Source organism: Micromonospora sp. NPDC005215 (genome assembly GCF_040607915.1).
In the GTDB taxonomy this organism is placed as follows: Bacteria; Actinomycetota; Actinomycetes; order Mycobacteriales; family Micromonosporaceae; genus Micromonospora.
On record NZ_JBEXHQ010000033.1, the window covers coordinates 1 to 56,835 of the forward strand.

The 56,835-nt window shown below is 69.4% G+C and carries 51 protein-coding genes and 1 pseudogene (1 of these 52 only partly in view); 27 read left to right on the top strand and 25 right to left on the bottom strand.

The genetic code is table 11. The features are described 5' to 3' along the window. Positions 1-106: 106 nt before the first annotated feature. Entirely contained in the window at positions 107-934 is an 828-nt protein-coding gene (locus tag ABZU25_RS22965) for an SAM-dependent methyltransferase (RefSeq protein ID WP_355031414.1), read from the bottom strand. 164 nt (positions 935-1,098) lie between these two features. Here ABZU25_RS22965 and ABZU25_RS22970 point away from each other — a divergent pair, with 164 nt between their 5' ends. Further along, positions 1,099-1,437: a hypothetical protein gene (locus ABZU25_RS22970; RefSeq protein WP_355031415.1), complete on the top strand. Its 339-nt coding sequence runs from the start codon at positions 1,099-1,101 to the stop codon at positions 1,435-1,437. A gap of 132 nt (positions 1,438-1,569) precedes the next feature. Here ABZU25_RS22970 and ABZU25_RS22975 read toward each other — a convergent pair whose 3' ends face one another. Then, positions 1,570-1,956 carry a hypothetical protein gene (locus ABZU25_RS22975; protein ID WP_355031416.1) on the bottom strand — a complete coding sequence of 129 codons (387 nt, stop codon included), beginning with the start codon at positions 1,954-1,956 and terminating at the stop codon, positions 1,570-1,572. A gap of 151 nt (positions 1,957-2,107) precedes the next feature. Here ABZU25_RS22975 and ABZU25_RS22980 point away from each other — a divergent pair, with 151 nt between their 5' ends. The 4 genes from ABZU25_RS22980 to ABZU25_RS22995 all read left to right on the top strand — a co-directional run bounded on the left by ABZU25_RS22980 (position 2,108) and on the right by ABZU25_RS22995 (position 6,457). Continuing rightward, positions 2,108-3,295, top strand: coding sequence for a cellulose binding domain-containing protein (locus ABZU25_RS22980; protein WP_355031417.1), 1,188 nt, complete (start codon positions 2,108-2,110; stop codon positions 3,293-3,295). 121 nt (positions 3,296-3,416) lie between these two features. Then, entirely contained in the window at positions 3,417-4,556 is a 1,140-nt protein-coding gene (locus ABZU25_RS22985; RefSeq protein ID WP_355031418.1) for a glycosyl hydrolase 53 family protein, read from the top strand. Between the two features lie 324 nt (positions 4,557-4,880). After that, a complete protein-coding gene (locus tag ABZU25_RS22990) occupies positions 4,881-5,681 on the top strand; it encodes an alpha/beta hydrolase (protein WP_355031419.1) in 801 nt (266 codons plus the stop codon). Positions 5,682-5,917: 236 nt separating this feature from the next. Then, a complete protein-coding gene (locus tag ABZU25_RS22995) occupies positions 5,918-6,457 on the top strand; it encodes an SUKH-4 family immunity protein (RefSeq protein WP_355031420.1) in 540 nt (179 codons plus the stop codon). 127 nt (positions 6,458-6,584) lie between these two features. On the opposite strand, the gene ABZU25_RS23000 is transcribed toward ABZU25_RS22995, so the two are convergent. Beyond that, positions 6,585-6,980 (bottom strand): hypothetical protein, encoded by a 396-nt coding sequence (locus ABZU25_RS23000; RefSeq protein WP_355031421.1) that lies wholly within the window; start codon positions 6,978-6,980, stop codon positions 6,585-6,587. 132 nt (positions 6,981-7,112) lie between these two features. Between ABZU25_RS23000 and ABZU25_RS23005 the strand changes: the two genes are divergently transcribed. Both ABZU25_RS23005 and ABZU25_RS23010 read left to right on the top strand, forming a co-directional pair. After that, entirely contained in the window at positions 7,113-8,144 is a 1,032-nt protein-coding gene (locus ABZU25_RS23005) for a BTAD domain-containing putative transcriptional regulator (RefSeq protein ID WP_355031422.1), read from the top strand. Beyond that, complete coding sequence (locus ABZU25_RS23010) at positions 8,102-8,248, top strand: hypothetical protein (protein ID WP_355031423.1); 147 nt, start codon at positions 8,102-8,104, stop codon at positions 8,246-8,248. Before ABZU25_RS23005 ends, ABZU25_RS23010 begins: the two co-directional genes overlap by 43 nt. A gap of 265 nt (positions 8,249-8,513) precedes the next feature. On the opposite strand, the gene ABZU25_RS23015 is transcribed toward ABZU25_RS23010, so the two are convergent. Together ABZU25_RS23015 and ABZU25_RS23020 are read right to left on the bottom strand one after the other, a co-directional pair. Then, positions 8,514-8,966 (bottom strand): pyridoxamine 5'-phosphate oxidase family protein, encoded by a 453-nt coding sequence (locus ABZU25_RS23015; RefSeq protein ID WP_355031424.1) that lies wholly within the window; start codon positions 8,964-8,966, stop codon positions 8,514-8,516. 129 nt (positions 8,967-9,095) lie between these two features. Next, the gene (locus tag ABZU25_RS23020; RefSeq protein ID WP_355031425.1) at positions 9,096-11,579 is read right to left on the bottom strand and encodes an NACHT domain-containing protein; all 2,484 of its coding nucleotides are present in this window, start codon (positions 11,577-11,579) and stop codon (positions 9,096-9,098) included. Between the two features lie 191 nt (positions 11,580-11,770). Between ABZU25_RS23020 and ABZU25_RS23025 the strand changes: the two genes are divergently transcribed. Next, positions 11,771-13,006 (top strand): MFS transporter, encoded by a 1,236-nt coding sequence (locus tag ABZU25_RS23025; protein WP_355031426.1) that lies wholly within the window; start codon positions 11,771-11,773, stop codon positions 13,004-13,006. 20 nt (positions 13,007-13,026) lie between these two features. Here ABZU25_RS23025 and ABZU25_RS23030 read toward each other — a convergent pair whose 3' ends face one another. Next, positions 13,027-13,884, bottom strand: coding sequence for an EcsC family protein (locus ABZU25_RS23030; protein ID WP_355031427.1), 858 nt, complete (start codon positions 13,882-13,884; stop codon positions 13,027-13,029). Next, complete coding sequence (locus ABZU25_RS23035) at positions 13,857-14,009, bottom strand: hypothetical protein (RefSeq protein ID WP_355031428.1); 153 nt, start codon at positions 14,007-14,009, stop codon at positions 13,857-13,859. The genes ABZU25_RS23030 and ABZU25_RS23035 overlap by 28 nt, the downstream gene beginning before the upstream one ends. 647 nt (positions 14,010-14,656) lie before the next feature. Between ABZU25_RS23035 and ABZU25_RS23040 the strand changes: the two genes are divergently transcribed. After that, positions 14,657-16,666, top strand: a complete 2,010-nt coding sequence (locus ABZU25_RS23040) for a toll/interleukin-1 receptor domain-containing protein (protein WP_355031429.1) — start codon at positions 14,657-14,659, stop codon at positions 16,664-16,666. 134 nt (positions 16,667-16,800) lie between these two features. On the opposite strand, the gene ABZU25_RS23045 is transcribed toward ABZU25_RS23040, so the two are convergent. Beyond that, on the bottom strand, positions 16,801-17,232 hold the full coding sequence (locus ABZU25_RS23045) for a MerR family transcriptional regulator (RefSeq protein WP_355031430.1): 432 nt from the start codon (positions 17,230-17,232) through the stop codon (positions 16,801-16,803). A gap of 56 nt (positions 17,233-17,288) precedes the next feature. Between ABZU25_RS23045 and ABZU25_RS23050 the strand changes: the two genes are divergently transcribed. The 4 genes from ABZU25_RS23050 to ABZU25_RS23065 all read left to right on the top strand — a co-directional run bounded on the left by ABZU25_RS23050 (position 17,289) and on the right by ABZU25_RS23065 (position 21,137). Then, a complete protein-coding gene (locus ABZU25_RS23050) occupies positions 17,289-18,212 on the top strand; it encodes an SDR family NAD(P)-dependent oxidoreductase (protein ID WP_355031431.1) in 924 nt (307 codons plus the stop codon). A 200-nt stretch (positions 18,213-18,412) separates the two neighbouring features. Beyond that, entirely contained in the window at positions 18,413-18,670 is a 258-nt protein-coding gene (locus ABZU25_RS23055) for a hypothetical protein (RefSeq protein WP_355031432.1), read from the top strand. Between the two features lie 227 nt (positions 18,671-18,897). Further along, a complete protein-coding gene (locus tag ABZU25_RS23060) occupies positions 18,898-19,518 on the top strand; it encodes a helix-turn-helix domain-containing protein (protein ID WP_355031433.1) in 621 nt (206 codons plus the stop codon). Between the two features lie 119 nt (positions 19,519-19,637). Then, complete coding sequence (locus ABZU25_RS23065) at positions 19,638-21,137, top strand: FAD-dependent monooxygenase (protein WP_355031434.1); 1,500 nt, start codon at positions 19,638-19,640, stop codon at positions 21,135-21,137. A 45-nt stretch (positions 21,138-21,182) separates the two neighbouring features. On the opposite strand, the gene ABZU25_RS23070 is transcribed toward ABZU25_RS23065, so the two are convergent. Continuing rightward, positions 21,183-21,707 carry a hypothetical protein gene (locus ABZU25_RS23070; protein ID WP_355031435.1) on the bottom strand — a complete coding sequence of 175 codons (525 nt, stop codon included), beginning with the start codon at positions 21,705-21,707 and terminating at the stop codon, positions 21,183-21,185. An 81-nt stretch (positions 21,708-21,788) separates the two neighbouring features. Here ABZU25_RS23070 and ABZU25_RS23075 point away from each other — a divergent pair, with 81 nt between their 5' ends. From ABZU25_RS23075 to ABZU25_RS23085, 3 genes are all read left to right on the top strand, one after another. After that, a complete protein-coding gene (locus tag ABZU25_RS23075; protein WP_355031436.1) occupies positions 21,789-22,826 on the top strand; it encodes a serine hydrolase in 1,038 nt (345 codons plus the stop codon). A 129-nt stretch (positions 22,827-22,955) separates the two neighbouring features. Next, the gene (locus tag ABZU25_RS23080) at positions 22,956-23,477 is read left to right on the top strand and encodes a SigE family RNA polymerase sigma factor (protein ID WP_355031437.1); all 522 of its coding nucleotides are present in this window, start codon (positions 22,956-22,958) and stop codon (positions 23,475-23,477) included. Beyond that, on the top strand, positions 23,474-24,742 hold the full coding sequence (locus ABZU25_RS23085; protein WP_355031438.1) for a hypothetical protein: 1,269 nt from the start codon (positions 23,474-23,476) through the stop codon (positions 24,740-24,742). Before ABZU25_RS23080 ends, ABZU25_RS23085 begins: the two co-directional genes overlap by 4 nt. Positions 24,743-24,811: 69 nt before the next feature. Here ABZU25_RS23085 and ABZU25_RS23090 read toward each other — a convergent pair whose 3' ends face one another. The 4 genes from ABZU25_RS23090 to ABZU25_RS23105 form a co-directional block, all read right to left on the bottom strand. After that, a complete protein-coding gene (locus ABZU25_RS23090; RefSeq protein WP_355031439.1) occupies positions 24,812-25,063 on the bottom strand; it encodes a transcriptional regulator in 252 nt (83 codons plus the stop codon). Between the two features lie 55 nt (positions 25,064-25,118). Beyond that, positions 25,119-26,369 carry an MFS transporter gene (locus tag ABZU25_RS23095; protein ID WP_355031440.1) on the bottom strand — a complete coding sequence of 417 codons (1,251 nt, stop codon included), beginning with the start codon at positions 26,367-26,369 and terminating at the stop codon, positions 25,119-25,121. A gap of 143 nt (positions 26,370-26,512) precedes the next feature. Beyond that, positions 26,513-27,394 (bottom strand): fructosamine kinase family protein, encoded by an 882-nt coding sequence (locus tag ABZU25_RS23100; protein ID WP_355031441.1) that lies wholly within the window; start codon positions 27,392-27,394, stop codon positions 26,513-26,515. A gap of 172 nt (positions 27,395-27,566) precedes the next feature. After that, a complete protein-coding gene (locus ABZU25_RS23105; protein WP_355031442.1) occupies positions 27,567-29,543 on the bottom strand; it encodes a GTP-binding protein in 1,977 nt (658 codons plus the stop codon). A gap of 445 nt (positions 29,544-29,988) precedes the next feature. Between ABZU25_RS23105 and ABZU25_RS23110 the strand changes: the two genes are divergently transcribed. Further along, positions 29,989-31,227: a cellulose-binding domain-containing protein gene (locus tag ABZU25_RS23110; RefSeq protein WP_355031443.1), complete on the top strand. Its 1,239-nt coding sequence runs from the start codon at positions 29,989-29,991 to the stop codon at positions 31,225-31,227. A gap of 101 nt (positions 31,228-31,328) precedes the next feature. Here the strand turns inward: ABZU25_RS23110 and ABZU25_RS23115 are convergent, their stop codons facing one another. Beyond that, positions 31,329-32,564 (bottom strand): cellulose binding domain-containing protein, encoded by a 1,236-nt coding sequence (locus ABZU25_RS23115; protein ID WP_355031444.1) that lies wholly within the window; start codon positions 32,562-32,564, stop codon positions 31,329-31,331. A gap of 170 nt (positions 32,565-32,734) precedes the next feature. Further along, complete coding sequence (locus tag ABZU25_RS23120) at positions 32,735-33,706, bottom strand: PaaX family transcriptional regulator C-terminal domain-containing protein (protein ID WP_355031445.1); 972 nt, start codon at positions 33,704-33,706, stop codon at positions 32,735-32,737. Positions 33,707-33,866: 160 nt separating this feature from the next. Here ABZU25_RS23120 and ABZU25_RS23125 point away from each other — a divergent pair, with 160 nt between their 5' ends. Further along, on the top strand, positions 33,867-34,382 hold the full coding sequence (locus ABZU25_RS23125) for a hypothetical protein (protein ID WP_355031446.1): 516 nt from the start codon (positions 33,867-33,869) through the stop codon (positions 34,380-34,382). A gap of 88 nt (positions 34,383-34,470) precedes the next feature. Here the strand turns inward: ABZU25_RS23125 and ABZU25_RS23130 are convergent, their stop codons facing one another. Both ABZU25_RS23130 and ABZU25_RS23135 read right to left on the bottom strand, forming a co-directional pair. Continuing rightward, a complete protein-coding gene (locus ABZU25_RS23130) occupies positions 34,471-35,514 on the bottom strand; it encodes a hypothetical protein (RefSeq protein WP_355031447.1) in 1,044 nt (347 codons plus the stop codon). Positions 35,515-35,977: 463 nt separating this feature from the next. Further along, a complete protein-coding gene (locus ABZU25_RS23135; RefSeq protein ID WP_355031448.1) occupies positions 35,978-37,327 on the bottom strand; it encodes a cellulose binding domain-containing protein in 1,350 nt (449 codons plus the stop codon). 757 nt (positions 37,328-38,084) lie between these two features. Between ABZU25_RS23135 and ABZU25_RS23140 the strand changes: the two genes are divergently transcribed. The 3 genes from ABZU25_RS23140 (at position 38,085) to ABZU25_RS23150 (ending at position 40,328) form a co-directional block, all read left to right on the top strand. Next, a complete protein-coding gene (locus tag ABZU25_RS23140) occupies positions 38,085-39,020 on the top strand; it encodes a hypothetical protein (protein WP_355031449.1) in 936 nt (311 codons plus the stop codon). Between the two features lie 97 nt (positions 39,021-39,117). After that, on the top strand, positions 39,118-39,903 hold the full coding sequence (locus ABZU25_RS23145; protein WP_355031450.1) for a peptidyl-prolyl cis-trans isomerase: 786 nt from the start codon (positions 39,118-39,120) through the stop codon (positions 39,901-39,903). Further along, positions 39,900-40,328, top strand: coding sequence for a hypothetical protein (locus ABZU25_RS23150; protein WP_355031451.1), 429 nt, complete (start codon positions 39,900-39,902; stop codon positions 40,326-40,328). Before ABZU25_RS23145 ends, ABZU25_RS23150 begins: the two co-directional genes overlap by 4 nt. 30 nt (positions 40,329-40,358) lie before the next feature. Here the strand turns inward: ABZU25_RS23150 and ABZU25_RS23155 are convergent, their stop codons facing one another. Together ABZU25_RS23155 and ABZU25_RS23160 are read right to left on the bottom strand one after the other, a co-directional pair. Next, positions 40,359-41,591 carry a sigma-70 family RNA polymerase sigma factor gene (locus tag ABZU25_RS23155; protein ID WP_355031452.1) on the bottom strand — a complete coding sequence of 411 codons (1,233 nt, stop codon included), beginning with the start codon at positions 41,589-41,591 and terminating at the stop codon, positions 40,359-40,361. After that, complete coding sequence (locus ABZU25_RS23160) at positions 41,591-41,944, bottom strand: YciI family protein (protein WP_355031453.1); 354 nt, start codon at positions 41,942-41,944, stop codon at positions 41,591-41,593. The genes ABZU25_RS23155 and ABZU25_RS23160 overlap by 1 nt, the downstream gene beginning before the upstream one ends. A 186-nt stretch (positions 41,945-42,130) precedes the next feature. Here ABZU25_RS23160 and ABZU25_RS23165 point away from each other — a divergent pair, with 186 nt between their 5' ends. Next, positions 42,131-42,358, top strand: coding sequence for a hypothetical protein (locus ABZU25_RS23165; RefSeq protein WP_355031454.1), 228 nt, complete (start codon positions 42,131-42,133; stop codon positions 42,356-42,358). After that, a complete protein-coding gene (locus ABZU25_RS23170) occupies positions 42,355-42,714 on the top strand; it encodes a hypothetical protein (RefSeq protein WP_355031455.1) in 360 nt (119 codons plus the stop codon). The genes ABZU25_RS23165 and ABZU25_RS23170 overlap by 4 nt, the downstream gene beginning before the upstream one ends. Before the next feature lie 82 nt (positions 42,715-42,796). Here the strand turns inward: ABZU25_RS23170 and ABZU25_RS23175 are convergent, their stop codons facing one another. Beyond that, positions 42,797-44,272 carry an arabinofuranosidase catalytic domain-containing protein gene (locus ABZU25_RS23175; RefSeq protein WP_355031456.1) on the bottom strand — a complete coding sequence of 492 codons (1,476 nt, stop codon included), beginning with the start codon at positions 44,270-44,272 and terminating at the stop codon, positions 42,797-42,799. A gap of 409 nt (positions 44,273-44,681) precedes the next feature. On the opposite strand from ABZU25_RS23175, the gene ABZU25_RS23180 reads away from it, so the two are divergent. After that, positions 44,682-45,719, top strand: coding sequence for a LacI family DNA-binding transcriptional regulator (locus ABZU25_RS23180; protein ID WP_355031457.1), 1,038 nt, complete (start codon positions 44,682-44,684; stop codon positions 45,717-45,719). Here the strand turns inward: ABZU25_RS23180 and ABZU25_RS23185 are convergent. From ABZU25_RS23185 to ABZU25_RS23200, 4 genes are all read right to left on the bottom strand, one after another. After that, positions 45,706-47,418, bottom strand: coding sequence for a trehalase family glycosidase (locus tag ABZU25_RS23185; RefSeq protein WP_355031458.1), 1,713 nt, complete (start codon positions 47,416-47,418; stop codon positions 45,706-45,708). The two genes, ABZU25_RS23180 and ABZU25_RS23185, sit on opposite strands and share 14 nt — an antisense overlap. Positions 47,419-47,450: 32 nt before the next feature. After that, positions 47,451-48,275: a carbohydrate ABC transporter permease gene (locus ABZU25_RS23190; protein WP_355031459.1), complete on the bottom strand. Its 825-nt coding sequence runs from the start codon at positions 48,273-48,275 to the stop codon at positions 47,451-47,453. Beyond that, positions 48,272-49,111 (bottom strand): sugar ABC transporter permease, encoded by an 840-nt coding sequence (locus ABZU25_RS23195; protein WP_355031460.1) that lies wholly within the window; start codon positions 49,109-49,111, stop codon positions 48,272-48,274. The genes ABZU25_RS23190 and ABZU25_RS23195 overlap by 4 nt, the downstream gene beginning before the upstream one ends. 150 nt (positions 49,112-49,261) lie before the next feature. Continuing rightward, positions 49,262-50,500: an extracellular solute-binding protein gene (locus ABZU25_RS23200; protein WP_355031461.1), complete on the bottom strand. Its 1,239-nt coding sequence runs from the start codon at positions 50,498-50,500 to the stop codon at positions 49,262-49,264. A gap of 298 nt (positions 50,501-50,798) precedes the next feature. Here ABZU25_RS23200 and ABZU25_RS23205 point away from each other — a divergent pair, with 298 nt between their 5' ends. Both ABZU25_RS23205 and ABZU25_RS23210 read left to right on the top strand, forming a co-directional pair. Beyond that, positions 50,799-52,634 (top strand): RICIN domain-containing protein, encoded by a 1,836-nt coding sequence (locus ABZU25_RS23205; protein WP_355031462.1) that lies wholly within the window; start codon positions 50,799-50,801, stop codon positions 52,632-52,634. A gap of 182 nt (positions 52,635-52,816) precedes the next feature. Further along, entirely contained in the window at positions 52,817-54,421 is a 1,605-nt protein-coding gene (locus ABZU25_RS23210) for an arabinofuranosidase catalytic domain-containing protein (protein WP_355031463.1), read from the top strand. A 161-nt stretch (positions 54,422-54,582) separates the two neighbouring features. On the opposite strand, the pseudogene ABZU25_RS23215 reads toward ABZU25_RS23210, so the two are convergent. After that, positions 54,583-55,491 (bottom strand): annotated as a pseudogene (locus ABZU25_RS23215) (cellulose binding domain-containing protein); the annotation flags it as partial. A 678-nt stretch (positions 55,492-56,169) separates the two neighbouring features. Here ABZU25_RS23215 and ABZU25_RS23220 point away from each other — a divergent pair. Further along, positions 56,170-56,835, top strand: the beginning of a protein-coding gene (locus ABZU25_RS23220; protein WP_355031464.1) for an endo-1,4-beta-xylanase. It continues 804 nt past the right edge of the window; only the first 666 of its 1,470 coding nucleotides appear in the window; it begins with the start codon at positions 56,170-56,172; its stop codon lies off the right edge, out of view.

Here is a 56,835-nt window from a genome sequence, read left to right on the forward strand (position 1 = left end):
TGGTCGGAGGCCTTTCGACGGGTCAGCCCCCGGTGGGGTGCCTTGCCGGCTCCGACGGCGAGCACGCCGGAGCGCGCTCCGGCGACGGACCTCAGCGGAACGGCGCCTACGGTTTGCGGGCGAGAAGCCCGACGAAGGTGTGATAGGTGTCCGTCTGCTGTGGACTCGGCGTACCCGGCTCCGGACGCCACTCGGCCAGCGGCACCAGCCCCGGTTCCAGCACCGTCAGTCCATCGGCGAACGAGAGGATCTCCTCATCGGTACGCCAGCGGCCCGTGCCCAGCGATTCGTTGAAGACCCGCTCGACCTCGCGGGCCTTGCGGGAGCCCTCGGGGTCTCGCTCGGCCGGGTCGCGGAAGTGCGAGATCGCCACGTAGCTGCCGGAGGGCAGCGCGTCGATCAGCGCCGCCGCCACCGCTCGCGGATCCTCGTCGTCGCCAAGGTGGTGCAGGATCGCGAAGAGCAACAACCCGATCGGCCGGTCGAAATCGAGGAACCGGCGTACCTCCGGGTGGTTGAGGATTTCCTCCGGTGCCCGAACGTCCGCCTGGATCACCGTCGCGGTGCCCTCCGCGGCGAGCAGGGCCCGTCCGTGTGTCAGGACGATCGGATCATTGTCCACATACACCACCTGAGCCTTCGGGTTCTGCTCGGTGGCGACCTCGTGCACGTTGCCCTGGGTGGGCAGCCCCGATCCGATGTCGAGGAACTGGTCGATGCCCGCCTCGGTGACCAGGAAGCGAATCACTCGACGCAGGAAGGCCCGGTTCGCCTGGCCGGCTGCCGGCCCGTCCGGCGTGATCCGCAGGGCGTGCTCGGCGACCTTTCGGTCGACCTCGAAGTTGTCCTTGCCACCCAGGAAGAAGTCGTAGACCCGGGCCACGCTGGGAATGCTGGGGTCGATGCCGGGGGGTGCCGCCTTGTCGCGGGTCACAGGCGTCTCCATTCGATGGGGATGGCGCAGGCTGGGGTCTGCGGGCGGTGCCGGGTTGCGGCGAGTGTAGCGATCGGGAGAGTTGAATTCCGCCCCGACTGGTATCGCTCCCAACGAACCGTCCCTCATGCCCGGATGTTGCGAGTGTCAGTGATGATCGGCAGGTGATCGACCGGGAGTTCAGCAGGCGCGGGGGCGTCGCCTACGTTGACTCTGGTGTGCGGTCGTGGGGGCGGGGTTATCGGAGCAACAAGCACGCCACGTGGCCATTCGCTCGGCTGAGCGTGGGAACGAGCCACCTCACCGTCTCGTCCCTGTTCGGAGATTTCCGTGTCACCCGCGCGAACCTGGTGTCGATCTCGCGATTCGGTAGTGTCCCCGTGCTGGCCGACGGCATCAGGTTCGCGCGAAACGGCCACGACGAAGCGGTCATCTTCTGGGCGCTTCGTGCTGGCAGGGTGGTCGACGAGCTGCAGTGCCGAGGCTGGCCGGTGGGGGACTGATGGTGAGCCAGAGCCACGTGCTGGGTGACCAATCGGGTGACGACGGACCACGCGAGCGCGGCCCCGCCGTCACCGTGGCTCGGTGCGAAGCCACGCCCGATGTCAGCCCCACGACCAGATGGCGGTGCGGGGTCAGCAGGTGCGCGGCTGCCAGCTCACCTTCGTCACGTACATGGGCACATACAGGTCCCCTCCGCCGGGGCGGGCACACAACGAGCCGGACAGCTTCGACCCGAGGTACGTGTAGGACCAGGTGATCTCGGCGTTCCGGGAAGTGTGGTTGTAGAAGTTGAAGGCCAGGACGTTGCCGGACCATTCGCCGCTGGTCACCAGGGACGGAGTCGCTGTGGGACCTTCCGCCGGGTGGTCCCAGTTGGGCCAGACGCAGAACGTGCCCTGCGGGCAGTTCCCGGGTAGCCATTGTTCGGCTGATGCTTGGGCGGATGCCGCCGAGGCGGCGGGGGCGGTGGCCAGCACGCCTGCGACGGACGCGGCGATGGCGATGGATTTCAGCGGCACAGAACACCCACTTCGATGAGCATCGATGAATGGGCCTCGAGGTTACCGCCTGGAAAGTTGCGCCGTCAATAACTTGGCGTTCGCCCCCCGGTCGCAGGCCGAGGCGTGAGACGCGTTGGCGATCATCGATGCATTGGCGCATCGTCGACCTATGACAGGCCTCTGTTCGTCCTCGCTGTTCCGCCGTCTGCGGCTGGGTCTGCTGGCCGTCGTCGTGCTGTCGACGGCGGTGCTCGGAACCGCTCTGAGCGCCGTACCGGTGGCCGACGCCGGCACCGCGGCGCCAGCGGCGTATCCGGGGGTCGGCCCGGCGGCGCCCGGTGGGGCCGCGGTGTCCGCCGCGGAGCCGACCGGAACCGTGCCGCCGACGACGGCGCCGAGCACGCCGAGCACCTCGCCCTTCCCGCCGAGTGCGCCCACGAACCTGACCGCCAGCGAGGTCCGGACCGGGTCGGTCACCCTCACCTGGACGGCCGCCACGCCGGGCTGTTGTGCCATCGCCGGCTACGACATCACGTACTACCAGGCGTTTGACGACGTGATCTACAGCGCCAGCGTCGGGGCCGTCATCACCACCACGATCACCGGTTACCTCCGGCCGGGCAGGCAGTACTCGTTCCGGGTGGCCGCCCGGGACAGCCTCGGACACCGCTCGAACTCGACGGACGCGCTGACCGTGGTCACCCCGGTGACGGACACCGGCCCGGACACCACCCCACCGAGCGCGCCGCAGAGCCTGACCCTGGGCGTGGTGACCGCGTCGACCGCCACGCTGTCCTGGTCGCCGTCGACGGACAACGTCGGAGTGCTCGGGTACAACGTCTACCGGTTCGATGGCTGGTTCACCTCGACACTGGTCGCCACCGTGCCGGGAACGACGTACACGACGTCGCTGCCCCCGTCGACGCCGCTGCGCAACCTGTACTACGTGCGGGCTCGGGACGCGGTGGGCAACGTGTCGATCGCGTCCAACACGATCACCGTGCCCACGACGTCCACCCCGCCGCCCCCGCCGCCCTCGACCTGCCGGGTGACCTACCGCAACCAGTCCGAGTGGCCGGGCGGTTTCGTGGCCACGGTGACGGTTCAGAACTCCGGGGCGGCACCGATCGACGGCTGGATCGTCACCTTCAGCTTCCCGGGAGACCAGCAGATCACTTCGGGATGGAACGCCACGGTCGGCCAGACCGGCGCCACCGTGACCGCCCGTAACCTCGACTGGAACCGCGTCCTCGCGCCAAACGGCTCCGCGACCTTCGGCCTCCAGGGGCGGTGGAGCGCCAGCGCCGCGCGGCCGACCGCCTTCTTGTTGAACGGCGCTGCCTGCACGGCGGGCTGATCGCGCTCCGACGGTCGCCAGCCGCGGCCCGACGCGGAACCTCACCGCGACCACCGCCGGCGGGCGGGATCAGCGAGGGAGTTGATCCGGCTCGACCCGTCCCCTTGTGAGAAGGAGTCTCGTGAACACGCATCCAGCCGCACCCCACCGCCGTCGCAGGGCTCTGCTCGGGGCTGTCACGGCCGGCATCCTCGCCGTGTGCGCCACGCTCGGCGGCACGCCCGCGCCCGCCTCCGCCGCGAACACGCTCACCATGCGGGGCGCCGACGTCTCCTCGTTGCAGCGCAGCCTGGATCTGGGCGCCAGGTACTACGACGCCGCCGGCGTCGCCCGCGACCCCCTGGACATCCTGAAGTCCGTCGGCGTCAACTACGTCCGACTGCGGGTCTGGAACAACCCGATCAGCGGGTACAACAACAAGAGCAGGGTGTTGGCCCAGGCGAGAACGGCCAGGGCGAAGGGCCTCAAGGTCCTCATTGACTTCCACTACTCCGACACCTGGGCCGACCCCGGTAAGCAGTACAAGCCGGCCGCCTGGGCCGGCCACAGCCTGAGCCAACTGCGTACCGACGTGTACACCTTCACCTACGACGTCTGCTCCAGCCTCAGCCAGCAGGGCACCCCGCCGGACAGCGTGCAGATCGGCAACGAGATCAACGTCGGGATGCTGTGGAACGAGGGCAAGGTCGTCAACAACGACTTCGCCCCGCTGGCCGGCCTGCTGAAGCAGGGCTACAACGCGACAAAGGCGTGCGGCGGCGGCATCCCGGTGATGATCCACACCGCAAACGCCGACAGCAACGCCAATGCCCGATGGTTCTACGACGGCATCCGCGCCCAGGGTGTGCAGTGGGACATCACTGCCCAGTCGTACTACTGCATGTGGCACGGCACCCTGTCGAACCTCTACAACAACATCGTCGACCTGCGCGGCCGCTACGGAAAGCCGGTGGTGATCGCGGAGACCGCGTACCCCTTCACCCGCAACAACGCCGACAGCGAGCCGAACGCCATCGGCAACGCGACCTGTGACGGCATCAGCGCGACCTGGTCCGGGCAGGCCCAGGAGTTCGACTGGGTCCAGAACACGGCCCGCAACGCGGGGGCCATCGGTGTCTTCTACTGGGAACCAACCTGGTACGCCGTCAACGGCAACGGCTGGGACCCGGCCAACATCAACGGCACCGGAAACCAGTGGGACAACATGGCCGTCTTCGACTGGTCCGGACGGGTGAACCCGGGCGTGCGCTGGACGCCCTGACCCGTCGCCGGACGCGCGCCGACGCGGCTGCTGGCCCGGCCGGTTGCCATCGCCGCCATGAACCTGCGGCCGCATCCGCATCCGCCGCGAACCGGGGGCTACGCACCGAGCGCCGCGTTGAGCAGCCCGGAATCACTGTTGAGAAGCCACGACCAGGTCGAGGCCGAGACGATCTGCGGGATGTGCTCCCTCGACCGAGGGATCACATCCCGCCACGCCGGTTCGTAAGGTAGCCCCGGAGCACCCGTGATCGGCGCCGTGCCATCGCTTTTTGGCGGTTGAGTGCCGCGGCTTCTGGTGCGGATGCCCTCGGGAGGGGAAGAGATGGCAGCGACCGGCACGCCGGTGATGTTCGTCCATGGCATGTTCCTGCATGCCGCGTCCTGGGCAAGCTGGGTCGAGCTGTTTCGGACAGCGGGATATGACCCGGTAAACCCAGGCTGGCCGGGTGAGCCGAGCACCGTCGCGGCAGCGCGGCAAGAGCCCGACCGGGTCGCCGGCATCGGCATCGACGACATCGTCGCGCACCACGCGCAGATCATCGGCGCGCTCGGCGAACGGCCGGTCGTCATCGGCCACTCGACCGGCGCCCTGGTGGCGCAGCGCCTCCTCGATCAGGGCCTCGCGGCGGCGGCGGTGGCGCTGCAACCTCCACCGATCAGAGGTGTGGCCAACCGTGCGCCTTCGAGCATTCCGGTGGGCTGGCCGCTGCTGCGCAACCCGGCCAACCGGCGGCGCGCGTTGTCGCTGACCGCACGGCAGTTCCGCTACAGCCACGGCAATGCGCTGACCACGCTCGAATCCGACCGGTTGTACCGGCAGTGGGCCATCCCGTCACCAGGCAGGCCGGTCTTCGAGCTGGTGTTCGCAAACCTCACCCGACGCTCACCGGCCACGATCGACGCTGCCAATTCGGCCCGGGGACCACTGCTTCTGGTCGCCGGCGGAAAGGACCACAGTGCGCATCGGGCCGTCGTCCGGGCCACTGTCGAGCGATACCGCGCCTCGTCGGCAATCACTGACTACCAGGAGTTTTCCGACCGCGGGCACTCGATGCCGATCGACAGCGGCTGGCGCGAGATCGCCGAGGCCACACTCGCCTGGATGCGACGCCGCCTCCGGTAACCGCCAGGTCCGACACGGCAATTCCGACGGCGATGAAGGGCCTCGGTCATTCCGTTGCCCGTGGTGCCTGCTCCGCAAGCAGCAGTCCGACCAGGTGTGGGAGGCGCGACGCGGCGGCACCGACGTCAGTAATCTGAAGCTCCTGCGCGATAACTCGAACTGGGGTGTCGGCGGGCAGATCTGGTAAAGAGCGAGAACCTGCCCGGTGGAATACCGTTCCGAATAGAGGTAGTGGCGTGAATCCCGATTTGCGGGAGCTCATCGCGGAGCTGCGTACCGACCTGGAGGCTGACCAGCCCGCGACGCTGTACTGGGCTCAGATCCACGAGGGCGCTCCGGCCGACACGATTCCGGCCGAGCTGCCCCAGTCGGTCCGGGAGCTGCTGGAGACCGCCGACGGCATCCGGGCCGGCGCGTTCGATCTGGCCGGAGCCGCGAATATCTACGCCGATCAGCACTACCTCGAGCACATGCCCGAGTTCACCGGCGTCGCTGACGAACCCCACGAGTGGCTGGTCTTCGGCCGGCTGCACGAAGAGCCGCTGCTGATCCGACGCGACACCGGCGCGGTTTGGTACTTCCCCGCGGAGACCACTGACGAGTGGTTCGCCCGCGAGTTCTTCCTCGAGGTCGCGCCGGACCTCGACTCGTTCCTCGCCTACTACGTTTTCGGCGCCGGCTACGGCGAGATCGGCTACGACCACGACGGCTGGTGGGGCTTCCTCGGCGAGCAGGGTCTGACCGTGCCCGGCGACGATGAGGAGTCGGACGGTTGACCGGTTGTCCGCGGGCCGACGAGGGGCTCTGACGCACCAGGGTGTGCCCAGCCGGCCTGGATGGCAGCACGGCCATCGCACGACAACGGGTGGTTGTCGTGCGATGGCCGCGGGGGCGGGTGTTGGATCAGGCCGGGAGGGTTTGCAGTTCGGCCAGCCCTCCACAGGTGGTCCCGCCGAGGTTCTTGAACGAGATGGTGATCTGGCGCTCGGATGATCCGTTGCTGTTGATGCGTTGGAGGTAAGTCATGCGCGTGACCTCGAACTGGCAGGTGATGGGGTAACTGCCCTGGGGTGACGCGCCGACCAGGTAGACCGAGGTGACCGGGTTCGCGTTGGCCCAGGTCGTGGACCAGGTGGCGCCGGAGGCCATCGATGCGATGTCGCCCGACGCCACTGCGGCGGCCCGTGCGTCACGCATTGACGGCTGCGACGGCGGGCCGGCCTGTGCGCTGCCGACTGACGCGATGACCAGGCCGAGCACCGTCGCGGCGACGACGGCAGCGCGGATTCTTCCTTTCATTGAAGCTCCTTTACAGATTGATCCGGGTCACCCGCCCGGTCTCCCATGAGGCTGCTCGGGCCCCCTTGCCATCGGCTAGCCGTCCGATAGCCGGGCAGGCGCAGACGAATACAATGTGATCGATATATTGAGGTGGGGGTCGTTGGCGCGTCCGCCGCGTTCGTGTCGGGGACCGCAGCCAGCCTGCACGACAAGCGGCTGGCCGCGTCCGAAGACCTGTTCGACGCCGAGTTCGCGCTCGGCCGGCACGCCGCCGCGGTGGCGCCGTTGCGCAGGCTGGTGGCCGGAAACCCCTGGCACGAGGGCCTCGTCGTGCGGTTGATGACGGCGCTGGCCGAGTCCGGGCATCAGGCCGAGGCGCTGCGGGTGTTCGAGCGGATCCGTCACCGACTCGCCGACGAGTTGGGCGTCGAGCCGGGAGCGCGGCTCGCGGAGACCCACCTACGGGTGTTGCGGCAGCAATTTCCGCCGCGCCGGCCCGCGCCGGACACCGGGGACGCCGGAGCGGGCCTGCGCCCGGCTCAACTGCCCGCCAGCCTGTCGACCTTCACCGGTCGCGACGACGCGCTTGCCGAGATGGACGCCATGCTGAGTCGGGCTCGGCAAAGCGGTGCCCTGGCGGTCGTCGCGATCGTCGGTACGGCCGGGGTCGGCAAGACGGCGCTGGCGATCCGGTGGGCGCACCGGGTGCGGCCGCTGTTCGATGGTGGGCAGCTCTTTCTGGACCTGGGCGGCTACTCGCCCGGTGCACTGCTCGCGCCGCTGGACGCCTTGTCACGCTGCCTTCGCGCGCTCGGTGTGCCACCCGCACAGGTACCAGACGACGTCGATGAGGCGGCGAGTCTCTACCGGAGCGTGGTCGCGGACAGGCAGCTGCTGTTCCTGCTCGACAACGCCAGAGACACCGCGCATCCAGCCGTTGTTGCCTGGCGGCGCCGGCTCTCTGGTGATCGTGACCAGTCGGGGCCGCCTCGGTGGGCTGGCCGCCCGGCACGACGCGCAGCGGCTGTCGTTGGACGTGCTCGCGCCACCAGCAGGTGCGGGGCACCGGTGTGCGGTCCGCCTTACTGTCGGGCTGCGGATAGAGTTAGCGGCCATCAATCCCCAGACGAGGAGAACACATGTCGGTCCAGGCATTTCTCTACATCATCGCCGTCATCCTGATCGTGCTCGCCGCCCTGCCGCTGCGCACCCGGGGCGTCTCACTCGCGCTCCTCGGGGCGGCCTGCGCCCTGCTCGCCTATGCCTGGCCGGTGATCACCGATTGACCTGTCGACGCTGGGTTGTCGCTGACCGGCTCCGGGAGGCAGCGCGCTGGGGGATCGCGAGGTACGAGCCCTGGCGACCTCCCGGCTCCCAACTCGTTCCGATTGAGCGGGCTGTCGCGCTGGCAAGGCCGGGGGACCTCGGTCATCGGCGCCGCACCCGAGGTGACGGTTCGCGACCGCACCAGCTTCGGGTGAGCGCGTGGGCGCGCGCGTCACCCGAAAGTAGACATCTCCCCGCGGAGGACGTGCCGCAGAGGACGACCCGTCAGACGAGCCAGTGACCGGCACGCATCAGGTCACGATCGGCGATCTCGTTCTCCTCCCGCCACGCCTGTATCCGGCGAGGTGTCACTCGAAAGTACGCGTAGCGGGTTGTGCCGACCCGCGCGTCCCAGAGTTTCGCGGCGAATGCGTCGGCCAGGTCGACCGGTACGGTCTCGCGCGAGAACGTCTCGACGCTGCCTTCGATGAGTACCACGTCGCGAGTCGTACCGACCGACATCCGTACTCGTCCAGAGGCACGCAGATTGCGCGCGGTCGGGCTGGACTCGGCTGTGGCCAAGGTGAAGGCCACGCTGTCCCAGAGGAAGGACAGCGGCACCAGGTAGGCGTTGCCGTCCCGGTCCGCTGAGGCGACCCACGCGTCCAGGTCGCGGTCGAGGCGGGCGAGCGTGTCCTGCTTGCGTTGCTGGGGAGTGCGCGGTGGTTCGGCTGCCATGCCTGAATTCTCCTCCAAGCGGATGGGGTTCTCGCGGTTGTCCCGCTCTCGGAGGCCCGACCAAGGACGGGTGTGGCGCGCTTCGATGCGACCGGTGAACCGTAGCGGCGGGGTCTTCGGCGATGTGCGTCAGCCCCACGGACCAGAGCCAGGGATGACGCCCCGGTACAGCCCACCCGGGCGGTCCCAGTGCAGAACCGCCGTACATGGTTCGGTATCGGTGCGGCGCACGGACACCGCGACGGTTCTCGTCTGGTGCGGAGGCGCGTGCGCAGGGTCGAGTCGACTCCCGGTGGCGCGGACCCCTCCCGATCGCAACAGCCGCCCCTCAGTGGTCAGCTGCCACTCGAAGACGGCGTTGGCGCAGCCGTTCGACGGAGGGAGTTTGAACTCGCCGGCCACGCCGCGGAACTGGATCACCCGCTGCCTACTCGGGAAGGCGAAGGTGGTGCTGACCTGGCCGCCAGGGCCGACCTGCCACTGGTAGCCGGCAATGTACTCGTAGCAGCCCGCGCTGCCACCGGAGGCACTGCAGCCCACGTCCTTGACGGTTTCGGGCCGGTCTCCGGACCGATAGGTGGGCGCCCACTGTGCGGTGGAGAGCAGGAACATCATCAGGAAGACCAGACCTACCGCCGCCACGCAGAGGCGGATCCGCTGCTGGTGCAGCGTTGGTCGGTGCCCGTCGGCCTCCTGCGACGTTGTCGCCGCGGGAGGCGCGGCGGACAGCGGACTTACCCCACCGGCCAGATGCTCCTGCAGGATCAGGTGCCGAAACTGATGGCGTGCACCCGACTGGCGGAGCACTCCCCGGCGGTGGGCGTCGTCGAGGAATCGGGCCAGCCGGAACGGCAACCGGCCAGTGACGCCCAACCAGAGTCGGGCCACGAAGAACGAGCCCCACGGGTGGTCGAGCATGGTGGCCAGGGCGTACGCCGAGCCGAACACCACGACAAAGAGTCCGGCGTACCCGATTCTCAGGCCCAGCAGATTCGCCAGCAGCAGGCCGATCGCGACACCGATGAGCGCGCCACCCCGTAAGCCTCGGGATATCGCACGTGCTCGTTCCCTGGACAGGGCCGACCGGGGGGTTGCCTCCTCCGCATGGATGCTCTGCGGTGGCCCGCCCGTACCGCGCGCGACCGCGACAGTGCCGAGACCCGCCACGGCGGCTACGACCAGCCCGAAGGCGGGACCGAAGACGGGTACGAACAGCAGCGCCGTCAGTAGGGCGACCAGGCCGCCGGAGATGGCGACGAAGCCGGTACGGATGAGCGGGTTCAGCTCCCACCAACCCACGTCCTGCACGCCATGCTCGCTCATGTGCCGGGCCAGGAACATCAACCAGCGTTGTGCCTGCTCCGGGTGGTAGGTGACGTCGACGGCCGGCGACTGGTCAGACGTGCCGCGGCGGGGCCGTGGCAGGTAGACCGCAGGGACGAAAGCCGCCACCAGCCGAGCCTCCACCGAGCGCTGCCCGGCGGCGGTCTCCGCCGCCTCAAGCAGGTCCACCGGATCCGCCGTGGGCACAGCCTGGTAGGTGCTGCGGGCAAGGGCCACCATCAGCGGGGTGGAGAACGCCTCCGCCAGCGGCCCATCCCTGTGCGTCCTCAGGTGGGCGAAGACCGGCTCCCAGCGCGGATCCGGCACCGGCTCGGACAGGTAGGTGATGGCATCCTCGACTTCCACCGACGCCAACTCGACCACCGCAGCACGGGACAGCACGCGGCTGCGCGCCACGGCCTGCTCGTACTCGTCGCTGCGGCAGGTCACGACCAGCGGTCGCCCCGCCGCGGCGAACAGGTCGAGCCGGTCCATCGCCTGAGCGATGCCATCAGCGGGCAGCTCGTCGAGGCCGTCGAGGATCGGCAGGACCCGCTGCTTTTCCACCAGACGCCGCGCGAAGGCCAGCGGGTCGCCGTGGTCGGCCAGCACGTCACCGTAGTCCTCGGCCAGCCGGCGGGCCACGAAGTCATCCAACCGCTCGGCGGTGTCCCAAGCGTGGATGGAGAGGAGTACCGGCAACGGCTCGCCGGCGGCAGGACGGCGGATCAGGCCGAGGGTCAGCAACATCGCGAACACGGTCTTGCCCGCACCAGGGTCACCGAGAACCATCAACTGTCGGTGCGGCAGGCTGCGGAACGCCTCCACGATGTCGTTGTTCGACTCATCAGTCTTACCGCGCAGCGGTAACTGCTGCCATTCACCCCCGAGTCGATCGTCGATGACAAATCGCCGGGCCGCGGCGGGCCGGCCCGTCGACGACCAGTGCACCAGCACCGGCGCCGGCCGGGTGACCTCCCGCCGTACCGCCTCCTCCGCCCAGTCCGCCCGGATCCGGCTTGCGAGATCGGCAAGCGCCCGCCCGATCCGGTCCTCGTCGACCACCGGCGGATCCGCGCGCCGAGCGCGCTTCTCCCAGACCAGGATGACGGTGGCGACGGTGCCGGACAGCGCCGCGATGATGTCTGCCCAGGTCCCCCACCGTTGAAGCTCCTCCGGACCGTCGGCGTCGAGGGCTTTCACCACGATCGACATGATCGCCGCAAGCAGTCCGACACAGAACAGGATGTGTCCGGCCCGCCGTACCGTGTCCCGTCGTCGTCCCCTCACAACATGCATCATCGGCCACTGCGGCCATACCGTCACGCAGCAGATAGTCATTCACGAACGTGGCGGCTCCCGGCGGGCAATCCTGCCCCCGAAGGTCAGGCACCTGCGCTGGTAGTCTGCGCGCAGAATCGGGATCTGCACGCGTCCGGTGGCTGGGTAGGCGCGTCTCTTCGTTATGCGAGGAGAACGCCTTGTCGTACCGAAACCTTGCCCGCGCGACCCGTTTCGCCGTCTTTCCCATCGGGTTTTTCGCGCGGCTGCCGTACGCGATGACGCCCCTGGGCACGCTGCTGCTGCTACAGCACACCACGGGCAGCTACGCCTTTGCCGGTGCGACCGCCGCGGCGCAGAGCCTCGCCATCGGCGCGGGAGGCATCGTCGTGGGACGGCTCGCGGATCGCACCGGCATCCGTCAGCTTGGCTTGTTCATGTCCGTCGCGAACGTCATCGCCCTGACCGGTCTCCTTGCCGCCACCGTCGCTGGCCGTCCAGCGCTTTGTGCTGCGGCTGTCCTCGTCGGCGCGACTCAACCACAGGTAGGTCCCCTGATCCGCGTGCACTGGTCCTATCTGGCGCAGTCGCGGCCGGAAGAACCGGGTCTGGTCACCACCGCGCTGTCGTACGAGGCGGCTGCGGACGAAGCGAGTTTCATCGCCGGGCCTGCCGTCGTCGGGATTCTCGCTGTGGCCTGGGCGCCGGTCCCAGCCGGTGCGCCACTGACGGCCTGCATCGTGCTCCTCCTCGGCGCGGCGGTTCCCATGGCGCTGCTGTACGAGACCGCGCCCGAACCGACGCCGTCGCAGACATCGACATCGCCGCTGCCCAGGACAGGGTTGGCAGCGATGTGTGCGGCCATGGCGATCATGGGCGCTATCTTCGGCACCATCCAGGTAGGAGTGACGGCGCACGCCACCGCAGCAGACAACCCCGCTGCGGGCGGGATGCTGTACGCCGCGCTCGGCGCCGGCAGTGCACTGGCCGGCATCGCCTACGCCTGGCTCCCACCTCGGGTGCCCCTGCGGACCCGCTATCGTCTCTCCGCTCTCGGGCTGCTCATCGCCATGATCCTGCTGCCCGCCGGGGGAGTGCGGCTGCCACTCGTGGCGGTCGTCCTGGTGGCGGGGATCGCTGTCGCGCCATACCTGATCACCATTTACGCCATCACCGAGCGACTGGCGCCCACCCGAGTCGCGACCACCATGACCATCGTCTGCGGCGCCGGGCCCGTCGGCACAGCCGCAGGCCAGTCACTCGCCGGCGTACTCGTGGAGCAATTCGGACACCGCGCCCCGTTCCTGCTGCCACCCGTACTCGCGGCGACCGCCCTCGCCTTGACGCGAACGAACCCGATCACCTCAGCCGACCAGAGCTCGTCCCCCAACGCCACAGTCGAGCCAGGGACCGAACACGCCACGAGCAAAGGTTGATGCTCAAGCGCGCCCGAGGCTCAGTCGCGGTCGGCCTGGTGTCGGAGGTTCTCGGGGACGGGCAGTCCGTACTTCTCGGCCAGGTGAAGGGTCTGGGCGTAGCGGCGAGCCTGACGCACGACGTCGCCGAGGACATATGCGTTGGTGCCAGCTCCGGCGATGACGGCAATCACCGGCATTGCTTTCGCAACTTTGTCGACCGGGACCGTGCGCCCGTTCGCGAACTGCTTCATGAGCTTCTCGACCGCCGCCATCAGTCGGTGGTCGTCCCGCAATTTCTGGCTCCATCGCACCCGGTCCTTGGCGACGTTGAATGCCGCGCCGGCCCTTCGAGTGGTGTCGACCTTCGACGCCTGGTTGCGATAGGCGCGCACCACCATCCGGTCGACCAGGTGGCTCATCTCACTGTCATTCACGTCGAACCCGTAGGCGTAACAGACCCGCGTCGCGACGGCGGTACTGAGCACGTGCATCACGACCATGTCCAAGGTGATGGCGGCGAGGCCGCCCGCAAACGGAACCATGGCGAGCACACCCATTGCCCCACCTTGGAGCGCCCCGCTGGTCCGCCACCTCAGGGCCATCGTTCGGGAGAAGTCGTCGAGATGTTCGAGGTCCAGATCCTTGAGATCCGCCAGTCTCGCGACGTCGCGTCCCGCTGCTCGGTGATGCTCCAAGACCTTCTCGGGGTCCGAAAGCTCGGTCGTCCAGTCGGTCACGAGTTCGAGAAGGTGTACTGCCTGCCTGGCGACCGGGACCAGTGCGGCATCGGCCATCATCTCAAGGCCCTCCTTGACCACCGGGGGCGTCACGTTCGAGACGGCCTTGCCCGCCTTGCGGGCGGCATCCTTTACCTGTCCGCCTGCCTCGCCGAGCACAGCCCTGCCTTCGGCGGGAGCAGTTGGCGGCGCTCGGCCTTCTTCGCCCAGTGCCGCTGCAACTCCGACCAGCGTCGCTCCTCATAGGGCGACATGGTGGGCATCCGCTCGGGACCTGCACTCATATCCGCAGAGGCTAGGCGATCTCGGCGGCCCTGCCCGCTGGCCGCACGGCCACACTTCAGCGGCCTTGTCGACGCCGGGTCCGGCCCCTTGTCGAGCCAAGGAGGGCGACGCTCCCAGGTAGGGCAACCTCCCTCGCACTTCCTGCGGGAAAGCGCATCAAGGTGTCACCATATTGACAGTGTTCTAACGACTACTCTTTGTGGTCAGTATTCTAACGTCAGCTCATGGCAACAGCACCCACTCCGCTGGTGGAATTGATCCATCCTGCCGGCGAAAGCAAATATCTCCTGTAGTGACGATCCGCTCGGGAGCGGTTTCGATACCGACTCGACCGAAGTTCTGGTAGGAGCGGTCGCATATGTGTGCACCGCCGTGGTGGAGGGCGTGCTGTCGGGTCCGACCGATCAGGTGAGGAAGTATTCCGCCAACGTGGCGACCACGGCGTTCCGCAGACTGCGGCGGCAGGGCGCGACTTCCATAAGCGATCGAGAGTGGACTCCCGACGAGTTGGCGGCCATCGAAGGGATCGTCCTCGCCTCGTCCTCGTCGGAACACCCTTGGCGGCGACCGCCGCCCTTCTGCTTCCTCAGCCACTCGGGCTTTCCTGAAGACCCAACACCCCAACGGTACGGAGTGAGCCATCGAAGTGACCACGAAGACCCGAGTGCTGATCCTGGTGCCGCCCTACGTCGTCGGAGTGTGGCTGCTTTTCTTCGAGGGGATGAACGGCAGCGACAGCATGGGCATGCTGGCTGCGGTGCTCATCGGGGCGGGCCTGTCCGTCGTGGTGCAGATAACCTGGTTGCGGGGCCGGTTGAGGCCCGGCGGCGCACTGGCCTGGAACATGCTGAGCCTGACGGGGCTCGGCCTGTTGTTCGGGCTTGTTGGCAGAGGTGAGGGGACGGCTGGTGCCGCCCTGGGCGTCGGCGCCGGTCTCCTCGCGAACGCCGCTTCGATGTGGCTCGGTGACCTGACCCAGTTTCGGCAGCGCCCGCGGGTGTTCCTGAGCTACCGGCGCAGTGACTCCGGACGGGTGACGCGGGCGGTCTACGACGCGCTCGTCGCGCGATACGGCCCGCATCAGGTCTTCCTGGACGCGCACTCACTCGTACCCGGCCGCGACTACCGGACCGAATTGCCCCGCGTCGTGCGGCGCTGCAACGTGGTCCTCGTCATGATCGGGCCGTCCTGGCTGGAGGCTCGCGACAACGCCGGTCGGCGGCGGTTGGACCAGCCAAATGATTACGTCCGTCTGGAGATCGAGACGGCGCTGGAGCTTCAGCGCACCGTCGTACCGGTGCTCGTCGACGGCGCGGACCGACCCCGGCCGGAGGATCTGCCGGAGAGCCTGGCCGCCCTGCCCTACCGGCAGGGCGCACGATTGCGGCCGGACGCCGACCTGCCGGATGACGTCGCGATCCTGATCGACCAGTTCGAGACAGAACTCAGACATCATCCGCGAGACTCGCTGGCACTGCTGCCCCCCGCACGGCGGTGGCAGCGGCGGTTGGTGATTGGCACCGTCCTCGTGCTGCTGCTGGCTCCGCTCGGCTGGAGCCTGACCGATGGCCTCACCCGCTGGTCACGAATGGTCAATGCCGCTGCGATGTCCCCGGACGGCACGCGGCTGGTGACGACTCACGGTCAGGGCTCGAATGTGACGAGCAGCGTGCGGCTGTGGGACATCACCACCGGCCGGCTCATCGGGGCACGTGACTTCCCCGCCGGCCGCGACGCCCCGGTCTGGACCGTCGTGTGGTCTCCGGACGGACAGCGGCTCGCGACCGGTCACAGCAGTGGCGAACTGCGGATCTGGGATGCGGATCGCCTGGAGCCTGGCCCGCCGATCCCCGGCCACCAGGGCACTCTCGACGAAATCTCCTGGTCGGCCGACAGCGATCTGGTCGCCACGGGCGACGGCGTCGGGACGGTCCGGGTGTGGCAGGCGGACACCGGCGCCCTGCTCCACCAGGTGCTCCGAGTGCTTGGCGACTCTCGCATCAGGACCGTTACCTGGTCACCGCGAGGTCTCCGCTTGGCCGTGGCCGGCGGACCCACTCTGTTGGTCTTTGACCTCGACGGTTCGCGGTTGCACGAGTCCTATCGATACCGGCACACCAAGGACTTCTTCGGACTGGGATGGAACGCCGCCGGGACCCGGCTGGTGACCGCGACCTACCACTTGGTCGACGCTGACAAGTCGCCCAACCTTCAGGTCCACGAGCTCGGCGACCGCACCATGACGGAGGTATCCGACACCTCCGGTGAGGTACGCGATCCACAGTGGGCACCCAACGGTGACAGCCTCGCCTGGTATGCGATGACCGACTCCACGGTACGGATCTGGAACGCGGACACCCGACAGCTTGAGCAGGTCCTCGGCGCGTCGTACACGTACGACGCGAATCTGCGGTGGGCGCCGGACGGTACGGCGCTGGCCTCAGCACACAAGTCCCATGTGCTGGTATGGGCGAAGAGCGGACGGAGGCGAGCCGACCTCACCGACCACGTCGAAGACGCGGAGGTGGTGGGTTGGACGCGCGACGGACATGTGGTGACAGTCCGACAGACCGAAGTGCGGGTGTGGGACGTCGATCATGGGCGCACCGACGCCGTCTGTGAGATGTCCCTGTGGGAGGGCCTGCGACACTACTGATTGCGGACCGGCAACGGCTCCCGGCGCCGGCCATCGGGCGTACGGGGGTCGTCGCGTCCGGCGTCACGAGCCGGTCGAGCTTCGCGTTCCGCCCGCGACCGCGGGGGGTTGCCGTCAGACGGGTACGTGGTTCCTCACCGTTTCGCCTGCACTGCGGGCCGGGCTTGTTGTTGCCAGGGATCTCCGGTCGCGCCGGCGGCGAGGTGTTCTTCGTAGCTTGCCACTTTGACGTTGACCAGGTCGAGGCAGTCGCTCAGCTGCGCGAGCTGCTCGGTGATGTGGCGCCGGTGTTCGCGGAGCAGTTCGAGCCGTTCGGCCTCGTTGCCGCTGCCCTCGCGGACGAGCTGAGCCAGGCGGCTGATCGTCGTGAGTGGCATCCCGGAGGCGCGGAACTTCACGCAGTTCGCCAACCACTCCACGTCCCAGGCGCTGTAGACACGCCTGCCGGATCCGTCCCGCCGTACCTCGCTGGCCAACAGGCCCTTACGCTCGTAGAGCCGTAGGGTGTGCACGCTCAACCCGGTGCGCTGCGCCACCTGTCCGATGCTCAGGTCTCGGTCCGACACAGTGCCGACCGTAGCTTGTTGACCTAGACCGCGGTCTAGCACCTAGCGTCGGCGGCATGACCAGCGACACGGCCCACACCATGTTCGGCGCCCACAGCACGACCGGAGACGTCCTCGCCGGAGTCGACCTCACCGGCAGGACCGCCGTCGTCACGGGTGGCTACTCCGGCCTCGGTCTTGCCACCACCCGCGCGCTAGCCCAGGCCGGGGCTCGGGTCGTCGTCCCCGCTCGGCGGCCGGACGCAGCGCAGCAGGCGCTCGCCGGCGCAGCCGGGGTCGAGGTCGATCAGGTCGACCTCGCTGACCTCACCTCCGTCCGCGCGTTCGCCGAACGGTTCCTTCGCGGTCATCCCACCCTCGACATCCTGGTCGCGGGAGCCGGGGTCATGGCGTGCCCGGAGACCCGGGTAGGTCCCGGCTGGGAAGCGCAGTTCGCGATCAACCACCTCGGTCACTACGCGCTGGCGAACCTGCTGTGGCCGGCGCTCACCGCCTCCGGCAGTGCTCGTGTCGTCTCGGTCGCCTCCGGGCGCGACCCCTCGTGGCGGATCCGGTGGGACGACGTGCAGTTCGAGCGCGGCTACGACAAATGGGAGGCCTACACCCAGTCCAAGCTCGCGAATATTCTGTTCGCCCGACACCTCGGCCTGCTCGGCAGAGCGCACCGGGTCCGCGCCTTCTCCGTCAACCCCGGCTATGTCCAGACTCCGCTGCAACGACACCTCGTAGTCGAGGAGATGGTCGCCGCTGGCTGGATCCACGCGGACGGGACTCCTGCGCCGGGCCTGTTCAAGACCGTCGAGCAAGGGGCGGCGACCCAGGTCTGGGCCGCCACGTCACCCCACCTCGACGCGTACGGCGGCGACTACTGCGTGGACTGCCAGGTCACCGACGGCAGTCTCAGCGACAGCAGTTCGGCGGCCCGGCTCTGGGCGCTCTCGGCCGACCTGACCGGCCTTGATCTCATCGACCGAGCCTGACCGCGAGTTGACCCCGCGTGGTCAGGGCGGATGCCCGTTCGACGGAGACCACGCTGGCGGATCATCGCGGTAGCGTCGCCCGTTGTCGGGAATCGATTCGCGTACGTCCATGCAAGCCTTACGTTCACGAACTTCGATGTCCCGGTCCTGGCTCGATGGGGAGCGTTGGTGCGCCGCGGACTGTTGTGGGAGGAGACTTCATGCGCGGACGCAGATGGGCGACCCTGGTGGCGGCGGTGACACTCGCACTGGGTGGGCTGGTCGGGATCGGCGCCACTCCGGCTGTGGCGGACCCGCAGGGCGGCACGCTGCGTAATGTCTACTCCGACGGCCAGTTCTGCAACAGTTACGGCAGCGAGGGCGCCCGAGCCGGAATGTGGAGCTGGTACTACTGCGAGTATCGCGTGTTCACCCCCAACGCTCCCGGCTTCTACTTCCTCTGGACCTTCACCTACTGACCCCGGGTCCTGGGGTCCCGCGTCGGGGCGGCGCCCACCAACACCACATGTTCCGATGCGTTGGTGAGTGGAGAGTTGGTCGCGAACGATTGCGCGGCGAGTAGAGCCGGGATCGACGCCCTGTGGACGAGGCTGATCGACACCACGCGTACCCGGCGGACCGGCTTGGCGACTATTTGCGTGGCACGCATATATGCGTGCCACGCAAATAGTGCTACCGTCGTGGCATGACGGGGCTGCGGGAGCGCAAGAAGGCCGAGACGCGGGCGGCGCTCGGCTGGGCCGCGATCCACCTCACCGCGGAGCGCGGCTACGACAACGTCCGCGTGGAGGACATTGCCGCGGCGGCCGGGGTGTCCCCGCGCACCTTCAACAACTACTTCTCCAGCAAGGCCGAGGCGATCGCCTCCCGCCATCTCGACCGCAGTCTGCGCACCGCCGCCGCGCTGCGCGAACGCCCCGCCGACGAGCCGCTCTGGGCGGCGCTCACCCAGGCCGCGCTGGAGCAGTTCACCCGCGGCCCCGAGGTCGAGGCGATGCCATCCCCCGCACACGCCCAGTGGGTGGCCGGCGTCCGCACCATGCTCGCCGAGCCCGCGCTACAGGGCGAGCGGCTGCGCGCAGTAGCGGTCGCCGAGGCCGAGTTGGCCGCCGCGGTCGCCGAGCGCACCGGCACCGACCTCGCCACCACCATGTATCCGCGGCTCGTCGCGGCCGCCGCCAGCGCCGCCGTCGCCGTCGCGATGCAGCACTATCTCGACAGCGCTGACCCGCCCACCCCGATCGAGCGCCTCATCACCGACGCCTTCACCCAGCTCGCCGCCGGCCTCCCGGCGCCGCCCCGCTGAGGCCCGACCTCCGCTCAAGCACCGCCTCACCCACGTCCTCAGCCGCTCACCCCCGCGGCGGGCCGGCCGCGTGCCGCGCCTGCCGTGGCGATGACGCACGCCCCGAAAGGATCACGACAGTGATCGATGTCCTCATCGTCGGAGCCGGTCCCAACGGCCTCATGCTCGCCTGCGAACTGGCCCTCGCCGGCGTCCACCCCGTCGTCCTCGAACGCCACGCCACGCCCACCGGCGAGCCCCGCGCCAACGGCCTCGTCGGCCAGGTCGTCCGCCTGCTCGACCGGCGCGGACTCTACGCGCGGCTCAGCGGCGAGAGCACCCCGCCGAGCCCTCAACCAGCCTTCACCTTCGGCGCGTTCCCGCTGGACCTCACGATGCTCGCGGAAAACCCGCACTACGTGCTCGGCGTGCCGCAAGCCCAGCTTGAGGCCGCCCTCGCCGTCCGAGCCGTCGAGCTCGGCGTCGACCTGCGCCGCGGCCACGAGGTCGTCGACCTCCGCCAACGCCCCGACGCGGTCGAGGTCGGCCTTGCCGACGGTACGCAGCTCACCTCCCGCTTCCTCGTCGGTGCCGACGGCGGTCGCAGCGCGGTGCGCCGCCTCGCCGGCATCGACTTCCCCGGCGTCACAAACGACCGGTCGATCTCCCGCACCGCCACCGTGACCGTCCCCGCGTCATCCCTCGATCCCGAGACCGGCGGCCTGTGCGTCCCCGGCTACGGCGTCGTTCCGCCGTTCCAGCACACCCGCACCGCGCGCGGTCTGATCGCCTGGGCTCCGTTCCCCGGTCGTCCGGCGATCCTGAGCACGACGGAGTGGCCCGACACGCCGCCGAGCGACGAGACCCCGATGAACCTGGCGGAGCTACGCGCCAGCGTCGCCCGGGTGCTCGGCGCCGACATCGCTGTCGGCGCGCCGGACGGCCCCGGCCTGCTGCGGCGGCTGACCGGTCGCAACACCCGCATCGCCGCCCGCTACCGCGCCGGCCGGGTGCTGCTGGTCGGCGACGCCGCGCACGTGCACCCCGCGATCGGCGGCCCCGGCCTCAACCTGGGCCTGCAGGACGCCGTCAACCTGGGTTGGAAGCTCGCCGCCACGGTCCGCGGCTGGGCACCGCAGGGCCTGCTCGACACGTACGAGAGTGAGCGCCGCCCGGTCGCCGAACGGGTCGTCATGTCCAGCCAGGCACAGTCGGCGCTCATCGGCCCCGGCGACGAGATCACCGGCCTGCGGGAACTCTTCGCCGAGCTGCTGCGCAAGCCGGAGGTGACCGGGCACATCGCGGCGCTGATGTCCGGCGCGGACATCCGCTACCCCGCCGACCCCGCGGACCCGCTGGCCGGTCGCTGCGCACCCGACGTGGTCGTGCACGGTGACCACGGCCCGGTATGCCTCGCCGAGCTGACCCGCGCCGCCCGGCCGCTGCTGCTGGACTCCACGGGTGCCTACGCCGGGGTCGCCGCGCCGTGGCGAGACCGGGTCGACGTGATCACCGGCCCTTTGGAGGGCACGACCGCGACCGCGTTGCTCGTGCGCCCCGACTGCTTCGTCGCCTGGTCCGCCGGGGACGCCGGTACGCTGCGCGCCTCGCTCACCCACCACTTCGGCCTGCCCGGATGAGCGGCCATCCACAGTGGCGTCCCACTCAACATCGACGGACGCGGATCAGGGTTTGCGACGTAGTTCGCGCAACAAGCCGTGCCGGCGCGCGGCCCACACGAGCCGCCGGACGCTCGGATGCCGCACGAACAGCACAGCCACCTGGCGGACCAGGCCGAACCGGTTGTCGCTCACCTGGTTGTCGATCGCCTGCCAGATCAGCTCGCGCACCTTGGCGCTGTCCAGCACCGCTCGTAGCTCACGCCGCACCGCAGGATCCTCGGCCGCCGAAGCGATGGCGGCAGCCTGGCCCGGCCGGTCCGCAAGCGGCTCCACCACCGCCGCGACAACCGGCCGGCGCACCTCGTCCTGCTCCAGCAACAGCAACACGGCTTCCCGAATCTCGGTCGTGTCCAGGGCGGACCGCAGCAGGCTCAACAGGCCGCGCTCAACCTCCTGGTCATGATCCGCGACGGACAGCGTGGCCAGCAGCACCGCCACCTCGTCGAGGTCGATGAGGTGGCGTAACCCGCTGCGGAACTCCGGCAGCCCCCAGGCAACCTGGAGAGCCTTGACGAGGTTGCGGTTCATGAACCATCCGCTACCCGAAAGCGACAGCCGGCGAAACCCCGCGAGCTGCCCGGTGACGGCGCGTGTTGGACACTTCTGGGCATGAGTCGTCCGTCGGTGGACCAGCAGAGGCTGCGGCAGGTCGTCCGGGAATTCGGTGCCCGCTGGACGAGTGACGCCGCCGACATCGAGACCTACCTGGCGGCACAGGTCTCCGACACGAGTCACCGAGAGGTCGTCGGCCCACTGCTCGCTGCCAGCGGCGCCAGCGGTGTGGTCCGGGTCGGGGATCGGGAGGTCGCGGCCTGGGGCGACCCGGACGTCCCGGAGATGGCGTTCAGCGTCACCAAGTCGGTCGTGTCGGTCGTGGCTGGCCTGGCCTTCGACGACGGACTGTTGGTGCCGAACCAACCGGTGCGCCAGGTCGTCGACGTTCCTGAGTTCCACGGGCCGCACAACGAGCGGATCACCTGGCGTCATCTGCTCCAGCAGTCGAGCCAGTGGGAGGGCGAGCTGTGGGGCAAGCCGACGAGCGTTGACGCGCAGAGCTTCCGCGAGGGGACCGAGTCGCACGGCACGCCGCCGGGGGAGGGTTGGGCATACAACGACGTGCGGATGAACCTGCTCGCGTACGCACTGACGCTGCTGTTTCGCAGACCGCTGCCGGACGTGCTGCGAGAGCGGGTGATGGACCCGATGGGTGCCTCTGACCGGTGGTCGTGGCACGGGTATCGAACGAGCGCCGTCGACGTCGACGGCCAACCGGTCGAGGTGGTCTCCGGCGGCGCGCACTGGGGCGGGGGCCTGTTCGTCCCCGCCCGCGACCTGGCCCTGATCGGGCAGCTCTTCCTCAGCCAGGGGACCTGTGCCGGGACGCGGCTGCTGAGCGCGGAATGGGTTGCTCAGTCGTGGACCCCGTGCCCGGTCAAACCGGAATACGGCTACCTGTGGTGGCTCAACGATGAGCAGGTGCCGTGGCCCGGTGCGCCGACGACCGGCCGTAGCGCACGCGGCAACGGCGGACGACACCTGCTGTGGGTCGATCCGGCCCGTGAACTCGTCCTCGCCTCCCACTGGACCGAGGAACCGCTCGATTTGATCCGCGAGGTTTCTCGCACCGTCACGGGCCGCACCGACTGAGCGTCAGTGTCCCGGGCCGCGACTGGATCGCCGTGGGCGGGGAGGTGCATTCGCCGGGAACATCGCCGGACCGGTAAACCTCGCGAGCCGACGCGGTGTCTTGCTGGTTGACGAGGCCCGGGAGGTCGGATGAGTGATTCGCGTGGGGCGGAGTTCGATGACTTCGTTCGCACCCGGTCGGTGGTGCTGTTGCGGGTTGCCTTCCTGCTGACCGGGGACCGGCACGCGGCGGAGGACCTCCTCCAGGAGGTGCTGGAGCAGGTGTATGTGCGCTGGCGTCGGGTGCAGAGCAGCCCGGAGGCGTACGCGCGACGTGCGCTGGTCAATCGGTCGATCAACCGGTGGCGTTGGCGTGCCCGGCGTCCCGAACGGGCGCTGGGTGACCACGACGGGGTTGCCCGAGACCATGCCGAGGCCGTCGCGGTTCGTGAGCTGGTCGTCGGGGCGCTGCGGGCGTTGCCGGCTCGGCAGCGGGCCGCGGTCGTGCTCCGTTACCTGGAGGACCTGCCGGTCTGCGACGTCGCGGCGGCCATGGGCTGTTCCGAGGGTGCGGTGAAGAGTCACGCCTCGCGTGGATTGGCCCGGCTGCGGGAGGCGCTTGCGGAATCGGATCTTGCCGTTCCCATCACTGAAACCAGGAGCTCACGATGACAATGAACGACAGTGACGTGCGCGAAATCCTGTATCGCGCGACGGATGACCTGGTCGCCCCGGCGGGTCTGCTGGGTGCGGTGCGCCGGGGTGGGCGGCGCCGGGTGGTGCGTCGCCGGGCCGTGTTGGCGGCTGTCTGCGCGGCCGTGGTGGCCCTCCCCGTGGCTGGCGGGCTTCGACTGGCGGGCGACGGAGGTGAGGCGCCGGTCGCCGCAGCGCTGTTCGACGAGCCCACGCGCGGTGACCTGGCCGCCGACGAAGGTTACCTGCGGCAGGTCCGCGAGGCGTGGAAGCGCCAGCTGAAGCAGGCCGGCGTGACGACGCGCGGCGAGCCGCACGTCGTCTGGGCGGGGACCACACCCGCTGGCCCGGCCGCCTACGTCGCCGGCGGCACCACGCACTACACAACTGTGGGTTTCGTCGAACCCACCGCCGATGGCCCGCACATCGGCACCCTGACGCAGGTTGGCGATACCGGAACGGATGGCCTCGAGCAGGCGACACTGCTCGGGTCGCAGCGCGACGTGCTCCTCGTTCTCGACTTCGGGCAACCCGTGGAGTTCTCGGCGGACCTGCGGTATCTGCCCGACGGCAAGGTCGAGCGGACCTTCACTCCGGTGGCGTTCCGAGACGGCGCGGCGGTGCTGCCCGTGCCACCGCAGCGCACGAAGCTCACCCTCGCGCTCGCCAGAACGCCAGTCAGCCGGCAGAACATGATTCACGTCAGCAACACGCACCTGGTCCTCTTCCCCGATGGCAGGGACCGGCCGGCGTCACCGCTGCTCCGCCACACGTTGCCCGGCGCGGAGCAGGTGTGGGGCACCGACCCCGCTGCCAGGGAACTGGATGCGCCAGCCGAGGCCATCGCCGAATACATCGACCAGGTAGGCGTGCACACGCACAACGGATCTCCCCGCCTGTCGGTCCACGGGGCAACCCCCGACGGTCGGCGGCTTCTCGTGGAAACCATCCAGTACGACGACGACCCGTCCCGGGTCATCGCCCTGCTCGCCGGCAGGTACCTGCCCTTCGAGGCGGTCGCCAGCACGACCGCGGACTGGCTGGCACCGCTGCCGGTGCAGCTACGACTGCCTGACGACCAGGGCATTCTGGTCGCCGCTGAGGGATCGGCGTTGAGTTACCGAGTCGCCGGCGGTCAATGGCAGGATGCCGGCCGCGACGCAGCGCTCCTACCCTCCGCGGCCACCGACGTACGTGTCACCAACGCCGCAGGAACCACGACCAGCATCCCCGTCGAGCCGTGACACCCCGGTCTCGGGAAGACCGGTGACGATCGGCCGATCGGGTGGGCAACCCGAGCGAGGGCGCCCTCCTCACCTGCGGCGCATGAACGCGTGCAGTTTGCTGCTGCTCCCCACCGGCGTCACATTGATCAGCTCCCACCCGGTGTGACTGAGTTGGTCGGCGGCGGCGAGCGCCTGGCTGATGCTGTCCCCGCCGGTGGCATAGACGACCACGGCAAGGTGCCGGTGCGGGTAGGCGCGCAGATCGACCAGTTGCCGGAGAATCGCCGCCGCCGTGATGGCGCGGTAGCGCGTGACAGATTCGATGGTTTCCTGGGGCATGCCTCGACGATAGGGGGCAAGCCGCCCGGCCACGAGGTCGAGTCGACCGCCCGTCCTATCGGCGAACGGCGTCTCCGTCCGGGGCAGGGGTGACCGGGCGGGTAGCCGCGGGGTCGGCGCAGGGGCGGGCGGCGCTCGACACTGGCCCGGCGGAGCCCCGCCACGCGTCCACAGCGAGCAGCGTGAGCGCGACCAGCGTCAGCAGGCCGCCGACGAGAGCCAGCGGACGTGCCCCCGAGGTGGGCAGGAGGACACCGCCGAGCAGTGAACCGCCGGCAATCCCGGCGTTGAAGGCGGTGCTGACGCCGGCCGACGCGATGTCGGTGCTGCCCGGGGCCAGTTGCAGCATCCGGCTCTGCACGGCCGAGCCGAACGCCGCGTAGGCGAGGCCGATCCCGGCGAGGAGTGCGACCGCGCCGGGCTGGAGCGCGCCGAGCGCGTACAGGCCGAACAGCGAGGCCGTGCCGAGGCTCAACGGCGTCAGTAGGGAAGCGGTCGGCCGGGTGTCCAGGGTCCGGGCCGCGGCCAGGGTGCCGACGACGCCGGCGGCGCCGGCGGCGAACAGCAACGGTGCCAGCACCGCGTCGGCGAAGCCGCTGACGTCGAGCAGGAACGGTGTGACGTAGGTCTGCAGGGTCATGAAGCCGCCGATGCCGAAGGCGGTCGCGACCAGCAGCAGGGTGAAGCGCCGTCCGTCCGGTGCGGTCCCCCGGGCGGCGCCGCCAGCGGCCGGGGGATAGGAGGGCAGGAAGACGAGCACCGCGGCGGCGATGGCCAGACCAATTCCGGCCAGCACCGCGAACGCCACCCGCCACCCGGCGTGCTGCCCGAGCCAGGTGCCCAGGGGTACGCCGAGCACCGGGGCGAGCGTCGCCCCGGTCGCGAACAACGCCACCACCCGGCCGCGTACCGCGACCGGAAAGGGCCCGGTCACGGTCGCCGTGGCGACGGACCAGAACAGCGCCTGCGCGAGGGCGGTCGCGAGCCGGGAGCCGGCCAGCACGGGGTACGTGGACGCGAGCGCGGCAGTGGCGTTCGCGGCGGCGAACAGGAGCATCGTGACGCCGAGCAGGTGCCGTCGGGGGATCCGCTGGGTCAGCCGGGCCAACGGCACGGACGCCAGCACGACCACGATGGCGTACCCGCTGACCAGCAGACCCACCTGGGAGCGGGACCGGTCGAGATCGGGTGCGATGTGGGTCAGCAGGCCGACGGGCAGCAACTCGGTCGTGATGAACGCGAACGCGGCGAGGGACAGCGCGACGAGCACGGCCCTGGCCCTTCGCGGCGACACCTCCGGCGCCATGGCCCACCCCCATTCGTGGTCACCGTAGTCGAGGGGGTTCCGTCCCCGTTCCGCAGCGGATCACCCGGGCGCGGCTCCTGGTCGTCGGGCCGGCGATGCGCCGACACGCGGGAGGTGGCCGCGGTCAGCCGTCGGGCCTCGGGTCAGGATCGCGCCCGGAAGGGGGCGAGCACGGCACGGATCTGGTCGGCCGCGCCCCAGTCGTCGTCGAACTGCGCCAGTACGGCGAGGTGTTGTCGCAGCTGGACGATCGGCATCCGGGCCTGCCAGCCGTCGTCAAGCGCGGTCAGGTCCGCGTAGACCTCGAAGAACCGTTGCGCCTCGGGTGGGGGCGAGGTGGACCACACGTGGGCGAGGTCGACCTCGGCCCACATGTAGGACACCGCCGGGTCGATCAGCGCCGGCCGCCCGTCCGCGGTGGCCAGGATGTTCTGGGTCCACAGGTCGCCGTGTGTCAGGCACGCGGGCCGGTCCGGCAGCAGGTCGGGCAGCCGGTGACAGAGCCGTTCCAGCGCCGCCCGGTCTCCGGCGTCGAGTGCCGCCTCCACCCGGGGCTGCCCGAGCCACCGCAGCAGTCGGTGCTCGGCGAAGAACGCGTGGCCGTTGTCATGCCACGTGTTGACCTGGCGGCGGCGGCCCAGCCAGTTGTCGTGGTGCCAACCGAAGCGGGGATGGGTCGTCTTCAGGTGCATGTCGGCGAGCAGGTGTGCGAGCCGCTCCCAGAAGACCTCGCTGTGCGGTCTCGGGTGCAACACCGACAACACGAGTAGTCCGCTGTCAGCCAGGAGCACCTCGGGTGTCGGCACGCCGCCGAGCTCGCGCAGGGCGGCCAGCCCCTTGGCCTCGGCCAGGAAGACCCCGTCGGCCGGCGCGTCGGCGAAGGCCTTGACGAACACCGACGGCGCGCCCCGGCGGCTGGCTATGCCCGCGACCGCCGCAACCCCGCCGGCCACCGGCTCCACCGCGACGACCTCGCCCATCCCGGCCGCGAGGAGGCGCTCCCGCAGGATCGTCGTCGAGCGCATCAGGGCGCACTCCTCAGGGTCGGTGTGCTCAGGTCAGCACAGCTTAGGTGGCGGCGAACCACCTTCCGTCCTCGCCAGAAAGCTGTCGATCAGCCCCGCCGCCTACCGACGTCGGTTCGGTACGGCTCGCCGCGCCCACGAGGCGGGCGGAGCGCACCGGTAGAGCCAGGTTTCAGGACCGGTTCCGGGCGAGGAAGCGCAGATACTCCACCCGATCGAACGGGTTGCCGTCGGTGCGGGGCCGGCGCGGCGGGTCGCCGGACACCAGGCGGTCGCCGCCGGGCGCCGACGACCACAGCCCCTCCCCGCTGGACAGGTCCGGCAGCCGCCGTTGCGCCTCCGGTTCGAGCCGCGCCGGCAGCACCCCGCCGATCCGCCAGCCGGCGGCGCTCTCGTCGGTGCCGTCGATCCGGGCGCCGAGCCGGCCCAGGTACGACGTGACCGCGCCGAGCCGGTCGGCCGGTACCTCCGCCTCGAACCGGCGGCACGGCTCGAAGACCCGGGTGCCGGCCTTGGCGAGCGCCCGCATGAGGACGTACGGCGTCAGATCGCGGAAGTGCCCGGCCGTGGTGATCGGCGACCAGTAGCCGCTGTGGGTGAGGGTGGCCCGGATGTCGGTGACCGGCCAGCCGTGGCAACCCTGGTCGAGAGCGGCCCGGGTGGCCTCCTCGATGGCCTTGTGGAACGACAGTGGCAGCGAGCCGAGTTCGACCTCCAGCCGGTAGTCCACCCCGGAGCCGGGCTCCACCCGGAACCCGACAGTGCCGAAGAAGCCGTGCCCGATGATCTCCACCGCCGTGCCGGTGCCGGTCGGCCGCTCGACGTGCACGAGTCGGCCCGGCCCGAACGCGGCCTCGACCCCGTACGCCTCGGCCAGCGTGGCGGCCAGCACCTCGCGCTGCACCTCGCCGTAGAGCAGCACACTCGTGCCGCCGTCCGGGGCGACCCGGGTCCGGAGGAACGGGTCGGTGTCCGCGATGTCCAGCAGCGCGGCGTGCAGCGCCAGCGTCCGGGCCGGATCGCGGGGTCGCACCACCGCCTCCACTGTCGGCGCCGGAAAGTACGACCGTCCGTCGAGGCCGGCCGTGCTGCCGAGCTGGTCACCGAGGCGGACCCCGGTCAGGCCGGCGACCCGAGCGATGTACCCGGCGGTCAGCGTGGCCGGCGGATGGTCCCGCCCGGTCGGCTCGGCGTGGTCGGTGGCCGCGCCGATCACGTCGAGCCGGGTGATCCGGGCGCGGGTCGCCGTGATCCGGCCGTCCGGCTCCCGACGGTACGCGACGACCCGCTGGCGGGCCCGGAGCTGCCCGCCGTACGACCGCAGGTACGCCACCCGCTCGCCGGTGGGGTCGCGTTCGATGGCGAAGACCCGGGCCCGCGGCTCGGGCTCCGCCGGCGGCGACGCCGGGAGCAGGGCCGCGATGGCGTCCAGCAGTTCCGGTACGCCGGCTCCGGACATCGCCGAGCCGAACAGCAGGGGGTGGATCTGACCGGCCGCGACCTGGACCCGAAGCGCCTTGGCGATCCGATCCGGGTCGGGGGGCAGGTCGTCCACCAGGGCGGCCAGCAGCTCGTCGTCGTGCTCGGCGAGGGCCTCGGCGAGCCGGCGGGCGGCGCTGTGGTCGTACCGCGGGTCGTCGTGCCGGAAGGCGGCCTCGGGGGTGCCGGGCGCGCGGACCGTGCCCAGCGGGGCGACGGCCGGGGTGAGCAGTCGGCGCGCGTCCGCGACCAGCTCGTCGGTGCGGGCGCCCGCCCGGTCGATCTTGTTCACGAAGATCAGCGTGGGTAGCCGGACCGACCGGAGGATCCGCATGATCCGTCGGCTGTGCGGTTGCACCCCCTCGACGGCCGACAGCACCAGGATTGCCGCGTCGAGCACGCCGAGCGCGCGTTCGACCTCGGCCACGAAGTCGCTGTGCCCGGGGGTGTCGAGCAGGTTGACCTGGCAGTCGGGCAATCCGAATGCGGCCACGGCGCTGCGGATGGTGATGCCCCGGCGGCGCTCGATCTCGCCGGTGTCGGTCTGGGTGGTGCCCGCGTCGACGCTGCCGAGCCGGTCGATGACGCCGGTGGCGTGCAGCAGGCGTTCGGTCAGGCTGGTCTTACCGGCGTCGACATGGGCGACGATGCCGAGGTTGATGGTCTGCATGGGCTGACGGGTCCTCGAAAGCTCGCGTCCGGATGGGCGGGAAGGTTTCGAGTCCTCGCATCGCCGTGCTCCTGTCGGTCGTTCGTTCCGTGACACCGGACCGATGGTGGCCCGGTCCAGCCTCGGTCACGCTGGCACGGCCGGGGCCGGCCGGTCCACCGAATAAACGCGCACCGGCTGTCACCTCGCGTGATCCCACCCGGAAGGGTGACGCTTGATTACATCGTCTTGCGTCAATAGATTGACGGTGGGCGCCGCCGACGTCCGGGTGACCGGGCCGTCGGCGACTGACAGGTCCATCCCGAGCCGGGCACCGCGGTCGTACGCACCGACCAGTCGTTGTGGCGCGCCGCCGCGCCGCACCAGGCGCGTTGGCGCGCTGCGTTCGTCCAGGACGCGCGTCGCCGCGCCGCCTCCCTCCAGCTCGATGGCAGAAGGACCTCTCATGACGATTCTCCGCGCCCGACCCGCTTCGACCCTGGCGGTCGTCGCCGCACTGGCCGCCGTGACCGCGACCGGAACGGCAGTGCTCACCAGCCCGGCCTCGGCCGCCCAGGGCTGCCGGGTGGACTACACGCCCAACCAGTGGCCAGGCGGATTCACCGCCAACGTGAAGGTGTCCCCCGGCGACACCGCCGTCTCCAGTTGGACCGTCACCTGGACGTACGCCGGCGACGAACGCGTCACGAACGGCTGGAACGCCACGGTCAGCCAGTCCGGCTCGACGGTGACCGCCCGCAACATGTCGTACAACGGCAGCATCCCGGCCGCCGGCGCCACCGAGTTCGGCGTGCAGGGCACGTACGGCTCCAGCCGCGGCGCGCCGACCGGGTTCAGCCTGAACGGCGTACCGTGCAACGGCACCGGGCCGACCCCGACCGGGGTGCCCACCACGATGGTGCCGACGACGCCCCCGCCGACCAGCGCGCCGCCGACGACGCCGCCGCCCACCACCCCGCCGCCTACGACGCCCCCGCCGACCACTCCGCCGCCGACCGGGTGTGCCGGGGCGGTGCTCTGCGACGGTTTCGAGAACCAGACCGGCTCGGCGCCGTCCGGCGACTGGACCGTGGTGAACCCGGACTGTTCCGGCGCCGGCACGGCCACCATCGACACGGCCACCACGCACAGCGGCAGTCGGGCGGTCCGGATCAACGGCGCGGCCGGGTACTGCAACCACGTCTTCATCAGGTCCAACAAGAACCTCGGTAGCGTGGGCAGTGTCCGGTACGGCCGGATCTGGGTCCGGCACACCACCGCCCAGCCCACCGAGCACACCACGATGATGGCGATGACCGACTCCGCCGACGGCAACAAGGACCTGCGGATCGGCGGCCAGAACGGCGCCCTGCAGTGGAACCGCGCCTCTGACGACGCGACCCTGCCCGAGCAGAGCCCGGCCGGAGTGGCGCAGAGCGTTCCGCTACCCACCAACCGGTGGGCCTGCCTGGAGTTCATGGTGGACGGCTCGGCCGGTCAGCTCCGTACCTGGCTGGACGGCACTGCCATCGCCGGGCTCACCGCGGACGGCGTACCAACGCACGACATCGACGGCCAGTGGTACAACCGCACCTGGCGGCCCCAGCTCACCGACCTCAAGCTGGGCTGGGAGAGCTACGGCGGCGGGGCCGACACCCTCTGGTACGACGACGTCGCGGTCGGGTCCAGCCGGATCGGCTGCTGAGCCGTCGAGAGATCACCGAGGGGTACGAAACGCCATCGGCGGGCCGGCGCCCAGGCGCCGGCCCGCCGAGCGGCGTAGCCCTTCCGCAGGAGCGGCGAGTTTCAGCTCCCGGTGCAGGTGGCGGTGGTTCCGGTGCCGTTTCCGGTGCCCTGGAAGCCGAAACTGGTGGTCTGACCCGCGCCCAGTCGCCCGTTGTAGCTCTGGTTCGCGACGGTGATGGTGCCGCTGGTACCGCTGGCAACGCCGTTCCACACCGAGGTGACCGAAGCTCCGCTCGGCAGGTTGAGGGAGACTCGCCAGCCGGTGAGCGCTGTGGTTCCCGCGGTGACCGTGACGTTGGCGACGAATCCGCCGTTCCACTGGTCCTGAACGGCATAGACCGCGGTGCAGGCGGGGGTGCCGCCGGGCGGCGGCGTGGTGGGCGGTGGCGTCGTCGGGGGTGGCGTGGTGGGCGGTGGCGTGGTGGGTGGCGGCGTGGTGGGCGGCGTGCCGCCGTCGAGCGTCAGGTTCTTCTGCTGGACGGTCCACTGACTGCGGCACAGACCGCAGTTGGGGCCGACGAAGTTGCCGCCGGCGGTGGTGTCGCCCTTCAGCCGCCACTTGAGGTAGAGCACCGCCACCCGGCCGAACTCGCCGCCGTTGGTCTGGTCGTACGTGCCGCCATGCCCGACGTTCAGGTTGCCCATGAAGGCGGGCAGGGTGGCTGGCAGCTTGCCCCAGTCGTCAATGGCATTCGGGTAGGCGATGTCGCTGGGCCCGCCGATGAAGTAGGCGATCGGCTTGGTCAGTCTCCGTAGTTGGTAGTCGTCGGCATCGTTCAACAAACCGCTGCTGAAGATGCCGGTCGTGGTGACGCGCGGGTCGTTGGAGACGGCGTAGGCCTCCAGACCCCCGCAGGAGAAGCCGGCGACGGCGACCTTCGTCGTGTCGATCTTGTTGTAGTACTTGCTGCCCTGCCGGGAGTTCTCCGCGATGGCCCAGTCGATGGACTGGGTGAGCATCTGGGAGGTGGTGGAGCCGGATGCGTTCGGAGCCCCGTTGGCAATGGCGAGGAAGCCGTGCGAGGCGATCTCCCGGAGGAAATTGCCCTGGGAGAGACCGTTGGCCGAGCAGCCGCCGTTGCCCCAGACGACGATCGGAAGGCGCTCGGACGGGAGTGTCTGCGGCCGGAAGATGGTGTGGTTGGCCAGGCCGGTCGAGGTCTCGTAGTCAGCGGGATAGGGGCCGGACCCGCCGACCGCGGCATCGGCCGGTGTCGCGCCGAGCGCCATGATCACGGATGCGATCGGGACGACGGCGGCCGTCAGTCCCACGTAGATCTTCGATCTTCTCCTCATTCACCCCTCCAGCGGATGCGTCGATCACGCTCCCGGTGGCGGCGGCGTGGTGGCTGTGCCTGCTCGCCCGACCACGGTCCCCGCAGGCGATCCGATGGGAGCTGTATGCAGTTACTATCACTGCGGTAACGATAAGTGTCAATGTATGGTCTGGCCCGTCGCGACCGCCGTCAACCCGAAGGTGGTGGCCCGGGGTGCCGGCCGCCGGTCGGCTCCGGCCGCGAGGGATCACTGGAAGCCTGGAAGTGCGTGATCCACGAGGAGGCGTCCGGCCAGTGCGGTGTTGCCACCTCGACGAGACGCGCCTGCGCGAGCGAGCCCAGCGCGGAGTGGACGTCCAGGAAGGTCTCCCTGGCCTCCTGTCGAGGCCAGGGCTTCGGCAGCAGATGCGGCGGCAGATCCGGATCGAGGTCCGCGAACTTACGCCAGGAATCCATCGCGGACGTCCGGGCGATCAGCGCGCTGGCGGGGGAAACCTTCCCGTTGCGGGCGGCCACCCGCAACTCGGCGTACCGCCGGACGAACGTCGAGTACGCCGACGCGAGAGCGCTCAGATCGTACGCGGCCGCCGGGCCGTGCTCCCCGGCCTCCTCGTCGAACCGGACGTGCATGACCGACCACCGGGCACCCTCGACATGGTGCAGCAGCCCGCCCAGCGCCTCCCGCACCGGCGCGGCGTCGGCCCCTGGCCGGATCCACACGCTGTCGTACAGACCCACGAAGCTCAGCGCGCCCAACGTCCTGCGTACGGCGTGCCGGGACGCCTGGCCGGCGCTCGGAATCGAGAAGGACGCCAGCACCCAGTCACCGGTCCACAGCGGCGGGCGGGCGCCGAAGTTCAGAAAGAGCCGCATCCGGGAGCGATGCCTGGCGATCGCCGCGGGCGTGAGGTGGTAGACCGGCAGCCGCCGGTTTCCCCGCACCGCGATGAGGCCGCGCTTGACCAGCCGGGACAACGCCGCACGGGCACTGGACTCGCTGACTCCGAACTCCCGCAGGATCGCGATGACCGCCGCCGACGGCAGATCGGCATCCGTGGAGTCCAGATACTCGCCGAGCAGCGTCGCCAGCAGATGTTGCGGGCTGGACCCGATCTGAGCTCGGGGGACTCGGAGGTCGTCGGCAGGCTCGTGGGTGCTCACCTCCTCAGGTTGCCGCACCGCGCTGCGCAGGACGCCGTCGGACCTCGACCCCGGGAGCGCGCACGGCGTGGCCGGGTACGCGGTGGTCGCCCGTCACCACGGCGCGGTCTGGGTCCGCCACGACGACCGACCAGGCGGTGCGGGGAGGACAATCGCGGCCATGCATCTCGCCGCGGTTCGCGAAGACGTCGCTGTCATCGACATCCTTCTCCGGGACATCGCTGAGCGTCCGGTGGACCTGACAGATCCGGACTGGCAGGCGAAGCTGTCCACCAGGGTGCCGCCGGTGGAGGAGGCCGGAGTGGCGGCCGAGGCGGCGGCGGCCCTGACAGCTCTGCTGGACGCCTACGAATCCGGTGACGAGGGGGTCAGGGACGAGGTCCGCCAGATCTTCCGGGCACACCACGCCTTCAGCTGGGGAGTCGGCCTCACGGGTAGGTGGCCATCCGCGACCGCCGAGTTCCGCCGGCGGCTGGTCCACATCTCGGCTCGGGACCAGTCGGAGGATCCCCGCGACGACCTCGTCGAGATCTGGGAGCTGTGCGCCGGAGCGCGCGGACGCGGGGTAGACGTCGAGCCCATCGTTCGTGCGGTCGCTGACATCTCGGGTGAGGTCGACCATCTCGGCATGGGATCCACCCGCGTCCTGATTCTGCGGGGCCTGGAACATCGCTGACACCGCCACATCCTCGCCGCACTGTCGGACCGATTGCCCAGAGTCCGCCGCAGGTACTTCGTGTGCCGGTGGCGGGAGGAAGCACCGCTCAGGCCCTCGGTACGGTGCTGGCGCCTGCCGTCCGCTCCGGACGCGACCGGGTGCTGAGGGCGTAGCCGGCGGTCGTGACGCCCATCGACACGCCCCAGCCGAGGAACACCAGCAGCGTGGCGGCTACCGCCCACCCGTCCCACACGTCCGACCACGGCAGTTCGCCGGAGAGTAGTCGGCCGAGGAACACCGCGCTGCTCAGCACGCCGTACGTGACAAGCGTGAGCGCCACCGCCCCGGCTGGGACCACCGCCAGCAGCCGGGGAACCGGGCGACCGCCCAGGCCCGGCACCCAGCGCGGAAACTGCTGCCCCCACCGCTGCACCAGCCCGAGAACGAGCAGGCCGGCGAGCGGTGGGACGACAGTGATCGCTACCCCGGTCAGCGTCGAGAGGTTGTTGTCGATGTCGTTCAGTTCCCGCTCGGAGATGCCGAACGGAACGCCGAGGACCCAGAGCCCATGGGGTAGCGCCCAGCCGACCACCGGCAGGGTGACCGCCACGTACGCCCAGCGGCGCGTCCAGCGGGGCACCGGCCGGTAGCCGGGCGTCACCGGTCCGCGCCGAGGGCCGGACGCGTTCGCCAGCCCGGCGAACAGGATGCCACCGGCCAGCAGTGCGAGCCGGGCGCCGAGGTCACGCCAGTCCGAGGGGCGTCCCGTCAACGCCGCCGGGATCTCGAAGAGCAGGTGCAGCGGGAACGCGGTGACCAGAAGCAGCGCCGCCGCGAGCCAGCTACCCGTGGTCGCGGCACGGCCGGGGGAGCGGACCGCGCACACGACCACCACCGCGAGGGCGACGCCGACCGCCAGCGCTCCCCAGCCCGCGAAGAATGGCAGCGTCTCGACGCGGTCGGCACCGCATCCCCCCGCCGGATCGACCAGATGAGTCCGGTCGCAGGCGGTGTACGCCCATCGGCCACCGACGATCCAGTACAGGTGCAGAGCCACCTCGCCGACGAGGAAGAGGCCAGATGTCAGCGCCCATGGTCTTACCCGCTCGGCGGCTGCGGGTCGGTGCGTACGAGCGGTACGGTCAGACATGTCGCTCCCCTGTGGACAGTGCCGTGCCGGCTCACCGGACCGGTGGTCGAGACGCGGGCCATCCGCCTCGGAGACCAGCAGCCACACGCCGGCAGTCATGGATTGATGATCTGCGGCGGTGGACGACTCCTCCTCCCCGGCGCAGGGGAGTGCGCTCCCTCTGCGGAGGGGACGGCCGCGGGCTCCGCTCAACGGGACGTGTCGGAGTAGACCCCCACGTCGTAGAGCAGTTGCACGTGGCGGCGGCCATTGGTGACGCCGACGAAGATCGGGTCACCGGCCGGGGTGCGACCCTGGCGCCACGCCTCCTCCCGCGCTGCTTCCCGCGACTCGTGGTGCGTCTTGCCGTCTCGGTGTAGCTGGAGAACGCGACGGGCGCTGGCCGCGGAGGTGGACTGTGGCCGGCTCTGCCGGCCCGGAGGCCCGGAGCCACTGGCTCCGGGCCTCCGGTGTCGCCCTTCGCTCAGGGGCTGGTGCAGGTGATGTTGCCGGGTGGGGTGGCGCCGTTGCCAGTGGCGGTGAACCCGAAGGTGGTCGACGCGTTCGGGGCCAACGTGCCGTTGTAGGCGGCGTTCCGGACGGCGACGGTGCCGGTGGTGCCCGTGTTGATGCCGCTCCAGAGGCTGCTGATGGCCTGGCCACTGGCCAGCGTCAGGCCGACGGTCCAGCCGTTGACGGTGGCGGCGGTGTTGTTGGCGACGGTGACCTCACCCTGGAAGCCGCCCGGCCAACTGTTTACCAGCTTGTAGGTGGCGGCGCAGTTGCCGGGCGCCCCGGTCGGGGGCGGAGTCGTCGGCGGGGGCGTGGTTGGCGGGGGCGTGGTCGGCGGAGGAGTGGTGGGCGGGGGCGTGGTCGGCGGGGGCGTGGTGGGCGGGGGCGTGGTCGGCGGGGCGGTGGTGGGCGGAGTGGTGGACTGGAACTGACTGAAGAATCTCCAGATCTCGCCCGAGGTCCAGGTCCTGCTGTCGTTCGGGCTGGACGATCCGTCGACCGGACTGGGGGTGTGGTCTCCGTCGAAGGCGGCCCACTGCACGGGATAACCCGCTCGGCAGCCCGCGTAGGTGGTCGTGATGTGGGTGAGACTGCCCCGGCTTGGTTCGCGCGGGCTCTGCGCGGTGCAGCCGTTGTTCCTGACGAAGGTGTCGCGCAGCGCACGGCCCTGGGAGATGTTCAGCACGCTGTCGTAGATGCCGTGGATGCCGAAGTAGGCGACGGGTTGGGTGCCGCCGTTGCAACCGCTGAGATTGGCGCCGGACAGGACGGTGACCGCGCGGATGACTGTGGGTCGGGCGCAGGCCACTGCGTAGCTCATCGCCCCGCCGTAGCTCCAGCCCAGGGCGAAACGTTGGGTCGTGTCAACGCACAGGTCGTTCTCGACCTGCCGGGAGATGTCGTCGAAGAGCGTCAGGTCGCGACCGTTGGTGTTGGCCCAACCGGCGTCGATGCCCTGGGGCGCGACGAAGATGGTGGTGTTGTTCGACAGCGGCGCAAGCCCGTAGTAGCCGGCCGAGGCGACGTTGCTGGCCGAGCCGTTCAGCCAGTGGAAGCCGAAGATCAGCCGGTACGGCTTGTTTCTGTCGTAACCGTCCGGGATCCGCAGGATGTAGCTGCGACTCTGGCCGCTGCTCTGGATGGTGCGTGTCCCGTTGGTGAGCGTCGGGGCCTTGCCGCAGCCGGCGGTGGCCGCGAGCGTGCCGTTCGTCGCGGCCACCGCCGCTCCCCGCAAGCCGCCGTTCAGCACGCCACCGGCGGTCGCCGCGAGGAGAACCGCCGCGCCCGCGATGAACGAGAAGAGTTGTCTATGTTTTGCCATTGCGTGACTCCTTGCCACTGGTAGTCCTGTGGTGGTGGTGCGCGGGACCGGCCCCGGCGACCGCAGGCCGTGCCCGTTGACGGGTGGCTGTGGCGCTCTCAGGTGCCGGAAGACGGCTCCCCTTCCGTTGCGGGCCGGCGTGCAGGTCGGTGCGGCGTGCACGGGTGACGTGCGGGCCGTACCGCCGCTGTCGGGTTGTCCGCGACGGGCCTTGGAAGCTGGGGCATGCAGCCGGACCCAGGTTGTCCGGCAACCGCCTGCGGTCGCCTGGCATCGGCGGAGCGGCCCGGACTGGTCACCGACTGGCAAGGGCGGCCGGAGAGCGTCGCCCTCGGCGTGCCTTTGTCGATCGACTCTAGTGATTGGGAGCGTGCCCTTCACTCCCGCGCCGAAAGATAGCATGTTATCGATAACATGCTCAACCGCCCGAGTCGTCCTCAGGTGCTCTGAACAGGTGTAGCTTCCCGGTCTGCCTCGGCGTCGCGGGGTGTCGCGGGTGGGTGCCGGTCGCGCGTCGACAGCGGTCCGCCAGCCCGGTTCGGCCGCGTCCTATGTACCCGAGAAGTGCCTTGGTCGAGGCCTCGACTAAAAGATCTTCCAAGAATTTGCATTGACGCCTGTGCATTTATCAACGAGGATGGACGGCGGTGACATTTAGCGGGGGGTGTTATCGCGTCTGGCGGTCGATTCATCGCCATTCGAAAGAGCGACTAGTTCTGCTGCACCCCCTACCGGACCTCACGAGGGGATGGCATGCATGAAACGTACGCTCGGAGTACCTCTGCTCTTCGCCAAGATCTTGGCTGTCGGCTTCGCGGTTGCCCTGGCTGCGCCAGGGTTCGCGCCAGCCGCAGCCGCGGCGTCGCTCCAACCACTGTCCACAAACGACTTCCGGGCAACTGAATCATCGGCCGACCGTGATTCTGGCACATTCGCCCGCTCGGCCACGATGATCGAGTTCTCGGCGGCGGCCAAGAGCGCCGTGGCGTCGGAAGTTACCCTGTCCGTTGCTGGCAAGAAGTTCACCGCCAGCAAGGACATCAGCAAGGGTGTCGCCACCTGGTCCGGCGGCGGGGCTTCGCTTCAGCCGGATGAGCGCACTGCGCTCGGCGCGTTCGCCAAGTCCCTCGAATCGTCGTGGGTCAAGCCGGCAAATGCCGCGAAGACGCCGATTCCGCTACACCGGGACCTGACCATCCGCCTCGCCATGCTGGTTGCCGAGGCGCCGGTCGGCACCAAAATCGGCAACCTGGACGTGCCCCGCCCGGTGGAGCGGTACGGCCAGCCGAAGGTTCCGGACATGAAGCTCGCGGTCGAGTCGTGCGTCAAGGAGGGCGCCCAGGCTACCGCGCCGAACAGCGCGTCCCGGAGCGCGGTGCTCGCCGCGTGCCAGCAGAGCAACGAGGACGGCATTCTCTACACCGGATGCAATGAGAACGCGTGGGTGGTCCACGATGCGAACAGCCACTGTTTCCTGGGTGAGAGCATCTATGTTGGTCCGGCCTCGTACGACTGCATGGGTAAATGCGGTGGTGGTTGCTTCATCATCACCGGTTACACCTACGACTGTGCTGACCACGATCGCTGCGGTCGCGAGCACGGTGGATCGACGAACCCATGGGACGCCGAATGCGGCGACGAATATTTCGAAGCCGATGACGACTTCCTGTATTCAAGCAACCAATGCGGTTAGAGTCTGAGGCCCTCGTACGATGAAGCGACTGCTGATGTCCGTGGCGCTCGTCATGCTCGCGGTCTCGGCGTCCGGGTGCGGGTCCACCGAGAAGTCGGTGGACCCGCCACCGAACGCACTGGCCACGGTGGCGGGCGAGCCAATCACTGTCGAACGTGTCCAAGCACTCATGCCTGATGATCCCCTGCCGCCGGTGTTGGTGGTGGGCGGCTACTCCGGACCCTGGGGGGAGGCACTGAACCTGGCGATCCGCGACGAACTCCTGGTGCATGAAGCCGCTCGTCGTGGCCTCAGTGGGTCGACCAGAGCCGAACAGATCGCCACCCTCATCAAGCAGGAGCAGCGCGATAATCCCGGCTTCACAATGGAGAACATCGCCGACGATGAGGCACGGTCCTGGTATCAGGAGCACCGCAACCTGTTCGGCGACGTGGCTCAGGCCGAGGTGGCCTGGGCGGAGTTCACGGACGGCGACCAGGCCAAGAAGGCCATGGAGCGGGTGGCCGGCGCAGATCAGCCCACGTTCCAGCGACTGCTACGCGAGGACAAACCGACGAACAGCGGCACCGCCACGATCGACGATCAGCACGACGATGTCGACGCGATGGTCACCCGTGCGGCCTATGCGATTGCCGCCGCTGGTGGCATCGGGCTGTCCGCCGATCCGAAGAACAAGCGCTGGTGGGTGGTCCGCGTCGAGCGCATCTCCTTCGAGACGGTCGCCTGGGACGAAGCGCTTGCCTACCGTGTCAAATCGGCGATGACCGCGTACCGTCAGGACGAACATCTGCGCCAGCTCGCCGACTCGTTGCGGAAGAAGTGGCCGGTCCACGTGTACGAGGCGAGGCTCGCTGACGTCATGAGGACGGAGGAAGCGAAATGAACGTGGCTACCATTGCCGGCGGCCTTGTCGCGCTCTTCATTGCCGCCGCAGCGTTCGTGAGCCTACGAAGGCGCGGTGCGGCATCCGGTTCCGTCGGTCTGCTACTGAGAATCCTCGCGGTCGCCGCCACAGCCTGGATCGTCATTGCGCTGTTGCCGTTCACGATCGACGACAGCGGTGGTGCCGCCAGCTATCTGCTGGGCGTACCAGCGGTTGCGGCCATCTGTCCCCTCATCGCGGACCTGACCCACCGTGCTGTCGCCACGACCACGACCGTCGCGGCGCTGGTGATCCTGGTGTGGGCGCTCCTGCTGGGCCTCGGTATCGGTCTCTGGTTCGTCCTTCCGGCCCTGCTGCTGGGGGTGGCGGCGATAGCCACAATGGCCAACCGAGGCGCGACGGTGCCGAGCAACCAGGATGCCTGAGGCCGACTACGGCGCCTGAGGTGCTGACCCTTACAGATTCCGCCTGACGTCCGTCAACCGCTCGGTGAGGAAGGCGCGCTCGACGTCGTTGTCGGTAAGGGTCAGCGCCTCCTCGTAGGCCGTCACTGCCTGGGGCCACCGCCTCAACTGACGCAGGAAGTCGGCACGGGCGGCGCTGAGATATCCGTAGGTGGCCAGGGCCGGATCGGCGAGCATCGGTGTGAGCGCGTCGAGTCCGGCCTCGGGGCCGTCGCGTAGCCCGATCGCCACGGCGCGATTGAGGCCGACGACGGGCGACGGCCACAGCCGGAGCAGAGCGCCGTAGAGCCCGATGATCTCGTTCCAGTCGGTGTCCTGCCAGGTCGGCGCCTCGGTGTGTACGGCAGCTATCGCGGCCTCCAGGGCGTACCGGGTCGGCGGCCGACGGCGCAGCGCGTCGGTCAACAACGATGTGCCCTCGCCGATGAGCTGCCAGTTCCAGCGTGTGCGGTCCTGCTCGGACAGGAGCACCAGCCGCCCGTCGACGGACCTGCGGGTGTCCTGGCGTGCCGCGGTGAGCAGCAGCAGTGCCAGCAGGGCGCTGATCTCGGCGTCGGTCGGCATGAGCAGGTGCAGCATGCGGGCCAGACCGACAGCGCTGTCCACCAGGTCCTGCCGCACCAGGTGCGCGCCCACCGGTGCGGTGTGGCCGGTGGTGAAGATGAGGTGGACGACCACGAGTACAACGCTGACCCGCTCGCCGAGTTGGTCTGGACCCGGTACCCGGTACGGGATGCGGGCCGCGGCGATCTTCCTCTTGGCCCGGGTGATCCGGGCGGCCATGGTGCTCGGCGGCACCAGGAACGCGCGGGCCACCTCCGTGGTGGACAGCCCGCACACCAGGCGCAGGGTCAGGGCGACCTGCGCCTGCCTGGACAGTGCGGGGTGGGCGCAGGTGAAAATGAGGCGCAGCCGGTCGTCGACCAGACCATCCTCGGGACCCGGCATCGTCTCGTCCGCGACGAGCAGTGGCATCTTGCGACGGAACACCGACTCGCGACGCAGGACATCCCGGGCCCGGTTGCGAGCGATGGTGGTGAGCCAGGCGCCCGGCCGGTCCGGAATGCCGCTCTCGGCCCAGGTCTCCAGGGCCTGTGCGAACGCGTCCTGGGTGCACTCCTCGGCGAGATCGAGGTCTCGGGTCAGCTGGGCGGTGGTGCTGAACACCTGGGCCCAGTCGCGGCGGTGCGCCTCCGCGACCGCCGCGACGACCGTGTCGTTCATCAGTGGTCGACCACCGGACGGATCTCCACACCACTGTGTGCCGCCTGCACCTCGGGAAGCAGTGCCGCCAGAGCCAGCACCTCGTCCAGGTCGGCCGCCTCCAGCAGGTAGTAGCCGCCGAGTGCCTCCTTGGTCTCCAGGAACGGACCGTCGGTCGTGTCGAGGTGGCCGAGTGCGTCCGAGCGCAGCGAGGTGGCGGTGGGCGCCGGCTCCAACTGTTGCCCGCCGATGATCCGTTCGCCGGCCTCGGCCACGAACGCCACGTGGGCGGCGTCGTGCGCCTTCCACTGCTCGTCGGTCATCGCGTCCCACTGCTGCGCGTCACCGTAGATGAGGATCATGTACTTGGCCATGTCTCGTATCCCATCGTGTGCTGGCCCCGTCGGTGGTGGCCCCTACATTGACGACGAGCCAGCAGGGCTCCGGATCGACAGCCGGGACGACATTCTCGGTCCGACGACCGAGAATCATCGCAGGCTCCGGGTTCCGGTCACGAGCGCCCGGCGGCGCGGCCCGCCGCGGGCGTGAGGAGGATCGACATGGCAACTAACGCGCTCGCCGAGCGCCCGCCGGAGCGAGAGCTCGGGGCGATCGTGCTGATCGCCGCCCCGTTCGTCGGCGCGGGCGGCTGGCACGCCGACGGGTTCGAGCTGCCGCACGACCTCGGTGCGAGGCTGCCGCCCGGCGGCGATCATCAGCTCGACGACGACCTGAGCAAGGTGGCAAGAGTGATCGAAGGTGTTTCGAGAGAGGTGGGAGACGCATGACGCGCGGACCGGTGTTGGTGGTCGGCCTCGATCCGGTCAGGACCCCTGGCTGGGATCCCGCGCCGGTGGTGGCGGCGATAGCACGCGGTCAGGCCCGCTTCGACGATCTTGGCATTGCGGCCGACCTGTGCCTGGTGGCACCCGACGAGGACGCCGAGAAGGCAATCGCCGAGGCGCTGACCCGGAGAGATTACGCCTGCGTGGTCGTCGGTGGCGGTCTCCGCAAGCACGAGCCACTACTCGTGCTCTTCGAGAAGGTGGTCAATCTCGTCCGGCAGCATGCTCCCGGCGCGGCCATCGCCTTCAACAGCAGCCCCGAGGACACTGCCGACGCAGCGCTGCGCTGGCTGTACTAGGCAGGCGCATCCGCCGTCGCCGGCGGTGCCGCCTCCGCGGACTGCGCGGAGACGGCCCGACCGATCGGGTGGTGGCGCGGGTTCAGCTACGGGTCGACCACTGCTGGTTCTGTTGTCCGTTGCAGGCCCAGAGGAGGAGCTTGGTGCCGTTCGCGGTCCCTGCTCCGTTGGCGTCGAGGCAGAGCCCGGACTGGACGCCGGTGATGGTGCCGTTGGCGTTGATGTTCCATTGTTGGTTGGTGCTGCCGTGGCAGTCCCAGATGATCGCCTGGGTGCCGTTGGTGGTGCCTTGGCCGTTGGCGTCGAGGCACTTGTTGCCGTACACCTGGAGTTGTTTGCCGGCGGTGTAGGTCCAACGCTGGGCGGTGTTGCCGACGCAGTCCCAGAGCTGCACCTGGGTGCCGTTGGTGGTGGTGCCGTTCGGCACGTCGACGCAGCGGCCGGACTGGCCGCCGACGACCTGTACGCCCTGTTGCGGGTTACCGCCACCGGCCGGTGCGTACCCGGCGGCGGCGATGTTGGCCTGCACGGCGTCCTCGGTCGCGGCAGTCGGGTAGCCGGAGGTCAGCACACCCTCGAAGAAGGTGCCCCGCCCGGAGACACTGTTGTCGCCGCCGATGCCGAGCAGGATGGCGCCCTCCTTCTTCATCGGGTGGTAGCCGTTGGGGCGCCGTCCGTCGAAGTAGGTGGTCAGACCACCCGACTGGGCGCTTGCGCCCCGGATGGCCCAGTGGTTCGGCTCACCCTTGACCATGGCGGTCACGAATCGGTGGTTGATGGACGCGATGTTGTTGTATCCCGCGTTCACCCCGGAGAACAGCCCCCACTCCAGGTCGGCCATGACCCAGGGTCCGGCTCCTGCCCCGTAGCCCCACTGCTTGTTGGCGCCGAAGTAGACCGTCTCCATGATGGCGGGCGCGTCGGCCTGTCCGTCGGTCTGCGCGTTGCCGTAGTCGAAGCAGCACCACTGGTTGTAGTGCGTGCCGTCGACGACGGCGTAGATCCCCTCGGGCTGGTCGCCGGTGGCGACGCCGTTGGTGTTGTTGTTGCGGTAACCGGTGCCGGGTGCGATGTAGACGCCGTAGGCCTTCTGGCCGCCGACGGTGATCGGGGCCGCCTTGGCGTCGGCAAGGTTGTCCCATCCGCCGGGAAGGGGGCCGGGCCAGTAGCCGGGAGGTGCCTGGGTCAGGCGGTTGTTACGGCCGGACTGGTCGTAGAGGATGGTGATGACGCAGTTGGTGTTGGCGCAGAACGAGTCCTGGGTGGCGGCGTTGACGTAGCCCCCGGCGCTCAGCACACCGATGTCGCGGGTGGTGTTGTCCGAGGAGCGCCGGACCTGGTAGAGCGGGCCGTTGTACGCGCCGTACAGGGCGCGGGTGGTGCTGTGCGCGGCCACGCAGGGGGTGCCACCCGAGGCGTAGATGTCGCACGGTCCGGTGCCGGCGGCGCGGGCGACGCCCGGCGCGTCCGAGACCACGTAGATGCTGGCACCCAGGGCGAGAACCAGCAGGGTCCCCGTGGCGGCCAGCAGGCGACGGAGTCGTCTCTTCACATTCATCGGATCCTCTCGGTGGTGTGGTGGGGCGGTGGTGACGGCTTGAGCTGCCGGACTGGCCTCTGGAGCGGCGCGGTTGGCGCCGTCGGCGGTGGCATGGCCGATGCGTACGGTCTCTGCGGAATGGACGGCCACGGGGCGGGATGACGCCTCTACCGGTCCTCAACAACATCACACGTCACACCTTTTTACATTAATGCGTGTCCATGCGTAGCGCCAGCTTTCGCCGGTTCGGCGACCACCGGGATCTCACATCGACAGGCATCGGGCTCACCGAGTGCCGGAATCGTGGGTTGTGCCAGTGCTGGCTGCGGAACTTCCTGACTCGGGCCCGAGATTCGGGACGGATATGCTCAGCAGCGAAAGACGGTGCGTCCCCGTGTCGGGGCAATAATCGATTCGAGGGCGCGGTATGAACATCGGGGAGATCGCCCGCCGGGCGGGAGTGTCCCGCAGCACCGTGTCCTACGTGCTGAGCGGGAAGCGGACCGTGTCGGAGACGACCCGGCAGCGGGTCCAGGCGGTCATCGACGAGCTGGACTACCGACCGAACGCCAGTGCCCGCGCGCTGAAGGAGGGGCGCACCCGCACCCTCGGCCTGGTGATTCCCCCGGCGAGCCAGCGGTTGACCGACATGCAGTTGGGTTTCGTCGCCAGCGTCGTCGAGGCGGCCGCGCGCCACGACCTCGATGTGCTGCTGTCCCCGTCCGGCGGTGACCATGACCGGTCGTTCGAGCGGATCGTCACCGGGCGTCGGGTGGACGGCGTGGTCCTGATGGAGATCCGCCTGGCGGACGACCGGGTGACCCGCCTGACCAGGGCCGGTCTGCCGTTCGTCACGATCGGGCGGATAGCCGAGCCACAGGACATGAGCTGGATCGACATCGACTACGCCGGGCTGATCGCCCGCTGCGTGCACCACCTGGCCGATCTGGGGCACCGACACGTGGCGCTGGTGAACCGTTCCGCCGAGTTGGTGGCCGCGGGTTACGGCCCCAGCCATCGGGCGCTGTCCGGCTTCCGGGCGGCGGCGGTGGAGCGGGGCCTGACCGGCGTGGAGGTCTGCTGCGGCGACGACACCGCCTCCGGCGAGGCGTGCGTGGAACAGTTGCTCGTGACCCATCCCGACGTCACGGCCATCGCCACCATCAACGAGGCCGCGCTGCCCGGAATGCAGCGCGCGCTGACCGGTGCCGGTCTGTCCGTGCCCCGCGACTTCTCCGTCACCGGTGTCGCCGCCCAGCACTGGGCGGAGGACTTCCGCCCGCCGTTGACCGCCGCGGACGTCCCGATGGTCGAGATGGGTGCCGAGGCCGTGTCGCTGCTGCTGGAGAGCATCGCCGCCCCCGGCGCTGTGCCACGCCACCGGCTGTACAGCCCGCCCATCTCGTTGCGCGCCAGCACCGGTCCGGTTCCGGCCCGGCGAGTGGACGCGGCTACCCCTTCGTGACCCGCCGTTCCTCCTGACCAGCGGCCAGAATGAGATAGCTGCTGGCGGTCCAGGTGTACGCGCGGTCCCGGAGCCCGGCCCCGGTCTCGGCGTCGAAGTTCTCCGCGAATCCGGACTTCTCACACAGCGCCAGGAATCGTCGGCTGATCTCGTCGGCGATCCTGGTCTGCCCGGCCCGGCGCAGGCCGTCCTCGACCAGGACGGTCGACGGTGCCCAGATCGGGCCACGCCAGTAGCCGTCGGCGAGATAGTGCGCCGAGTCGGTCGGCTCGGTGGCCAGCCCGTGGGTGGTCAGGTGGGTCTCGACGCCCCGGGTCAGCGCGGCGGCGACCGGAGCGGGCAGGTCGGCGCCGAGCGCGACGGGCATCAGATCGAGCAGGCTGCGACTCGCCCGCCGATGGCCGGTGTGCGGGTTGCGGGAGGTGAAGCGTTCGCCGTCCCACAGGTCCCGCAGCATGGCGGCATGGATCCGGTCGGCCTCGCGGGACCACTGCTCGGCGGGCTCACCCAGCTCGGTGGCGAGGTCGGCGAGGCAGCGCAGCTGGGACACCAGGAACGCGGCCAGGTCGGCCGTCTGGAGGACCCGGTCGACGTCGAAGGTGGTCGCGTTGTCCCAGCCGCTGTCGTTGCCATGCTGGTAGTGGGGCAGGTCGTGGCCGGGGGCCCGACGCGCGTCCAGCCAGAACCGGGTCCAGCGGGCCAGCCGGTCGTACGTCTGCGCCAGCGCCGCCCGGTCCGGTGGCTGGGGAAGACGTCGACGCAGGTGCCGCAGGGCCCAGCCGTGGATGGGAGGCTTGACGTAGTTGTGCAGGACTTCGGAGTGCGTGACCGAGTCGGGTAGGGCGCCGGCCTCGTCCTGGTGGTCGAAGGGCAGGTGGAACTGGTGCCAGGCCAGTTCCGGCTCGCCGGCGGCCAGGGCGATCGCGTTGAAGCAGTGGTCCCAGCTCCACACCTTGTCCATCCAGTGCTTGGACATCAGGACCGCGGGCCGGGTGACGAAGCCCGCCGGGGCGACGGTGGCGGACCACAGGACGTAGGCGGCGAGTTCGGCGGCCGGGGTCTCCGCACCGCGCCACGGTGCGACCGCGTCGACGAACGCGCTGAACTCGGCGGCCCGGTCGCGGCACAGTTGGTCGAAGGTGACGGACCCGGAGTACGGGCGGCGGGCGGTGGCGTACTCCTCGATCGCGATCTCCCACGGTTGGTCACCGGGAAGGTCCACGCAGCGGTCCGCGGTGCCGAGCGCCTCGACGCCGGCGGCCCGTTGGAGAGCGCCGGAGAGCAGGGTGATCCGGTAGCGGCGACCGGTCTCGTACGAGGTGAACACGTGGGATCCGTCGACCGGGTCGTGGTAGAGGTAGGTGCCGCTGAACGGGGTGAGGGTGGGCGCGGCCGCGGCCACCCGCAGGCCGAGCCGCCGGCCCCGGACCCGCAGGGTGTCCGGGCCGTCGTAGACGGCCTCGATCCGGTCGGCGCCGTTTCGCCAGGTCAGCAGCGCGGGTGTGGCGACGACTGTGGCATCGGCGGCCGCGGGGGAGAGCCGTAGTACGGGGTGTAGCCCGGTCTGGTGCGAGACCAGGTGCAGATCGTCGGCGTACGTCTTCTCGGCGACCACCGGGGAGATGTTGAACCAGGCTCCTCGGTAGCTGAACGGGATGTCCTGGACGGGGAACTCCGGACCGGACGGGGCGACGGTCATGGGTGGCGGGTGCCTTTCTGTGGTGCGGGTGGTCAGTCCTTGACGGCGCCGGCGGTCACGCCCATCGAGACGTAGCGCTGGGCCAGGATCAGCAGCACCGCGGCGGGGATGGAGGCGACGACAGCGGTGGCCATGATGGCGTTCCACTGCTGGTTGTTGTTGCCGATGTAGTGATAGATGCCGAGGGTGATGGGCTGCTGGTCGGCGCCGCCGGCGAGCGTCGAGGCGAAGATGAAGTCCGACCACGACCACAGGAACGCGAACAGCGACACCGTGACGATCGAGTTGCGACTGACCGGGAGCACTACCGACCAGAAGGTCCGCAGCCGACCAGCGCCGTCGACCACGGCGGCCTGGAGCAGCTCGTCGGGAATCCCGGACATGAAGGCCGTGAAGATCAGCACAGCGAACGGCACCGCCAGCGTCGAGTCGGCCAGGATCAGGCCGGGCAGCGTGTTCAGGACGCCGAGACTGAGATAGATGGCGTAGAAGCCCATCGCCATGATGATGCCCGGAATCATCTGCGCGATCAGCAGGACGAAACTCAGTGCCGTGCCGCCGGGCGGCCGCAGTTTCGCCAGCGCGTATCCGGCGGGGGCGGCCAGCGCCACGGTCAGCGCCACAGTGCCGAGACCGACCAGGAAGCTGGTGCCGAGGTACGGCAACTGTTGGTCGAGCACGGCCCGGTAGCCGTCCAGCGTGCCGTTGGTCGGGAACAGGTGTGGGGGATCGGCCCGCATGTCCTGGTCCCTGGTGAACGACACATTGATCATCCAGTAGACGGGGAAGAGCATCAGCCCGGTCAGCACCAGACCGACGACGGTCTTCCACCAGGCCCGAGGTGTGGAGGTGGTCATGGCAGGTTCTGCCTCCGCTGGATCCGGATGTAGACGAGCCCGGCGATCAGGGCCATCACGATGAGCAGGTTGCCGACGGCCGCACCCGGCCCGAACTCGGGCAGCAGGTTGCCGAAACCGAGTCGGTAGGACCAGGTCGCGAGCGTGGCGGAGGAGTTGGTCGGGCCACCCTTCGTCATGATCCAGATGATGTCGAAGACCTTCAGCGTGTAGATCAGCCCCAGCAGCAGCGTGATAGCGGAGACGGGGCGGAGCAGCGGGAAGGTGATCCCCCAGAACCGTTGCCAGCTCGATGCGCCGTCCAGCGCGGACGCCTCGTACATCTCGACCGGGATCGCCTGTAACCCGCTGTACAACACCACCAGGTTGAACGGGATGCCGATCCAGATGTTCGCGATGATCACCGAGGCGAGCGACCAGCCCGGCGAGGTGAGCCAGTTGACCTGGTCGATCCCGACGACACCGAGCGCCGCGTTGACCAGCCCGGAATCACTGTTGAGAAGCCACGACCAGGTCGAGGCCGAGACGATCAGTGGCAGCAGCCACGGTACGAGGATCAACGCCCGCAACGTGCGGGACAGGGGAAAATGCCTGTGGAAGAAGAGCGCCAGGGCCATGCCGATGGTGAACTGGAATACGAGCGACGCGGCAGTGAAGATCAGGGTGTGCGCCAGGGTGGACCCGAAGGCCGGATCGGTCAAAACCGTCCGGTAGTTGTCGAGGCCGGCGAAGGGCGCTCCGCCCTGCACGAACGAGCGGACGGTGTACTCGCGCAGGCTCAACTCGAGATTGCGGTAGAGCGGGTAGGCGTAGAAGGCCGCCAGGTAGAGGGTCACGGGTGCCAGGAAGCCCCACGCCAGCCATCGGTTGGGCCGGCGGGCGCGGGACGGGGGAGGACCGGGTGGGGCGGACTTCGCCGCCCCACCCTGATCCGGTACGGCTGTGGAGCTGTGTGTCGTGGGGAGCATGGTGTCGGTTCGGCGCGGTTACCTGGTCGCGGCCTGAGCGGCGGTCAGCGCCTCGCCTGGTGACTTCCCACCGCTGAGGGCCGCCTGCACCGCGGTCCACAGGGATTCCGAGATCTTCGGGTACTTCGTGCCGAGGTTGTCACCGGTGCGGCCCTTGGCTGCCCGGACCGCCTCCACCCAGACCTTGAGCTTGGGGTCGGCAGCGGCCTGTCGATCCTGCACGGCGGCGACGGGTGCCACGTAGGACAGCGTGGTGTCGGTGGTGAGCAGGTTGTCGGCGTTGGTGAGGCAGGCGACGATCTTCTGCGACGTCTCGTACCGGTCGGTCTTCTTCTGCACCGGGATGGAGACGAACTCACCGCCGGTGGGCGCCGGCGCCGGGCCGCCCGCGCTGGCCGGGATCGCGATGGTGCCGTAGGAGAAGCCGAGCTTCTCCGCGTTGGCCAGCTGCCAGGTGCCGTTCTCGGCGAACGCGTAGTCGCCGGTGGCGAACTCCTGCCAGCTCGTGGTCTGGGTGTTGTTGATTACCGAGTTCGGGGCGAGGCCCTGCTTGAGCCAGTCGGTCCAGAGCGTCAACGCGGACACCGCCTGCGGCGAGTCCAGGCTGGTCAGTTGGGCTCCCGAGCCCCAGAACCAGGGCAGGAACTGGAAGCTGCCCTCCTCGGTGCCGATCGCGGAGAAGGTGATGCCCTTCTTCCCCTTGGCCTTGACCGTGGTCAGTGCCGTGGTCAGCGACGGCCAGTCCTTGATCGAGGCCGGATCGACGCCAGCGGCGGTCAGCAGGTCCTTGTTGTAGTAGAGGGCGAGGGTGTTCGCCCCGATCGGCACCCCGTACGTCTTGCCCGCGCTCTGACCGGCGCCGAGCAGGTTCGTGGCCATGGCCGAGACGTCGAGCTTGTTGTCGTCGGTGGTGGTGAGCGCGCCAGCCTCGGCCAGTGTCGAGATGACCGGGTTGTCCACGATCAGCACGTCCGGTGAGTTGCTCTGCTGGGCGGCGAGCAGGGCCTTGTTGGTCAGGTCGGTGGTGTCGTAGCCGGTCCGTTCGACAGTCGTTGCCCCCGCCGAGGTGCCGCACTTCTTGAGCAGTGCGACCCACTCGGAGTCGGCGGCGAACTGCGGATACGGGTCCCAGACGAGGTAGGCGCCGCCATCGCTGGACCCGTCGCCGGAGGACGACGAGCAGGCGCTGCCGGTCACTGCGGCAAGTGCTATCACGGCGACGGCGGCCAGGCGCCGTCGACGACTGAGTCCTGTCATGTGTTGCCTCACTTCAGTCGATCGTCAGGTGGGTGTGCGGGTTGACCGTCGCGGGCCGGACGGCGTCCGACCATGAGGCGAACCGATTCGACAAATCGGTTCGCACGAAGATAGGTCCGTCGCTGCCGGCTGGTCAAGGGATGATCGGGCGTTCTGAAGGTTGCGCTGTGAAACGCCACCTTCACCGCGTCGTCACTTCATTGACATGGTTCAGTTCCTGGTCCTACGATCCGTGCGAATCGATTCGCAAGCGCAGCCCTCCGGAGAGCGTCCCCCGCGCCCCACCAAGGAGCCGCCCGTGAAAACCCCGTCCCCCGGCAGGTCAGGACGAGCCCGCGCGCTCGTCGCTCGACTCGTGGTTGGCCTGCTCGCCGCCACCGCCGCCGTAACCGTCGCCGCGTCCCCGGCCCAGGCCGCCGACGAGTCGATCACCGTCAACTTCGCCACGGACAACGGCACGCCGACCTACCGCGCGTCCGGCTGGATCTACGGCATGACCGAGAACGCCAGCGGTCCGGCCGACCACTTCTACCGGGACGTCAAGTTCCAGTTCATGCGCGCCGGTGGAGCACAGCTCCCGGGCAGCGGTTGGGTCGGCGGCACGTACGACCGCCGATGGAACTCCACACTCGCCCAGGCACGTCGGACCACCGCCCTCGGCGGGAAGTTCATCATCCTGCCGCATGACCTGTGGGGTGCCGACGGCGCCGGAATCTCGCGCTTCCCCGGCGACAACGGCAACTGGACCGACTACGACAACTTCCTGACCCGGCTCATCAACGACGTCCGGGCGTCCGGGCTCAACGTGCAGTGGGACATCTGGAACGAACCCAACATCACCATCTTCTGGAACCGCCCGATCTCCCAGTACCTCGAACTGTGGCGCCGCACCTACCAGCGCCTCCGGGTGGAGTTCCCCAACCAGCTCATCGTCGGGCCGAGCTGTGCCTGCGTCCCGTCGACCAACCACGCCTTCTGGAACCAGTACCTGGACTTCGTCCGCTCGACCAACACGGTGCCGGACATCATCAGCTGGCACTCGCTGCCGGGCGACCCGGTCGCCAACGTCGCCGCCGCCAACGCCACCCTCGACCCCCGCGGGATCGCCCACCCGCGGCCCTACCAGATCAACGAGTACGGCTCGCCCGACGAGCAGAACCCGGCCGACGGCGCCTGGTACATCGCGCGGCTGGAGCGGGCCCGGGCCGACGGCCTGCGGGCGAACTGGGCCAGTGGGGGCAGCCTGCACAACGACCTCGGCAACCTGTTGATCCGCAACTCGGCCGGGCAGCACCAGCCCAAGGGTGAGTGGTGGAACTACCGCTTCTACGCCTCCCAGACCGGACAGATCGTCGGGGTCACCCCCAGCCAGTCGTACGACGCGTTCGCCACGAAGACGACAGGCACGGCGAAGGTCCTCATCGGCGGTGGTCGTACCACCGGGAATCTGACGGTCAACCTGCAACGCCTGGACACCACGAGCGGCATCGTGGAGAACAACCAGGTCCGGGTGCTCACCCAACGCATCCCGCACAACGGCGGCGGCGCCGTGCCGGGGCCGATCACGGTCTCGAACAGCGTGGTCGGCGTGTCAAACAACAACGCCACGGTGACCGTGCCGTACACCAACCAGACCGACACCTACGCCGTCACCCTGCTGCCCCCGTCGGATGGTGGCTTCCAGTCGGTGGCGGTGGCCCAGCACTCTCAGCAGTGCCTCAACAACGCCGGCCTGAGCACCGCCGACGGCAACGGTCAACAGCAGAACTACTGCGACGGCGGCGACCAGCAGCTCTGGAACTTCCGCCCGGTCGCGGGTGTGGCCAACACGTACACAGTGGTCAACCAGCAGAGCGGCAAGTGCCTCGACGTCAGCGGGACGTCCACCGCCGACGGCGCTGCCGTCAACCAGTGGACCTGCCTGAACAGCTCGAACCAGCAGTTCACCCTCCGCAAGGTGACCTACTCGGGCAACGACTCGCACGACTACCAGCTGGTTGCCCGACACAGCGGCAAGTGTGTCGATGTCAACGGCGTCTCCACGGCGGCTGGCGCAACTGTTCTCCAATGGACCTGCAAGGCGGTCAACCAGGGCAGCTCGTTGAACCAGACCTGGCGGCTCCTGGGGCGGTAGTCGTCCCGGGGGCAGGTGACGCGCTGACCGTCCGCCTAACGGTCAGCGCGTCACCGGGCACCGCATTCATTGACATAAATGAAACAAAGGTCATACGATTCGCTGCGATTCGCCATCGCCACCACCCGCCCGTGGCGCGTCGACGATCCCCCCGCGCATCCACGACTCCGAGGAGCGACCTCGTGCGAACCCCGTCCCGCAGTGGGCCAGGAACAGCCCGCGACCTCATCCCAAGACGCCAACGCGTCCGACGTTTGACCCTCCTGGCTGGCGCACTGGCCGGGGTGCTCGTCGTCGTCGGCATCGGCGTCGGCACCACCCCCGCCAGCTCGCCCTTCGCCGCCGAGGCCGCCGCGGCGGCCACCATCGAGCCGGGGCAGAGCACCCGGATCGTCGGCACGCCGTCCGGTCGCTGCCTGGAGGTGCCCAACTCCAGCACGACGAACGGCACCCAGACGCAACTCTGGGACTGCAACGGCGCCTCCGGCCAGACCTGGACCTGGACGTCGAGCAAGCAACTCCAGGTGTACGGCAGCAAGTGCCTGGACGCCTCCGGCCGGGGCACCGCGAACGGCACCCAGGTGATCATCTGGGACTGCAACGGTCAGAACAACCAGCAGTGGAACGTCAACAGCAACGGCACCATCACCAGCGTGCAGTCCGGGCTCTGCGTCGACGCCAACGGCGCCGCCACCGCGAACGGCACCAAGGTCATCCTCTGGGCCTGCAACGGTGGCGCCAACCAACAGTGGGCCTCGCCGAACACGCCGCCCACCACCGCACCGCCGACCACCGCACCGCCGACCAGTCCGCCGCCGGGCGGTGCGCGCCCGTGCGACATCTACGCCTCCGGCGGCACTCCGTGCATCGCGGCGCACAGCACGACGCGGGCGCTCTACGCGGCGTACACCGGCAACCTCTACCAGGTCCGGCGCTCGTCGGACAACACGACCCGCAACATCGGGCTGTCCGGCGCGGGCGGCACCGCCGTCGCGGCGACGCAGGACTCCTTCTGCACCGGCACCACCTGCGTGATCACTGTCGTGTTCGACCAGTCCGGGCGCGGGAACGACCTCTGGTACCAGGGGTCGAGCGTGGTTCCGGGCAGCCCGCAGAGCCGGCCGGCGGTCGCGACGACCGAGTCGCTGTCCGTGGGTGGGGCCAAGGCGTACTCGCTCTACATCAACCCGGGCAACAGCTACTGGCGCGACGGGCACCTCACCGGGGTGCCGACCGGCGCCGCTCCCGAGGGCATGTACATGGTGACCAGTGGCACCCACGTCAACAGCGGCTGCTGCTTCGACTACGGCAACAGCGAGACGACGCGCAAGGCCGACGCCGCGGGGGCGATGGACGCCATCAACTTCGGCAAGCAGTGCTGGTTCGGCGGCTGCTCGGGCAGCGGACCCTGGGTGCAGGCAGACCTCGAGTGGGGTCTCTTCCCCGGCGGCAGCCAGAGCTGGAACCCGAACCAGCGTGCCTTCACCAGCAAGTTCGTGACCGCGACCCTCAAGAACAACGGCACGAGCCGCTTCGCCATCAAGGGCAGCGACGCCCAGTCCGGCAGCCTCTACACGCTGTACGACGGCTCGCTCCCGCCGGGATACAGCCCGATGAAGAAGCAGGGCGCGATCATCCTGGGCAGTGGTGGTGACTGCTGCAAGCCCGACGGCGGCGCGAACCTGAGCGCCGGCACGTTCTACGAGGGGGCCATGGTCGCCGGCTACCCGTCCGACGCGATCGAGAGCGCCGTGCAGGCCAACGTCGTGACCGCCGGCTACCGCTGACCCCGGCACCGACGTCAGAACGACGGGTGCGCCGGTCACCACTCCGGTGGTGACCGGCGCAGGCTCTCGCCTCGACGCCCGCTGGCTCAGGCCGGCGGTCACGGCCGGCGACGCTCCGGGGAGGTACGGGTGGCATGCCCTCCCCGGAGCGCCGCACGGTGTCAGGCCACCGAGCAGGACGCCCCGTTGAGGGTGAACGAGTTCGGCTTGGCGGCGTTACCGGTGTGCGTGGCCTGGAAGCCGACGGTCACTGATCCGTTTGTGGGTATGCCGGCGTTGTAGGCGACGTTCCTGGCCGTCACCTGCCCCGAGTTCGGTGAGTAGGAGGCGTTCCAGCCCGAGGTGATGGTCTGGCCCCCGGGCAGGGTGAACACCAGGGACCAGCCGTTGACGGCACTGGTGCCGGTGTTGGTGACTGTGATGTTCTCGGTCAGCCCGTTGTTCCACGCGTTGACGGCGACGGTCACCCGGCAGGCACCGGAGTTCGGCGGCGGCGTGGTCGGGTTGGGCGGGTTGGACAGGCCGAAGAACTGGATGGCGGACGCGGCCATGCCGCTGGCGGGCAGACTGTGCCCGGCGCCCTCGATGCTGTACGCCTCGACCTGAACGGTGCCGCTGCTGTCGGCGTACCTGCGCCGGTTCCAGTTCGGCTGCGGAGTGTCGGTGGAGGTGGGTGTCTGGCTCAGCCCGAACACGTTCGTCCACTGCTCGATCGACTCCTGCAACAGCGAGTACGGCACGAGGGTGTCGTTGGTGCCGTGCCACAACTGGATGCGCGGGCGGGGCCCGGAGTAACCGGGGTACGCCTGGCGGACCGCGTCGCCCCACTGTTGCGGCGTACGGTTCATGTTTCCGCCGGTGCACTGGCTGCTGGTGGGTGGGTAGTCGGCCGCGTTGGCGAAGCAGTTGAACGGCACCCCCATGAACGCGGCGCCGGCCTTGAACACGTCGGGATAGAGGGCCAGCATGTGGTTGGTCATCATGCCGCCGGACGAACTGCCGGTGGCGTAGACCCGGTCCGGGTCGGCGGCGTACTGCTGTTGCACGTGACGGACCATTGAGACGATCGACTGCGAGCTGCCCGGCATCGAGGCCCACACCACCGCCGACGTCCTGACCGGAGTACGCCCCGCCGTGAACCCGGCAGAACCGGCCGACGGCGGATCCGCTGGTTGCGGATCCGCGGCCCTGTGAGCGATAACAGAGCCATCGTGATCGGCGCGTGCACGAGGTGCGGTCGGCGCGGCTGACTCCCACCAGGGCAGCGCGTCGGGACGACGGTGACGAGGCAGGCTTCGGCGGAACCTGAGGTCGACAGCATCGATCCGGGCTTATGTTACGTCTTGACGAACGGCATGTTATCGCTCACCCTCGATATCGAGGAGGCAGCACCTGTGGCTCACCGGGCGAGCCGCTGTCGGACCTCACGATCGCGACGTTCCGCAGGGCATGCGGACGTCGATCACGCACCCTCGGCAGCGGCGTCAGCCTGCCGGACGACAGGTGTCGGTACAGGCCGGCGCAGGATGCCCATCCCGGTTCCTCGCCACAGGAGGATCATGACTTCGCTTTCGGCGCGGGCTCACCCGTCCCCGACCGGGTCGCTCATCGACACGGTCGACAGTGACAGCACCGCTGCCAACCAGCGCTGAGCGCGTCGTGATCCACGCCAGCGTTCCCGGACCGACTCTGGCAAAACAGTGGCACGTCCCCCACCACCGTTGCGACCACCACCGAAAAGGAACGACATGAAACCCAAGAGAACTCTGCTGGCGGCGGCGACCCTCGCCGTCGCCCTCACCGCGGGCATGACGGCGGTGCTCGCCCCCACGGCCAGCGGCGCCGGCACGACTCTGAAGGCGGCAGCCGCCGAGAAGGGCCGTTACTTCGGTGCGGCCGTCGCGACGAACAAGCTCTCCGACAACGCGTACGTGACGATCCTGAACCGCGAGTTCAACAGCGTCGTGCCCGAGAACGACATGAAGTGGAGCTCGACCGAGCCGCAGCAGGGCACCTTCACCTACTCCGGTGGTGACCGCCTGGTCAGCCACGCGCAGGCCAACGGCATGAGCGTCCGGGGTCACACGCTCCTGTGGCACGCGCAGCAGCCGGGTTGGGCGCAGGGCATGTCCGGTACCGCGTTGCGCAACGCCGCGATCAACCATGTCACGCAGGTCGCCACCCACTTCCGCGGCAAGATCTACGCGTGGGACGTGGTGAACGAGGCGTTCGCCGACGGTGGCGGCGGCGGGCGGCGTGACTCGAACCTGCAGCGCACCGGTAACGACTGGATCGAGGCGGCGTTCCGGGCGGCGCGGGCGGCGGATCCGGGTGCGAAGTTGTGTTACAACGACTACAACACCGATGGCGTGAACGCGAAGTCGACCGGGATCTACAACATGGTGCGGGACTTC

What these genes read in the sequence shown, in the direction of transcription:
- ABZU25_RS22980 (WP_355031417.1), top strand. Translation starts at nt 2,108, where the DNA reads ATGACAGGCCTCTGTTCGTCCTCGCTGTTCCGCCGTCTGCGGCTGGGT.
- ABZU25_RS22990 (WP_355031419.1), top strand. Translation starts at nt 4,881, where the DNA reads ATGGCAGCGACCGGCACGCCGGTGATGTTCGTCCATGGCATGTTCCTG.
- ABZU25_RS23000 (WP_355031421.1), bottom strand. Translation starts at nt 6,980, where the DNA reads ATGAAAGGAAGAATCCGCGCTGCCGTCGTCGCCGCGACGGTGCTCGGC.
- ABZU25_RS23010 (WP_355031423.1), top strand. Translation starts at nt 8,102, where the DNA reads ATGTCGGTCCAGGCATTTCTCTACATCATCGCCGTCATCCTGATCGTG.
- ABZU25_RS23015 (WP_355031424.1), bottom strand. Translation starts at nt 8,966, where the DNA reads ATGGCAGCCGAACCACCGCGCACTCCCCAGCAACGCAAGCAGGACACG.
- ABZU25_RS23035 (WP_355031428.1), bottom strand. Translation starts at nt 14,009, where the DNA reads ATGAGTGCAGGTCCCGAGCGGATGCCCACCATGTCGCCCTATGAGGAG.
- ABZU25_RS23050 (WP_355031431.1), top strand. Translation starts at nt 17,289, where the DNA reads ATGACCAGCGACACGGCCCACACCATGTTCGGCGCCCACAGCACGACC.
- ABZU25_RS23055 (WP_355031432.1), top strand. Translation starts at nt 18,413, where the DNA reads ATGCGCGGACGCAGATGGGCGACCCTGGTGGCGGCGGTGACACTCGCA.
- ABZU25_RS23060 (WP_355031433.1), top strand. Translation starts at nt 18,898, where the DNA reads ATGACGGGGCTGCGGGAGCGCAAGAAGGCCGAGACGCGGGCGGCGCTC.
- ABZU25_RS23070 (WP_355031435.1), bottom strand. Translation starts at nt 21,707, where the DNA reads ATGAACCGCAACCTCGTCAAGGCTCTCCAGGTTGCCTGGGGGCTGCCG.
- ABZU25_RS23075 (WP_355031436.1), top strand. Translation starts at nt 21,789, where the DNA reads ATGAGTCGTCCGTCGGTGGACCAGCAGAGGCTGCGGCAGGTCGTCCGG.
- ABZU25_RS23080 (WP_355031437.1), top strand. Translation starts at nt 22,956, where the DNA reads ATGAGTGATTCGCGTGGGGCGGAGTTCGATGACTTCGTTCGCACCCGG.
- ABZU25_RS23085 (WP_355031438.1), top strand. Translation starts at nt 23,474, where the DNA reads ATGACAATGAACGACAGTGACGTGCGCGAAATCCTGTATCGCGCGACG.
- ABZU25_RS23090 (WP_355031439.1), bottom strand. Translation starts at nt 25,063, where the DNA reads ATGCCCCAGGAAACCATCGAATCTGTCACGCGCTACCGCGCCATCACG.
- ABZU25_RS23095 (WP_355031440.1), bottom strand. Translation starts at nt 26,369, where the DNA reads ATGGCGCCGGAGGTGTCGCCGCGAAGGGCCAGGGCCGTGCTCGTCGCG.
- ABZU25_RS23100 (WP_355031441.1), bottom strand. Translation starts at nt 27,394, where the DNA reads ATGCGCTCGACGACGATCCTGCGGGAGCGCCTCCTCGCGGCCGGGATG.
- ABZU25_RS23105 (WP_355031442.1), bottom strand. Translation starts at nt 29,543, where the DNA reads ATGCAGACCATCAACCTCGGCATCGTCGCCCATGTCGACGCCGGTAAG.
- ABZU25_RS23110 (WP_355031443.1), top strand. Translation starts at nt 29,989, where the DNA reads ATGACGATTCTCCGCGCCCGACCCGCTTCGACCCTGGCGGTCGTCGCC.
- ABZU25_RS23115 (WP_355031444.1), bottom strand. Translation starts at nt 32,564, where the DNA reads ATGAGGAGAAGATCGAAGATCTACGTGGGACTGACGGCCGCCGTCGTC.
- ABZU25_RS23125 (WP_355031446.1), top strand. Translation starts at nt 33,867, where the DNA reads ATGCATCTCGCCGCGGTTCGCGAAGACGTCGCTGTCATCGACATCCTT.
- ABZU25_RS23130 (WP_355031447.1), bottom strand. Translation starts at nt 35,514, where the DNA reads ATGTCTGACCGTACCGCTCGTACGCACCGACCCGCAGCCGCCGAGCGG.
- ABZU25_RS23135 (WP_355031448.1), bottom strand. Translation starts at nt 37,327, where the DNA reads ATGGCAAAACATAGACAACTCTTCTCGTTCATCGCGGGCGCGGCGGTT.
- ABZU25_RS23140 (WP_355031449.1), top strand. Translation starts at nt 38,085, where the DNA reads ATGAAACGTACGCTCGGAGTACCTCTGCTCTTCGCCAAGATCTTGGCT.
- ABZU25_RS23150 (WP_355031451.1), top strand. Translation starts at nt 39,900, where the DNA reads ATGAACGTGGCTACCATTGCCGGCGGCCTTGTCGCGCTCTTCATTGCC.
- ABZU25_RS23155 (WP_355031452.1), bottom strand. Translation starts at nt 41,591, where the DNA reads ATGAACGACACGGTCGTCGCGGCGGTCGCGGAGGCGCACCGCCGCGAC.
- ABZU25_RS23160 (WP_355031453.1), bottom strand. Translation starts at nt 41,944, where the DNA reads ATGGCCAAGTACATGATCCTCATCTACGGTGACGCGCAGCAGTGGGAC.
- ABZU25_RS23165 (WP_355031454.1), top strand. Translation starts at nt 42,131, where the DNA reads ATGGCAACTAACGCGCTCGCCGAGCGCCCGCCGGAGCGAGAGCTCGGG.
- ABZU25_RS23170 (WP_355031455.1), top strand. Translation starts at nt 42,355, where the DNA reads ATGACGCGCGGACCGGTGTTGGTGGTCGGCCTCGATCCGGTCAGGACC.
- ABZU25_RS23175 (WP_355031456.1), bottom strand. Translation starts at nt 44,272, where the DNA reads ATGAATGTGAAGAGACGACTCCGTCGCCTGCTGGCCGCCACGGGGACC.
- ABZU25_RS23180 (WP_355031457.1), top strand. Translation starts at nt 44,682, where the DNA reads ATGAACATCGGGGAGATCGCCCGCCGGGCGGGAGTGTCCCGCAGCACC.
- ABZU25_RS23185 (WP_355031458.1), bottom strand. Translation starts at nt 47,418, where the DNA reads ATGACCGTCGCCCCGTCCGGTCCGGAGTTCCCCGTCCAGGACATCCCG.
- ABZU25_RS23190 (WP_355031459.1), bottom strand. Translation starts at nt 48,275, where the DNA reads ATGACCACCTCCACACCTCGGGCCTGGTGGAAGACCGTCGTCGGTCTG.
- ABZU25_RS23200 (WP_355031461.1), bottom strand. Translation starts at nt 50,500, where the DNA reads ATGACAGGACTCAGTCGTCGACGGCGCCTGGCCGCCGTCGCCGTGATA.